The 42,011-nt window shown below is 39.6% G+C and carries 39 protein-coding genes, 5 tRNA genes and 3 pseudogenes; 29 read left to right on the forward strand and 18 right to left on the reverse strand.

Annotation, left to right across the window (positions count from 1 at the left end; translation table 11 throughout):
- Together ACKI4H_RS06330 and ACKI4H_RS06335 are read right to left on the reverse strand one after the other, a co-directional pair.
- Positions 1–1,029: tyrosine-type recombinase/integrase (locus ACKI4H_RS06330; RefSeq protein WP_407304561.1), on the reverse strand; the 1,029-nt coding region annotated here is incomplete at its 3' end.
- A gap of 169 nt (positions 1,030–1,198) precedes the next feature.
- A tRNA-Arg gene (locus ACKI4H_RS06335) sits at positions 1,199–1,274 on the reverse strand.
- 178 nt (positions 1,275–1,452) lie between these two features.
- Between ACKI4H_RS06335 and ACKI4H_RS06340 the strand changes: the two genes are divergently transcribed.
- From ACKI4H_RS06340 to ACKI4H_RS06370, 7 genes are all read left to right on the forward strand, one after another.
- Positions 1,453–2,388 (forward strand): ABC transporter ATP-binding protein, encoded by a 936-nt coding sequence (locus ACKI4H_RS06340; RefSeq protein ID WP_407304564.1) that lies wholly within the window; start codon positions 1,453–1,455, stop codon positions 2,386–2,388.
- Positions 2,385–3,158: an ABC transporter permease gene (locus tag ACKI4H_RS06345; protein WP_131386640.1), complete on the forward strand. Its 774-nt coding sequence runs from the start codon at positions 2,385–2,387 to the stop codon at positions 3,156–3,158. The genes ACKI4H_RS06340 and ACKI4H_RS06345 overlap by 4 nt, the downstream gene beginning before the upstream one ends.
- Positions 3,158–3,973: an NADPH-dependent 7-cyano-7-deazaguanine reductase QueF gene (gene queF, locus ACKI4H_RS06350; protein WP_407304566.1), complete on the forward strand. Its 816-nt coding sequence runs from the start codon at positions 3,158–3,160 to the stop codon at positions 3,971–3,973. Before ACKI4H_RS06345 ends, queF begins: the two co-directional genes overlap by 1 nt.
- Positions 3,974–3,999: 26 nt before the next feature.
- Complete coding sequence (locus ACKI4H_RS06355; protein WP_407304569.1) at positions 4,000–4,650, forward strand: hypothetical protein; 651 nt, start codon at positions 4,000–4,002, stop codon at positions 4,648–4,650.
- A 946-nt stretch (positions 4,651–5,596) separates the two neighbouring features.
- Entirely contained in the window at positions 5,597–6,598 is a 1,002-nt protein-coding gene (gene mltB, locus ACKI4H_RS06360; protein WP_131318637.1) for a lytic murein transglycosylase B, read from the forward strand.
- 286 nt (positions 6,599–6,884) lie between these two features.
- Positions 6,885–7,493 (forward strand): septal ring lytic transglycosylase RlpA family protein, encoded by a 609-nt coding sequence (locus ACKI4H_RS06365; RefSeq protein ID WP_407304572.1) that lies wholly within the window; start codon positions 6,885–6,887, stop codon positions 7,491–7,493.
- A gap of 1,170 nt (positions 7,494–8,663) precedes the next feature.
- The gene (locus tag ACKI4H_RS06370; RefSeq protein WP_407304575.1) at positions 8,664–9,119 is read left to right on the forward strand and encodes a DUF962 domain-containing protein; all 456 of its coding nucleotides are present in this window, start codon (positions 8,664–8,666) and stop codon (positions 9,117–9,119) included.
- A gap of 33 nt (positions 9,120–9,152) precedes the next feature.
- Here ACKI4H_RS06370 and ACKI4H_RS06375 read toward each other — a convergent pair.
- Positions 9,153–9,547: pseudogene (locus ACKI4H_RS06375) on the reverse strand (DUF3465 domain-containing protein).
- A 265-nt stretch (positions 9,548–9,812) separates the two neighbouring features.
- Between ACKI4H_RS06375 and ACKI4H_RS06380 the strand changes: the two are divergent.
- Positions 9,813–10,490: a DUF6585 family protein gene (locus tag ACKI4H_RS06380; protein WP_407304576.1), complete on the forward strand. Its 678-nt coding sequence runs from the start codon at positions 9,813–9,815 to the stop codon at positions 10,488–10,490.
- Between the two features lie 51 nt (positions 10,491–10,541).
- On the opposite strand, the gene ACKI4H_RS06385 is transcribed toward ACKI4H_RS06380, so the two are convergent.
- The 3 genes from ACKI4H_RS06385 to rpsB form a co-directional block, all read right to left on the reverse strand.
- Complete coding sequence (locus ACKI4H_RS06385; RefSeq protein ID WP_407304578.1) at positions 10,542–10,958, reverse strand: hypothetical protein; 417 nt, start codon at positions 10,956–10,958, stop codon at positions 10,542–10,544.
- A 182-nt stretch (positions 10,959–11,140) separates the two neighbouring features.
- Positions 11,141–12,016 (reverse strand): translation elongation factor Ts, encoded by an 876-nt coding sequence (tsf, locus tag ACKI4H_RS06390; RefSeq protein ID WP_407304580.1) that lies wholly within the window; start codon positions 12,014–12,016, stop codon positions 11,141–11,143.
- A gap of 140 nt (positions 12,017–12,156) precedes the next feature.
- Positions 12,157–12,906, reverse strand: a complete 750-nt coding sequence (gene rpsB, locus ACKI4H_RS06395; protein WP_067724130.1) for a 30S ribosomal protein S2 — start codon at positions 12,904–12,906, stop codon at positions 12,157–12,159.
- A 209-nt stretch (positions 12,907–13,115) separates the two neighbouring features.
- Here rpsB and map point away from each other — a divergent pair, with 209 nt between their 5' ends.
- Both map and ACKI4H_RS06405 read left to right on the forward strand, forming a co-directional pair.
- A complete protein-coding gene (gene map / locus ACKI4H_RS06400; protein WP_407304583.1) occupies positions 13,116–13,940 on the forward strand; it encodes a type I methionyl aminopeptidase in 825 nt (274 codons plus the stop codon).
- Between the two features lie 310 nt (positions 13,941–14,250).
- Complete coding sequence (locus tag ACKI4H_RS06405; protein WP_407304586.1) at positions 14,251–15,486, forward strand: pyridoxal phosphate-dependent aminotransferase; 1,236 nt, start codon at positions 14,251–14,253, stop codon at positions 15,484–15,486.
- 170 nt (positions 15,487–15,656) lie between these two features.
- On the opposite strand, the gene ACKI4H_RS06410 is transcribed toward ACKI4H_RS06405, so the two are convergent.
- On the reverse strand, positions 15,657–16,064 hold the full coding sequence (locus tag ACKI4H_RS06410) for a GFA family protein (protein WP_407304589.1): 408 nt from the start codon (positions 16,062–16,064) through the stop codon (positions 15,657–15,659).
- Between the two features lie 158 nt (positions 16,065–16,222).
- Between ACKI4H_RS06410 and ACKI4H_RS06415 the strand changes: the two are divergent.
- Positions 16,223–16,635, forward strand: a pseudogene (locus ACKI4H_RS06415) (PaaI family thioesterase).
- Between the two features lie 109 nt (positions 16,636–16,744).
- Here ACKI4H_RS06415 and ACKI4H_RS06420 read toward each other — a convergent pair.
- On the reverse strand, positions 16,745–17,203 hold the full coding sequence (locus ACKI4H_RS06420; protein WP_407304591.1) for a hypothetical protein: 459 nt from the start codon (positions 17,201–17,203) through the stop codon (positions 16,745–16,747).
- A gap of 239 nt (positions 17,204–17,442) precedes the next feature.
- On the opposite strand from ACKI4H_RS06420, the gene ACKI4H_RS06425 reads away from it, so the two are divergent.
- A tRNA-Asn gene (locus ACKI4H_RS06425) sits at positions 17,443–17,518 on the forward strand.
- 275 nt (positions 17,519–17,793) lie between these two features.
- Here ACKI4H_RS06425 and ACKI4H_RS06430 read toward each other — a convergent pair.
- Positions 17,794–18,975: a trypsin-like peptidase domain-containing protein gene (locus ACKI4H_RS06430; RefSeq protein ID WP_407304594.1), complete on the reverse strand. Its 1,182-nt coding sequence runs from the start codon at positions 18,973–18,975 to the stop codon at positions 17,794–17,796.
- A 170-nt stretch (positions 18,976–19,145) separates the two neighbouring features.
- On the opposite strand from ACKI4H_RS06430, the gene ACKI4H_RS06435 reads away from it, so the two are divergent.
- The 7 genes from ACKI4H_RS06435 to ACKI4H_RS06465 all read left to right on the forward strand — a co-directional run bounded on the left by ACKI4H_RS06435 (position 19,146) and on the right by ACKI4H_RS06465 (position 22,184).
- Positions 19,146–19,904: a Nif3-like dinuclear metal center hexameric protein gene (locus ACKI4H_RS06435; RefSeq protein ID WP_407304595.1), complete on the forward strand. Its 759-nt coding sequence runs from the start codon at positions 19,146–19,148 to the stop codon at positions 19,902–19,904.
- Between the two features lie 153 nt (positions 19,905–20,057).
- Positions 20,058–20,684, forward strand: coding sequence for a superoxide dismutase (locus ACKI4H_RS06440; RefSeq protein WP_407304597.1), 627 nt, complete (start codon positions 20,058–20,060; stop codon positions 20,682–20,684).
- A 157-nt stretch (positions 20,685–20,841) separates the two neighbouring features.
- A tRNA-Asn gene (locus ACKI4H_RS06445) sits at positions 20,842–20,917 on the forward strand.
- A gap of 5 nt (positions 20,918–20,922) precedes the next feature.
- Positions 20,923–20,998: transfer RNA gene (locus ACKI4H_RS06450), tRNA-Asn, on the forward strand.
- 225 nt (positions 20,999–21,223) lie between these two features.
- Positions 21,224–21,505 carry a hypothetical protein gene (locus ACKI4H_RS06455; RefSeq protein ID WP_407304598.1) on the forward strand — a complete coding sequence of 94 codons (282 nt, stop codon included), beginning with the start codon at positions 21,224–21,226 and terminating at the stop codon, positions 21,503–21,505.
- Positions 21,506–21,608: 103 nt separating this feature from the next.
- A tRNA-Asn gene (locus ACKI4H_RS06460) sits at positions 21,609–21,684 on the forward strand.
- Between the two features lie 56 nt (positions 21,685–21,740).
- On the forward strand, positions 21,741–22,184 hold the full coding sequence (locus tag ACKI4H_RS06465; RefSeq protein WP_407304600.1) for a DUF2726 domain-containing protein: 444 nt from the start codon (positions 21,741–21,743) through the stop codon (positions 22,182–22,184).
- Positions 22,185–22,496: 312 nt separating this feature from the next.
- On the opposite strand, the gene ubiA is transcribed toward ACKI4H_RS06465, so the two are convergent.
- From ubiA to glnA, 4 genes are all read right to left on the reverse strand, one after another.
- Complete coding sequence (gene ubiA, locus ACKI4H_RS06470; RefSeq protein WP_407304601.1) at positions 22,497–23,375, reverse strand: 4-hydroxybenzoate octaprenyltransferase; 879 nt, start codon at positions 23,373–23,375, stop codon at positions 22,497–22,499.
- A gap of 32 nt (positions 23,376–23,407) precedes the next feature.
- On the reverse strand, positions 23,408–23,908 hold the full coding sequence (locus ACKI4H_RS06475) for a chorismate--pyruvate lyase family protein (protein WP_407304602.1): 501 nt from the start codon (positions 23,906–23,908) through the stop codon (positions 23,408–23,410).
- A gap of 113 nt (positions 23,909–24,021) precedes the next feature.
- Positions 24,022–24,297 (reverse strand): hypothetical protein, encoded by a 276-nt coding sequence (locus ACKI4H_RS06480; protein WP_407304604.1) that lies wholly within the window; start codon positions 24,295–24,297, stop codon positions 24,022–24,024.
- Positions 24,298–24,385: 88 nt separating this feature from the next.
- The gene (gene glnA, locus ACKI4H_RS06485; protein WP_407304606.1) at positions 24,386–25,801 is read right to left on the reverse strand and encodes a type I glutamate--ammonia ligase; all 1,416 of its coding nucleotides are present in this window, start codon (positions 25,799–25,801) and stop codon (positions 24,386–24,388) included.
- 964 nt (positions 25,802–26,765) lie between these two features.
- Here glnA and ACKI4H_RS06490 point away from each other — a divergent pair.
- From ACKI4H_RS06490 to ACKI4H_RS06515, 6 genes are all read left to right on the forward strand, one after another.
- Complete coding sequence (locus ACKI4H_RS06490) at positions 26,766–27,350, forward strand: aminodeoxychorismate/anthranilate synthase component II (protein ID WP_131316230.1); 585 nt, start codon at positions 26,766–26,768, stop codon at positions 27,348–27,350.
- 8 nt (positions 27,351–27,358) lie between these two features.
- Positions 27,359–28,405 carry an anthranilate phosphoribosyltransferase gene (trpD, locus tag ACKI4H_RS06495; protein WP_407304609.1) on the forward strand — a complete coding sequence of 349 codons (1,047 nt, stop codon included), beginning with the start codon at positions 27,359–27,361 and terminating at the stop codon, positions 28,403–28,405.
- A 21-nt stretch (positions 28,406–28,426) separates the two neighbouring features.
- Complete coding sequence (gene trpC / locus ACKI4H_RS06500; protein ID WP_407304611.1) at positions 28,427–29,233, forward strand: indole-3-glycerol phosphate synthase TrpC; 807 nt, start codon at positions 28,427–28,429, stop codon at positions 29,231–29,233.
- A 15-nt stretch (positions 29,234–29,248) separates the two neighbouring features.
- Positions 29,249–29,935 (forward strand): Smr/MutS family protein, encoded by a 687-nt coding sequence (locus tag ACKI4H_RS06505; protein ID WP_407304613.1) that lies wholly within the window; start codon positions 29,249–29,251, stop codon positions 29,933–29,935.
- A gap of 94 nt (positions 29,936–30,029) precedes the next feature.
- Positions 30,030–30,578, forward strand: a complete 549-nt coding sequence (gene folE, locus ACKI4H_RS06510; RefSeq protein ID WP_284067738.1) for a GTP cyclohydrolase I FolE — start codon at positions 30,030–30,032, stop codon at positions 30,576–30,578.
- Between the two features lie 96 nt (positions 30,579–30,674).
- A complete protein-coding gene (locus ACKI4H_RS06515; protein ID WP_407304615.1) occupies positions 30,675–31,034 on the forward strand; it encodes a cupin domain-containing protein in 360 nt (119 codons plus the stop codon).
- A gap of 77 nt (positions 31,035–31,111) precedes the next feature.
- Here ACKI4H_RS06515 and ACKI4H_RS06520 read toward each other — a convergent pair whose 3' ends face one another.
- The 5 genes from ACKI4H_RS06520 to hemE all read right to left on the reverse strand — a co-directional run bounded on the left by ACKI4H_RS06520 (position 31,112) and on the right by hemE (position 37,096).
- Positions 31,112–32,473, reverse strand: coding sequence for a diguanylate cyclase (locus ACKI4H_RS06520; protein WP_407304617.1), 1,362 nt, complete (start codon positions 32,471–32,473; stop codon positions 31,112–31,114).
- A gap of 136 nt (positions 32,474–32,609) precedes the next feature.
- Positions 32,610–34,496: a DUF4105 domain-containing protein gene (locus ACKI4H_RS06525; protein WP_407304619.1), complete on the reverse strand. Its 1,887-nt coding sequence runs from the start codon at positions 34,494–34,496 to the stop codon at positions 32,610–32,612.
- A 76-nt stretch (positions 34,497–34,572) separates the two neighbouring features.
- Positions 34,573–35,043 (reverse strand): DUF3015 family protein, encoded by a 471-nt coding sequence (locus ACKI4H_RS06530; RefSeq protein ID WP_407304620.1) that lies wholly within the window; start codon positions 35,041–35,043, stop codon positions 34,573–34,575.
- Between the two features lie 143 nt (positions 35,044–35,186).
- The gene (locus ACKI4H_RS06535) at positions 35,187–35,987 is read right to left on the reverse strand and encodes a DUF817 family protein (RefSeq protein WP_407304629.1); all 801 of its coding nucleotides are present in this window, start codon (positions 35,985–35,987) and stop codon (positions 35,187–35,189) included.
- A gap of 38 nt (positions 35,988–36,025) precedes the next feature.
- The gene (gene hemE, locus ACKI4H_RS06540; protein WP_407304623.1) at positions 36,026–37,096 is read right to left on the reverse strand and encodes a uroporphyrinogen decarboxylase; all 1,071 of its coding nucleotides are present in this window, start codon (positions 37,094–37,096) and stop codon (positions 36,026–36,028) included.
- A gap of 203 nt (positions 37,097–37,299) precedes the next feature.
- Between hemE and ACKI4H_RS06545 the strand changes: the two genes are divergently transcribed.
- The 4 genes and pseudogenes from ACKI4H_RS06545 to ACKI4H_RS06560 form a co-directional block, all read left to right on the forward strand.
- Positions 37,300–38,526 (forward strand): L,D-transpeptidase family protein, encoded by a 1,227-nt coding sequence (locus ACKI4H_RS06545; protein WP_407304624.1) that lies wholly within the window; start codon positions 37,300–37,302, stop codon positions 38,524–38,526.
- A 231-nt stretch (positions 38,527–38,757) separates the two neighbouring features.
- Entirely contained in the window at positions 38,758–39,456 is a 699-nt protein-coding gene (locus tag ACKI4H_RS06550; RefSeq protein WP_407304626.1) for a pirin family protein, read from the forward strand.
- Positions 39,457–39,802: 346 nt separating this feature from the next.
- Positions 39,803–40,780 (forward strand): methyltransferase, encoded by a 978-nt coding sequence (locus ACKI4H_RS06555; RefSeq protein ID WP_407304628.1) that lies wholly within the window; start codon positions 39,803–39,805, stop codon positions 40,778–40,780.
- Between the two features lie 252 nt (positions 40,781–41,032).
- Positions 41,033–41,263 (forward strand): annotated as a pseudogene (locus tag ACKI4H_RS06560) (transposase); the annotation flags it as partial.
- Positions 41,264–42,011: the final 748 nt, after the last annotated feature.

Here is a 42,011-nt window from a genome sequence, read left to right on the forward strand (position 1 = left end):
GTCATAACCTAAACGGCGCAAAGTATTATTGATTGTTGTTTCACTGATAAAGCCTTGAGGGTCACCATTCTTAGGAAATACATTTTTAGTCATGTGGCTATAGACATGAATCTCGTTAAGAATGGAAATGACTTGAGGTGATAAAGGTATCAGGTGTTCAGTTTTCATTTTTGCACCACGATTAGAAAACTTCTGCCCCTCAATGAGTTCCCGCTCTGGTGGTATCGCCCATATCCCTTTTTTAAGGTCGAACTCAGTCCAACGAGAAAAACGTACCTCACTGGAACGCGCAAAGGTGTGCAAGGTAAACGCCGTGCATAATCTTGTTAATGGATAGCCATTATCATTGTTTAATCTTTGCAATAACTCAGGCAGTCGCTCAAGTGGTAATTGTGGATAGTGTTTTGCCTTATTGGTCTTAACAAATACGTCCTTTAAAAAATAGGATGGGTTTTCCTCTAACAAACCTCTTGAGATTGCATAAGCAAAAATGGCACTAAATCTCTGTCTTGTTTTCTTGAGTACCTCTGTAAATCCTTTTTCCTCAATTGAGCGCAAAACCATAACTAAATCTTTTGGCTTCACATCATCAATAGACTTGTCCCCGATCAAGGGAAATACATAGTCCTCTAAATTTCTTAATGCTTTGTTTGCGGTATCAGGTATCCATCTGCCTGTATTGCTGTATTCCTTATGCCAGTCGCGGGCTATGGCTTCAAAACTAAATGAATTGTCCTTTTTATACTTTTGGATTTCTTCATATTCGATAGGGTCTGTACCTTGCGCTAGCAGTTGCTCATAGCTACGGCGTTTATCCCTTGCTGACTTTAGGCTTAATGCGGGGAAATTACCCAAAGTCATCAATCCATCTTTGCCATTGGCTTTTTTATATTTATATCGCCATACCTTAGTGCCACTTTTTCGTACAAACAGAATTAAGCCCTGCCCATCGTATAAAGAATAATCTTTATCTTGTGGCTTGGAGCTTGTGCATTTGGAATCTGATAGAGGTGTTATGTGCTTAGCCATAGTCGGAATAAGGATACAAAAGTAGATAGAATCGAATATATCCTCATATATATCCTCATAACTTGCAACTATATCCTTATTTATTTTGTTATGTTCTGCTATGTTTTTATTATAAAACCTTGTGTTTAAAGGCTTTCAGACTATATTTTTGTATGTTCAGCTATTGATTTGGTGCGCTCAGCGGGACTCGAACCCACGCCACAGGCTTCGGAGACCTGTACTCTATCCAGTTGAGCTATGAGCGCGCGTGCACATCATAACAAAAAAAACCATAAGGTAAAGCAACTATATATAAGTCTTCATTTTTAGTGCTCAGACTTTAAACAATGTTCCATAATTGCAACACAGAATTCCTCCTTATTTACTTGGTTTATTAGCAAAGATCACTCACAATACTCATACTATTCACCATGTGAGAACTTCATGACTGATGCATTGACCTTGCGAGACGTATCTAAAACTTACCGAAATGGTTTTCAAGCACTGAAAGGTATCAATTTAACTGTACCTGAAGGTGAGTTTTATGCTCTCCTCGGACCCAATGGCGCAGGTAAATCAACCACCATCAGTATCATCAGCTCACTTACCAAAAAAACATCCGGTACGGTTGAGATTTTTGGGCACAATCTGGACACCAATCCTTCTGAAGCCAAGCAATGTTTAGGTGTCGTACCGCAAGAATTTAACTTTGGTCAATTTGAAAAAACCTTTGACATTTTAGTGACTCAAGCCGGTTATTACGGCATTCCAAAAAAAATTGCGGAACAACGGGCTGAGCAATACTTAGAAAAACTTGGTCTTTGGGATAAACGTGCCATTCAAGGACGTATGCTTTCTGGCGGGATGAAACGCCGTCTAATGATTGCCCGTGCCATGATGCATCAACCTAAATTGCTTATTCTGGATGAACCGACTGCGGGTGTAGACATTGAATTGCGTCGTTCAATGTGGGACTTCCTCACCGAAATGAATGAAAATGGCACATCTATTATTCTAACCACACATTATTTAGAAGAAGCGGAAATGTTGTGTCGTCGGATCGCTATTATCGACCGTGGTGTGATTAAAGAAGATACCACCATGAAATCTTTCTTGAATCAGTTGAGTGAAGAATCCTTTATATTCGACTTAGTTGAACCGATTCAACCCATTAATATTGAAATTATTGGGGTGCGTTTTAATTTAATCGATCCTGTCACTTTAGAAGTCACCATGGACAAAGCACATACCGTGAATGAATTATTCCAGCTTATGGAAGCCCAAGGCATTCAAGTCCGCAGTATGCGTAATAAATCGAATCGCTTAGAAGAACTGTTTGTGAAAATGGTCGAAAAAAATCTCGAAGGAGCTGCGCAATGAACTTCAATCAATTAAGTGTTGCGCTCTATACCTTAGTTCATAAAGAAGTGCGTCGTTTTATGCGCATTTGGCCACAAACCCTGTTACCGCCTGCCATCACCATGAGTTTGTACTTTGTGATTTTTGGTAATTTGGTCGGTTCACGCATTGGTCAAATGGGCGGCTTTAGTTACATGCAGTTTATTGTGCCCGGCCTGATTATGATGGCGGTGATTACCAATAGTTATGCCAACGTATCTTCCAGTTTTTTTAGCGCAAAATTCCAAAAAAGCATCGAAGAACTGATTATGAGTCCTGTGCCACTGCATATGATTCTTTGGGGCTATGTGATTGGTGGTGTGTGCCGCGGTGTCTTGGTCGGCATTATTGTGACTGCCATGAGTCTGTTCTTTACTGACTTATATATCACCAACTGGTTCGTGACTATATATACCGTTTTAATTACCTCATTATTATTTTCACTCGGTGGACTAATTAATGCAGTTTATGCGAAATCTTTTGACGATATTTCAATTATTCCAACCTTTGTGCTGACTCCACTCACCTATTTAGGTGGTGTATTCTATGCCATTAGTGCTTTAAGTCCATTTTGGCAAAATCTCTCTTTAATTAATCCGATCGTATATATGGTTAATGCCTTCCGTTTCGGCATTTTAGGTCATAGTGATGTCAATGTTTCAGTTTCATTGAGTATCATTAGCTTATGTTGCGTAGCGCTTTATGGCATAGCTTACTATTTACTTTCTCGTGGTTCAGGAATGCGTGAATAATGAGTGTAGAACATTCTCTATTAGGTAAAGACACTAATTATCCAACAGAATATCAACCTGATATTCTGTTTCCAATTGCACGTGCTCAAGCACGTGAAAAATATGCCCATGTTGAAGGCATTCAGCAAGGTCAAGACTGGTGGCATGTTTTTGAAATTTCCTGGTTAAATTCAGTAGGTATTCCACAGGTTGCAATTGGCCGCATTACCTTACCGGCATCTTCACCCAACCTGATCGAATCCAAATCACTCAAGCTCTACTTTAATAGTATGAATTTTACCAAATTCGGTTCAAAAGACGCTTTTATTGCGACGGTTGAAAAAGATTTATCCGCAGCAGCAGGTGCACCGATCACGCTGACTTTATTTCAGGCAGATGATCTGGATATTTCCAAACCTGAAGGCATCTGTATTGATGATTTAAGCCCTGAACGTTTAGAGAGTCATCCAGATGCAACTTTATTAAAATTAGAGCCAGAAAATAGTGAAGAAGTTGAAATTCAACTGTATTCACATTTACTCCGCAGTAACTGCCCAGTCACTGGCCAGCCGGACTGGGGTACAGTTTTTATTCGATATCAGGGTAAAAAACCTTGTTATCGTAGTATTTTAGCTTATATTATTTCTTACCGTCAGCATAATGGCTTCCACGAACAATGTGTGGAACAGATGTTTGCCGACATCTGGCAAATCCTTGCGCCAGAAAAATTGATGGTATATGCAGCTTATACACGTCGTGGTGGATTAGATATTAATCCTTGCCGTGTATCGGATGCGACATGGATGCCTCGCCCCATTCGTTTGGCGCGACAATAAAATGAAAAACATTGAGGTTTTTTAACATGCCATTTTTTGGGTTTATTCCTTCTGCAGAATTATTAAGCAGTATTCAAACCGCTCAGGAAAAGAAAAATTCCAGCGAACCGCTTTATCCTTTACGCGACAAGACAGCATTGCTGATTAATGAAGAGATCATTGATAGTATCTTGACCAACCTCGTGCATCGTTTTCCGGCCAGCGATAAGCGTGAGACGGCTGAAAAACTGGCGGGTTATATCAAATCCACCGTTGCTGTCTTGTTGAAACAGTTGATGGGTAAATCTTCAAATGATGTGGTTAAGCAATCAATTGAGTTTTCTGAAAAAAGCTTATTTAAAGATGCGGAAGGGAATTTCCGTGTCGGCGAACATTTAGATGCCAGTTTGGTGACCAATCTTAAACATAGCTATGCAGAAATTAAAGCTGGTAATGAAGTCAATAAGGCAGCGCTCACCGAATCGTATAAGCAATTTGCTGAAGCGACCGTGCGTCATTTTATGAGTGACTTTAACAAGACCCTAGATTTAGGCATGATCAAGCGCAAAGCTTCGGATCTTGGTTCTGCAGCAGTGATTAAAGCCGTGCATATTGCGGTGGATAAAATCATTCCTAACCTAAACAAAGCTGAGCTTCTGGCACTTGCAGAATATCACGACACCTTATTTCATGTTTAGATTTCAATTAAGCATTTAAAAATGCTAAAAAACCTGGCAATAGCTGGGTTTTTTTATGGCAAAATTTCGCTATCCAAAATAAATAAACTGAATAAATCAATTTAACCTTTATCGATATTTATCTGGATCATGTGTTACAGGCACGTTGCGGATAAGGAAGATTTCAGAAACAGAATTTTTTTTATTTTTTCTGCCTCTATATTTATCTATAGATTATTTCAATATAAAGTGATGAGAGAAATTAAATACGGCCAGATCTTAGTCTCTACACTACTTTACCCAGCTCTGAATTTTTTATTCATTTCATCTTTTTTTAGCAGTAATAATAAAGATAAAAATTCAATAGATAAATTGACATTTAGCTAAGCGATTTTCTAATTCTAAAATAAGAATAAAGCGCAATAAGTCCTCGCTATATTTTACTTCCTTATGGAATTTTTTGTAGATCCGGTACAAAAAGCAATAAGGGAACATTATTTTGCATCACAGCTAAATATCGGATGATTTGCTTGCAATAAACACCTGTTCAACCAGGCAATATATTCAGATGTTTTTTAATCAAATACCGCTTAACAAAGCAAAATTTCTGCTAAATTCCTTACTCGATGCTTTGATAGGCCGTATCATTGTAAACGATGTAAAAGAGAAGGCTTGATCGGCTAAAAAAGTAAGCGGATCTTTTGTTTTAGTCCTTATGCTTAAAACGGCAAAGTACAGTCAAAAGAACCGCTTTCAAATACGCCATCTTAGGCATGGCCTTACGATCTTTGTCTTTTTTTGTATATGTAGTTGTTGATGCAACCTCAGTCAATGCTATCTTAACCGCTTGAAAAATTCCGTTACCTTTCATGAGATGGATTTTCAACCCTTATATTTGTAATGCGTGCTTTTAGCGTCGTGATGTCAATTTACACACATCGATTATGTTTTTGGAACTTTGAGTAATATGTTAAGTATCAACTTTTATAACAAAATTAAACGTCTTCCTTTACTTCTCGGTGCACTTTCTATCACCAGTTTTTGTCAAGCCAATGATTTTTACAATCAGCCTGCTTATAACAGCTTTAAACAAAAAACCATGCAGACCTATGGCTTAAGTGGCGAACAAGTCGATTGGGCGATGAATGGCTCAAAAAACCTGCCTAATATTATTAATATCATGAATCGCCCGGGTGAAAGTAAGCCTTGGTATCAATATAAAACCAACTTTATGGCTGAAAGCACCATTCAGCGCGGGGTACGTTTTAAAAATCAGTATGCCGATACTTTAAACCGGGCTGAACAACAGTTTGGTGTGCCTCAATCGGTGATTTTAGGCATTTTAGGTGTAGAAACAGGTTTTGGTGCAAATAAAGGCAATTTTGTCACTCGTGATGCATTGGCCACTTTAGGTTTTGGTTACGAACGCCGTGCACAATATTTTCAAGATGAACTCTCTGCACTGATTGCATGGTCATATAAAGATGGCGTTCCAACCAATTCAGTGACAGGTTCTTATGCAGGTGCAATCGGCTACCCTCAATTTATGCCAAGTAACATTACCAAGCTCGGTGTTGATTATGATGCTGACGGTCATATTGACCTTAGAAATTCGGCGGTAGATGCGATTGGTTCGATTGCTAATTATCTGGCTCAATATGGCTGGCAACGTAATCAGCCAATTGGCTTTTCAGCACGCTATACCGGAAACAATCCGGAATCGATTATCGCCAAAAACCTGGAACAACCTACTCCTTATGGAGTCTTAAAGAATCAAGGTGTTACACCAACAAATCCGATTGTGAAAATAGATGATCTGGATATGGTGAATATTATTCAGCTTCAAGACAGCTATGCACCAATTTACTATATTACTTACCCAAATTTTCAAGTGATTACAACCTATAACAAGAGCCGTATGTATGCCACCGCTGTATGGCAATTAGGCACTGAAATCGCCAGTCGTTAAGACTGGATTTTACTCAAAATAAATAAAGTCAAGTTTTTTTTGTGCAAAATGGCGCACAAAACAGGCATTTTAAATATAATGTTACAATATTGATTATTTTTTAACCGAAAAACGTTCTATTTCTGTCCTTTTTGTAATAATTTCAGTTAAAGAGTAGACAGCTTTAGCATGGCATGAATATTATCCATCTCGTCAAATGTAGTTGCAAAAGAGAATTAACAGACTGGATTGCTCATATTTCAAGTTTTTAAATGAAATTAAATCAATAGTCTTTAGGAGTTTAATAATGCATTCATCGGTTAAATATATTTTAGCTTTAACGACCACTTTCGCCCTGAGTCAGTCTCAAGCGGAATTGGTTCAGTCATCATTCAATACAGATCAAGACAACTCTCGCTTAGCCACGCGTGTGCTTAATAAAGACGCTCAAAAGTTCAATTCACACTTCTCAAATTTAAATAGTCTTTCAATCACTGAGCGTTCTGGCGATAAAATCCGTCGTCAAACCATTGCAGCAAAAATTGAAATTCCTGAAGACGAGCCTTCAGTGATTGAAAAGCTAAACACTGTTGCATCAAATACAGTTCGTAAATTTAGCCAAACAGGTGCAGCATCTTGGTACGGTCGCCAGTTTCATGGTCGTAAAACAGCAAGTGGTGAAACATTCGACATGAATGGCCTTACTGCAGCTCACCGTAGCTTGCCGTTGAACTGCTATATTCGCGTAACCAATAAAACCAATGGCAAGAGTGTTGTCGTAAAAGTAAATGATCGCGGTCCATTCCATGGCAACCGGGTTCTAGATTTGTCTTATGGTGCGGCGAAACAGTTAGGTATTACTAATGCAGGTACTGCAAAAGTAAATATTGAACGTGTTGATGGTCCAAATTCATAAGATGGTACTTACCTCCGAATACATTTGACTTAAAAGCCACGTAATGTGGCTTTTTTAATGCCGGAAAAAAAATTTGTTTTAAACCTCCTATTGGTGTTTAACAAATACAGTATATTAATAATGATAAGAGTCGAGGATGAATACAGTGCTGAAAATCCAAAAACACCACACACATCACTAGATAGCCAAATACCTCATTTCTTCACTCCCCCTCACTTTACTTATTGTAGTTTGAAACTTACCTACTACAGCACAACATAAACCGTTCAAAAAAAGCGTCTGCTGCTCTCTTGATGTATGGCCGACTCATTTTGACCCTGAAGGGAATGTAACCGACCTATGTGGAAGCATTACCGATGCAAGCAGGCATAGCCAGTTTTTTGGAAAAATTGCACAAGCACACAAACGTGCCCTCAAGTACAGCAGCTCGATTTAGAACAGCGTACCGTTATCCAGGGTATCATTGAGGCAAATAGTCATATCAACAGTGGCGGCTTATAACAAACGGTTGCGAATCTTTATCCGCCCCCTGATGGAACAGTGACCGACATCCACTCACTAATTATTGCCATGAAAAGCTGGCAGCAGCACAACCCCGAATTTATTCAGGCAACTCAGGCGGGGTTATGGGCAACGGTTATGATGATGCTCAGCTCAAAGAAAAACGCCATCCTATAGCAATAGAACTCGATCAGATCTCTAAAAGATCAGCCAGTCTTGATTCTGCATCAATCTCGCATCGGTAAATCATAAAGCTTTAAAAGTACTCAACATCCCTACAAAGCACCCAACCCATCCGGTGGCGTAATTCACTGGATGAACGATGCTATTGGGCGGCTTATGAATATTTTGAAGAAAATAAGGAAACTGGCTGACTTGCAATCCTGAGCAACAACCCCCTAGCTGTTCCCAGCAATAAAATTAAAGATATAAAAATACTCACCACTTATAAGAAAGGTCAGCAGATTTATCAAAATCCCCGATGTAAAAATATAGAACTTAAATCTCCATGATAGATCGGGTATCAGGTTTCAGCTTTAACCACATATTCTGTTTATTTAAAGTGAGCGAGGCTAAGCTATCGGCTACTTTGACCTCTCCCTCGTTCTGGTTTATATTTTATTTAAATAAAAATAAGTCTATGCAACTTAAATCCAGCTGGAGTAGATGATGAAAACAATAACCGAATGGCTAGATGAATATAGTGAGAGTCATCAAGACCAAACCAACAAAGCCATTCACTGGGTTTGTGTGCCCGCAATCCTTTTTTCAATCATTGGAATTCTTGCTCATTTCAGCGCATTACTCACCGCCCTGATCCTGGTCTTAACTTTTGTCTTTTATGCACGTCTCGATCTGATACTGGCGGTTGCAATGGCCGCTTTACTCGTTGTCATGGCGGGGCTTATTTTTATATTGCCTGTAGGTGTCGGATTCTATATCGCAATTTTTGTTTTGGCCTGGATCGGACAGTTTTATGGACATAAAGTCGAAGGGAAAAAGCCTTCTTTCCTTAAAGACCTCCAATTCCTCCTTATTGGCCCTGTATGGTGCATGGATGTCTATATAGGTAAATTGATACCTAAATGGAAAAAACGCCAAAAATCGCAAATGACAGTGATTTAGACACCATCATCATTTTAGCCTTTCGAAGAACCTTTATTGATAGGTTCTTCCTTTATACTTCAACCAACCGTCAGCATGACTTTTTTTGTGAATCATGATGGGTCCAGTGAATTACCCCCCTTGATCACTGTATTCGTATTCACCATAAAATGTACAATTTCGTCTTTTTTCAAGTCATCTAGACGCGAGCTTAACTCAATATTATGTGCAACTAAAATCGTTTGCCCACCACCTAATTCCAGAATAATTTTTTGATCATCATTTTGAGTGGGTAAATTAAATGATTGCCATTCTACAGATGTTTTTTGATGTTCTGTTTTCGAGAAAATTTCAGTTTGTGCTTTTGAATTGCTGAGCGATTGATTGGAAGAGTTCTGCTGCTCTTTTAAATCAATACCGAAATAGACCGCAATTAATAATATGATAATTACCCCCTATACCAAGATTTGTTTTATTGCTATTCATTTTTTCTGCATGAAAATTCAGCTTGAGATTATAGCCATCCCCTCCATAAAAACCGCGATGACAATGCATAATCTTCATCTTCTCGAAAAGCAAAACTTCTTCTCTGGTTCTTAAACCCTTAATTTTATCCAAAATAATTCAAAAAATTCATGGAATTAGGAATTATTTTCTGCTAAAACAAAAAAATAAATCTTGATAAAAATAACCAATATATTAAAGGATAATAAAATGACATTTAGTACCAACAACCTCAGCAAAATTTATTGGATCATTTTGCTGATTGGTTTAACCATGATTTTGCTTTCCATTGATGCCCCTGAAGGAAAAACTGTGTTGGGAATTATTTATGTAGTTCTCATTGCACTGGCAATTCGATCGTTTAGCTATAAAGTGAGTGTAACAGGTCGGAAAATTACTACCCGAACGTTGATTACGGAAAACTCCACTTCCATCCTGCCTGAATCACGAATCTATATTCGTAAAAATATTGCATCATTATTCTTGATATATCGCCATTATGACTATGGAATCAAAATTATTAACCCAAAAGAAAAGTTAAGCATCAATGCCAATGTGAATGATGCGGATGCTTTATTCGAACTTATTGCTCACCTTGAACAAAAAATCATTTTTCCTGTGAGTCAGGAACATTTTTCAACTCAGAAAAAACTAAAATTAGACCAGGACTTAACTATTCACCATCAAGGTATTACCTATAAAAATAAGGATTATCCTTATAAGTCGCTATCGAGTATTGAGCTGAAACAAGGTCATTTTAGATTAAAAGCTGAAGGAAAAATGTGGGAGACTACAGTTTTGGCATTGCCCGTTTCACAAATTCCCAACCTGACCACTTTTATGTCCTTAGTCCACCATGATATAGAACCTCAAGCGGAAGTTTCCTAAAATGTGGCCTACTTAGATGGATAAGATTCATTTTCAATCTAGGCAGAATAGTTAAAGTGATGAACGATTATAGATATATGCAACCGACCCTAAGGCCATGCCTAAACCAATCAATATTGCAAACCAAATCCCGCTTGTTTCCGCATGATCTACCGCACAAATTGAAGGGTCATTCAGCAAATATTTAATTTCAATCACGGGGTTATACTTTAATTGATTAATGATCGATTCACTGACATTGCCATGACAGGTATAGGTTTGCCCTGTAGTGGTCTGGAATGTCGGTGATACCTCATACCCCATGGTGACCCCTCGCTTCGTGCGCTGATTATACTCAGTAATTGGCTGGCTCATTACCTCAATGCCTCTCTCAGCCAACTTTGCCTGATCACTTCGCTCACCACACCCCTCTAATACTAAAAAAATACCTAAAATACATATAATCCCTGCAAAGAATTTTTCTTTCATTACTTCTACCTTTTTATATTCAATTGATTTTTTATATGAGGCATATTCAATTAAAGCTTTTTAACAGCTTATTTTTATTAGATAAATTTACTCAATTTATATGAAAAAATATAGAGAGATACATAAAAAAGCCCCAAATGGGGCTTTTTCAAAACAATTTAACTTAAAAAATTAAGCTAATATTATTTTGCAGCAGCTTGAGCAGCAGCAACTTCTTCAGCGAAGCTCATTTCTGCTTTCTTCTCAATACCTTCACCTACTTCGAAGCGAACGAATTGAGCAACTGTAGTACCAGTAGCTTTAAGAACGTCAGCAACTTTCTTGTCGTTGTCGATTACATACATTTGACGTTCTAGAACAACTTCGTTCAAGTATTTTTCAACTGAACCAGTCACCATTTTTTCAACGATGTTTGCTGGTTTACCAGATTCTAATGCTTTCGCTTCAGCAATTTCTTTTTCTTTAGCGATAAGATCAGCAGATACGCCTTCAGCATTTACAGCAATGGGGTTGAACGCAGCAACATGCATTGCAATACCTTTACCAGTCGCAGCATCACCTGTGTAAGACACAACAACACCGATTTTTAAGCCATGTTTGTAAACTGCAAGGTTTTCGCCTTCAACAATTTTTGCACGACGTACTTGGATGTTTTCACCGATCTTTTGAACAAGAGCAATACGCGCTTCTTCTACAGTGTGACCATCTTCAAGTTTTAATTCAGCAATTTTAGCAGCATCAGTTTCATTTGCAGCAAGAGCAGCAGCAGCAACTTTAGCAGAGAAACCGGCAAAGTTTTCGTCTTTAGCAACGAAGTCAGTTTGGCAGTTTACTTCTAAAAGAAGTGCTTTGTTGCCTTCTTGAGCAATTGTGATCGCGCCGTCAGCAGCAATGTTACCTGCTTTTTTAGCAGCTTTTGCTTGACCTGATTTACGAAGGTTATCAATCGCTAATTCAACATCACCATTCGATTCTGTTAATGCTTTTTTGCATTCCATCATTGCAAGACCAGTACGATCGCGCAATTCTTTAACCATGCTTGCTGTAACTGCAGTCATGTTGTTCTCCTAAATACGGTAGAAAAATGAATCTGTTCAACAAAAACGGCCCAAAGTGTTCTCTGGGCCGTTCTGCTTTCTTGACGCTTAATTTGCCACCATTACATGTCGCAAAAATGACAACCTTGCGTCAAAACGCATTAAGCCTCTGGAGCTTCTTTAACTTCTTCAGCTTTCGCTTGAGCGTTTGCTTGTGATTGAGCGTACTCTTTACCAGCAAGAATCGCATCAGCCATAGCAGAAGCGTAAAGTGTAACAGCACGGATTGCATCGTCATTACCCGGAATAACGTAGTCTACGTTGTCAGGGTTAGAGTTTGTATCAACGATACCGATTACAGGAATACCAAGGTTTTTAGCTTCTTTAATCGCGATTGATTCGTGGTCAACGTCAATTACGAATAATGCGTCAGGTAAACCACCCATGTTTTTAACGCCGCCTAAAGCACGTTCAAGTTTTTCCATCTCGCGAGTACGCTCTAAAGCTTCACGTTTAGTAAGCTTAAGGAAAGTACCGTCTTGAGATTGAGTTTGAAGGTCTTTTAAACGGTTGATTGATTGACGAAGCGTTTTCCAGTTCGTCAACATACCACCTAACCAACGGTGATCAACATATGGTTGACCAGCGCGTTGCGCTTGTTCACGGATGATGTTAGATGCAGCACGTTTAGTACCAACGAACAATACTTTGTTCTTTTTGCTAGCAAGATTGTTAACAAAGTTCAAAGCATCATTTAACGCAGGAACAGTGTGTTCAAGGTTGATGATGTGAATTTTGTTACGCGCACCAAAGATGTATTCACGCATCTTTGGATTCCAGAAACGAGTTTGGTGACCAAAGTGCGCGCCAGCTTGAAGAAGGTCGCGCATGCTTACGTTGTAATCTGCCATTTTCTATACCTTAAAGTTTGGGTTAGGCCTCCATATATCCGCATTCTCCACTCTTTGCAGAGCACCCAGAGAAATGTGTCGATATATGTGCGGATTTTGTTGCCCCATCCAGCAAAGCCCGTGAAATTTATTCACGAAAAAGCATTTGATAAAATGGGCGGCTATTTATACCATAGTCACATACAAATTTCCAAAAGTTTTTAGAGATCATGAACAGTACTTACGAAGCTCCACGTCGACTCATTAAAACCCCTGACGAAATTGAAAAAATGCGTGTAGCGGGACGACTAGCAGCTGAAATTCTGGATATGATCAAACCGCATGTTGTTCCGGGTGTGACGACCCTCGAGCTTGATACGATTTGTCATGACTATATTGTCAACAAACAAGATGCTATTCCAGCCTGCTTAGGTTACGGTGCAGCGCCCGGTCGCCCTGCCTTCCAGCATGTGATCTGCACCTCTGTGAATCATGTTGTGTGCCACGGCATTCCATCTGACGCCAAAGTATTAAAGAAAGGCGATATTTTAAATATCGATGTCACTGTCATTAAAGACGGTTACCACGGCGATACCAACATGATGTACATCGTGGGTGGTGAAACCTCAATTTTGGCTGACCGCCTGTGTAAAGTTGCCCAAGAAGCCATGTACCGTGGTATAGAAATGGTTAAACCCGGTTCAACCATTGGCGACATCGGTAATGCCATTCAAAAATATGTTGAATCTGAACGTTTCAGTGTCGTACGTGAATATTGCGGTCATGGTATTGGCACTGTATTTCATGACGAGCCTCAAGTCCTTCATTACGGTCAACCAAATACCGGTATGATTCTAGAAGAAGGCATGACTTTCACCATCGAACCAATGGTGAACGCTGGTGTTTGGCAAACTAAATTACTGGGTGACAAATGGACTGTTGTGACTAAAGATCATAAGTTATCTGCTCAATATGAACACACTCTTTTAGTAACCAAAACAGGTGTTGAAGTACTCACTGCACGTCCTGAAGAAGATTTATCCCGCTTCATGTAATTATTTTATATAAAATGCATGTTTAAAAAAGGCTACTTCAAAGTAGCCTTTTTTATATTTAGGCTGCTGTATGCTTCATTCATTCGCCTTATAAATTTTAAAGCTATTCCTGAATATTAAGTATATTGGGTTATTTCCTATTCTTATAAAAATATAAAATCGGATCCACTAAATCCAAAGCAACGCACACAATGATTCATAAAATTATATTTTTTACATATCGTATATTTCTTACACCCCTTTTTCCTGTTTTTTAAGCTAAGATAGTGTGCTTTTTTATTTTTTAATCCCTATAAGAAGGAATACTGCCGTGGACGTACGTCTCTCTGATCGTGTCAATGCCATCAAACCGTCCCCTACACTTGCTGTTACCAATAAAGCTGCTGAACTTAAAGCTGCTGGTAAAAACGTAATTGGTTTGGGTGCAGGTGAACCAGATTTTGATACCCCGCAACACATCAAAGATGCAGCCATTACTGCGATTAACAACGGTTTTACTAAATATACCGCTGTTGACGGTACTCCAAGTCTTAAAAAAGCGATTATCGCAAAATTTAAACGCGACAATAATCTTGACTATGCAGCAAACCAGATCCTGGTTTCTTGCGGTGGTAAACAGTCATTCTTCAACTTGGCACTTGCCTTGTTGAACAAAGGTGATGAAGTGATCATCCCTGCGCCATACTGGGTAAGCTATCCAGACATGGTGATCATTGCTGAAGGTGTTCCAGTTGTAGTTAAATGTGGTGAAGAACAACGTTTCAAAATCACTCCAGCTCAATTAGAAGCAGCCATCACTGACAAAACCCGTTTAGTGGTACTTAACAGCCCTTCTAACCCAACAGGCATGATCTACACCAAAGCTGAATTAGAAGCGTTGGCTGCAGTTCTTCGTAAATACCCAGAAGTTATGGTTGCTTCAGATGACATGTATGAACCAATCCGTTGGGATGACGAGTTCTACAACATCGCAACTGTTGCTCCCGACCTTTATGACCGCGTAATCGTGCTTAACGGTGTATCTAAAGCCTATGCAATGACTGGCTGGCGTATTGGTTATGCAGCAGGTCCTGCTAAACTCATTGGCGCAATGAAAAAAATCCAGTCTCAATCAACTTCAAACCCAACTTCAATTTCACAAGTTGCTGCTGAAGCTGCGTTGAATGGTCCTCAAGACGTGCTTGAGCCTATGATTGAAGCATTTAAACGTCGTCACGACTTAGTGATGGATGGCTTAAATGCAATCAAAGGTATTTCTTGCTTGCCTGCTGATGGTGCATTCTATGCCTATGCAAACATCAAACCATTGATTCGTGCAAAAGGTCTTAAATCTTGCACAGAATTCTCTGCATGGTTACTGGAAGAAACTGGTGTTGCCGTTGTTCCTGGTGATGCATTCGGTCTTGGCGGCTTCATGCGTATTTCTTACGCAACTGCTGATGAAGTTCTTGTTGATGCGCTTGCTCGTATCAAGAAAGCGGCTAATTCAATTGAAGGCGTTGACGCTGCGATTGCTTCTATCGAAGCTGAAAAAGCTGCAAAATAATTTAAAAACTTAAGAAAGTTTTTAAGAGAAAAACCCGCGTTAATCGCGGGTTTTTTGTACTTATCAAATTCTTTCATTCAATGGGCGAATCAAATATTTCCACCGTCAGCTTAAATGATCTCTTTAATATTTTTAGCCAATTCCCTTATCAGTGCTTAAGTTTATATTTTTTATTGATTGCTATTAAACATGGCGACAACCTCAGCTTCGGTCATTTTTTTGGTTTGATTATTAAATGAATAAAATGCCGGCTGATGATCCACATAAATCTCTAAATTAAAATTCAGATCCTCCGGCGGTTGCTCCAAAGTAAACACGTTAATATTGGCAAATGAATGATTTTTGGTTCGCCAGAAAATGAATGTGCCACAAGCACTACAAAAGCCTCGCTCTCCCCATTCTGATGAGCTAAAAACGGATAAATACTGCTGGTCGATAAAATTTATATTTTCTACATCGATGGATATTAATGGCCCGCCCGTCTGGCGGCGGCACATCGAGCAATGACAGGCCGCAACTTCATGGTTCCTGAGCTGTACTTCAAATTGAGTCGCACCGCATAAACATCTTGCTTTCATCAGCACTCCTTATTGGCTTTATTATTTTAATAATTCTGCTTTAACCTTAAGCAAAAGGCTCCGCATACTCCGATCATACAATTTCTAATAGATGATTAAATACCCATCCATCTAGAATTTAAATTCCACTTTAAAGCTTAAAACAACAAGGACAGGCAATGAATATCAACAATCTTTCAGGATTGCAGATTATGCAAGAGATGTGTAATGACAACCTGCCCATGCCTTCAATGGCAACAACCATTCCTATGTCAGCAAGTGAAGTTGAACTGGGGCATGTGACATTCCTTGTGAAAGCGGATGAACATCATCTGAATTCTATGGAGAGTGTACAGCAACGGTTTTATTCAGTGACTGGCTGTGCTTTTCCCTGCTAGAGGCCGGCCCAAGTTATACAACCATCGATCTAAATGTTAAAATGTGCCGTCCGATTTCCTTAAATACTGAACTTAAAGCCGTAGCCAAAACCATTACTATCAGTAAAAATTTAGGCATTGCAGAAGCTCAATTATTGGATCAAAACTGCAAACTTTATGCACATCCCACTGCGACATATATGATGATTCGTTAATACGAAAGATGCGATTTAAATAATGAGATAATTTAAATAATAATGCTAAAGCTGAATAGAGCTTAAACCACGCCTTAAGTGACCTTGAGCTCTTCGCATCTAATCATCATTAGACAGCCGATTTAAATGAGTTCGTCAATGTTGGGAAAGGCACTTTCGGACGTGACGTTCCTTTATAAATACATAAATATTTAAACACGCTATCAAGCGATACAGCAAGTTTCTTCTGTTTCGATACTGACCAAACTTTAGAATTATTGCGTCCAGATAAAGCGCTGCCATTCAACTGATATAAATACAGATCATGATCACGTTGCAAAGCTTGTTTACGACCATTCGAACAACTGTCTAGAAGCAATTGACAAGGTGAATTAATTAACCATTTATCGCTAAACCAAAGCTGCAACAAATCACCCAGATATAAGTCTTGAGTACCGACAGGCCACACCTGGATATAAGCATCTTCAACCGCAGTCTGATAGCGCTCGGGATCTTGGATAATAGAAAGGTAGTTGTCTTGATAAAAAGATAAATTTGAAAAAATTTCGGCAATCGTCAGCGTATGCATTCGCTTTCTCCTGTTTAGCCATTTTAGTGCTGGCAAGTTGGTTTTAAATCCACACTGTTTGAACTTTCATTCAAACGCTCTGTTATGTATTCAATCTAACAAGCCGATTTTGGCTGTGCAAGTTTTTTTAATGTTTTTGATTTATTTGTCTAAATAAAAAGCATACAGCACAAAAATTAAGGAATCATGACATTTTTAGCTTGACCCTCTACAAAATCTCCTTATAATCGCATGCAGATTCTCCAATAGCTCAGTCGGTAGAGCGACGGACTGTTAATCCGCAGGTCCCTGGTTCGAGCCCAGGTTGGAGAGCCAAATACGAAAAAGTCCGCAGCATTAAAGTGGGCTTTTTTTTTGCCTAAATAATTCATAATCATTTAAGTCATCATAAAAACAATTACTCTAATCTCCTGTTTTTATTAAATAGCAAATATCTATCTGATATTAATTCACTCTATTCCTATCTCGCGTTTTTTTGAAATATAAAGCATTCACCATGAAATAGTGAGCAAGCAATAAAAGAAAAAGCGCATCGAAATGCACTTTTTATCTATTTACCTAATTGAATATAGATGAACCTAAAGGTCGTTTTATTGCTGAGGTAAAGGAATATATTGTGAATTGCTATTCTGCGCTTTACGCTCAGCCACCACTACATTCAGGGTTAAGGGTTTCTCATCTCGCACCACTTCAACTTTAATGGTGCTATTTGGAGCTTGCAAGGCTACATAATTAATCAAGTGTGAAGCAGAATTAATCGGCTCTCCATTGACTTGAATAATCTTGTCGCCTTTTCGAATTCCCGCTTTGGCTGCCGGACCATGAGGAAGTACGTCTGCAACGACAACACCTGTTTGCTTAGGTTCAAGAATATTCTCCTGTTGCACTGGCATAAGGCTAATCCCTAACCAGCCACGAACCACGCGACCATCTTTCAAAATTGAATTCAGGATTTGCTGACACACTTTCGCAGGAATGGCAAAACCAATACCCAATGAACCACCAGATTGAGAGAAAATAGCGGTGTTTACACCAATCAAATTACCCGCCACATCAATTAACGCGCCACCTGAATTACCAGGGTTAATGGCCGCATCTGTTTGAATAAAGTCCTCATAGGTATTGATGCCCAAATCCGATCGATTGATAGCAGAAATAATTCCTTGAGTAACTGTTTGTCCTACACCAAAGGGATTACCAATAGCAAGAACGACATCGCCTACTTCATTACCACTCAGTTTAAACGGTAAAACAGGAAGCTTGTCGAGTTCAATCTTAATTACGGCAAGATCTGAATCAGGATCTGTTCCAATAATTTTTGCTACAGCGCGACGCCCATCATTTAACCCAACCACAATTTGATCAGCCTGCGCAACCACATGATTATTGGTCAAGATATACCCATCAGAACGCACAATCACCCCTGATCCCAAACTATTTTCATTTTGTTCCTGGCCAAATTGCTCGGGTACTTGATCACCAAAAAATTCACGGAAGGCAGGATCATTTAACAAAGGATGTTCAGTTTTATTCACTTTCTGCGTGGTAAAAATATTCACCACTGCAGGAGCAGCAACTTTAACCGCAGCATTGTAAGACTCAATACCGCCTGTTCGTGTCGTACTAACTAAAGGCTCTACTTTTTCTACCGGCATTTTTACGCCATCAGCCGCAACAGGTGCTTTAGGCTGCTGGTATTGTTGCCATGCAAGAAAACCGAGCGTGACCAGAATGAGTAAAACCCAAGGTAACCATATGAATGTGCGACGCACGTTAATTTCCTCTAAAAATATTTTAATTCGTTGATGACTAAGTAATTTATGCTTCATTGTAAAATGAAATACAGTAGGAAACACAAAATAGTGCAAGAGTTTTGTGATGCTTTAGTTACAATTCAAAATATGTTTTGATGATATTAAATATTTAGGCTTTTGAGAAATTTATGGCAAAGCTCAATGAGATTGTTCAGTGGTGCAACCACACCTTAAAATCACACGAATTTAAAGACTATGCCCCAAATGGTCTGCAAATTGAAGGCAAACCCGATGTAAATAAAATCTTGTGTGCAGTGACTGCATCACAAGATGCAATTGAAGTAGCAATTGAACAAGGTGCCGACTTGCTGTTGGTTCACCACGGCTACTTCTGGAAAGGTGAACCCTACCCGATTACCGGTATGCGCGGCAAGCGCATAAAAAACTTGATTCAACATGATATTTCATTGGTTGGTTATCACTTGCCTTTAGATAGTCACCCGACTTTAGGTAATAATGCGGCGATTGCGGATATTCTAGCTTTAGAAAGTATTGAAGCTTTAGATCCAGGCGAACGTCACCCGATTGGTAATATCGGTTATTTAAAACAGCCCGTATCCGCTGAAGAATTTAAGCTGTATGTATCGCAGCGTTTAGATTTTAATGCTATTCATCTTCCTGCTGATAAAACATCCATCCAAAAAATCGGTTTCTGTACGGGTGGTGCACAAGATTTTATCAGCAAAGCAGCTGAACAAAATTGTGATGCCTACATTTCTGGTGAAGTCAGTGAGCGCACCTATTATGAAGCCAAAGAATTGAATGTGCATTATTACGCATGCGGACATCATGCAACCGAGCGTTATGGCGTACAACGCCTTGCAAAAGCTATTTCGGAACAGTTCGATATTGAGTATAGTTACTTCGAATTAAACAATCCGATTTAATTTAAATTTAAAGGTTTGACATTTTCCTTATACGTATAAATTCAGGCTTTATTCTGTATTGTTATTTATAAGCAATGCGCAATTTAGGCAAAGAATCCATTACAATAAGGCCACTTAATGTCAAAACCCAGCAAAACGCAAGGAATTGAAAACATGACAACGATTACTTTACCGGCACTTCCATACGGTTACGAAGATCTTGCTCCACACATCAGCAAAGAAACTTTAGAATACCATCACGACAAACATCACAACACTTACGTTGTAAACTTGAATAACCTGATCAAAGGTACTGACCTTGAAGGTAAAACTTTAGAAGAAATCATTAAAGCTGTTGCTGGTGATGTTTCTAAAGCGGGTGTTTTCAATAATGCTGCTCAAGTTTGGAATCATACATTCTACTGGAACTGTATGACTAAAAACGGTGGTGGCAAAGCGACTGGTGCTTTGGCTGCTAAAATTGATGAAGCTTTCGGTTCTTACGAAAAATTTGCTGAAGAATTTGCTGCTGCTGCAACAACTCAATTCGGTTCAGGCTGGGCTTGGTTGGTTGCTGACGAAGTAAATGGCAACTTATCTATTCTTAAAACTTCAAATGCTGATACTCCACTTGCTCACGGCAAAGTTGCAGTGTTGACTATTGACGTTTGGGAACATGCTTATTATATCGACTACCGTAATGCACGTCCTGCTTACATCAAAACTTTCCTAGAAAGCTTGGTAAACTGGGATTACGCAAATGCTAAATATGCTGGCCAAGAAGCTGGCGTTGAAAAATAAAATTTGAAATAAATTTTATTTACGCATAAAAAACCACCCATAAAGGGTGGTTTTTTTATTTTTAGCGAATATCTGCATAATTATAAGGCAAATGATTCATTTGTTTATATTTACGTGTTGACGGCTTGGCTTTTCATCCCTAAAATGCGCATCAGATTCTCCAATAGCTCAGTCGGTAGAGCGACGGACTGTTAATCCGCAGGTCCCTGGTTCGAGCCCAGGTTGGAGAGCCATCTATTCTTCCATAGCTCAGTTGGTAGAGCGACGGACTGTTAATCCGCAGGTCCCTGGTTCGAGCCCAGGTGGAAGAGCCAAATTCTAAAAAGCCCACTCATCATGTAGTGGGCTTTTTTTTATTTGCCAAATTTTTATTTGTTTTTTATAACATCTCTTTTTTTAATCTCTAATTTTAAATCACCTCGTCCTTATTTAAATCGTAGATTATTCCCTTATCTATTGTTCGCTTATTAAAATTTAGCTATGTTCAGGCTGATAAAAATATTTTAATAAAGCTTATAAACGCAACCTGGTTAAAATCTATGATTTTATGGATTATTTTGCTTATTGTTATGTTCGCAGTCTTTCAATGCAGTCAAAATTCTAAAAACAAAAAGCAGGCGTCAGCGCTCATGTATGAACGCCTATTTGATTGCACCCGCAACTTAACCCAAAAGAATCCAACTGTTTTAAAACACATTCAACAACAGCTTAAACCTGAGCTCCCCCAAGCCGGGCTGATGAAATTAATCAACGAATGCCGTAAAGCACAGCCCCTAAAAAGTAAAGAAAATTATATAAATTTAATAAAATCACTTAAATAATCAGCAATAAGCTTATTTTTAAAACATTCAATTCACTTTAACGGTTTTTTTAAACATAAGCGCTTGACCCCTTCAGCTTAGATACATAGAATGCGTATCAGATTCTCCAATAGCTCAGTCGGTAGAGCGACGGACTGTTAATCCGCAGGTCCCTGGTTCGAGCCCAGGTTGGAGAGCCAAATTCTAAAAACCCACTCTACTTGAGTGGGTTTTTTCTTATCTGCAGATGCCTATCGTGTTTAACTCCAGTTCATCTACCTTTCTTATTATTGGTATTATTGCCAGTCTTGCATTGATCATCCTGTGTGCTCAGCAATATTTTAAAACCAAAAAAAAGTTTTATCCCAAACGTGTCATTACGCCGTATGAATGCAGAATGTACATTCGCTTAAAAGAAGCTTTTCCGCAATACCATGTCTTGGCACAAGTGGCCTTTAGCGCGTTAATTACCAGCCATAACCTTAAAATTCGCAACCTGTTCAATCGCAAAGTGACTGACTTCGTTTTACTCAACGAATCGCTGCAAGTTTTGGTGATTATTGAGTTAGATGACCCAACGCATTTATACAAAGTTGAAGAAGATAAATTTCGCGACCATATGCTGCATGAAGCGGGTTATCGGGTACTACGCTATACCGAAATTCCAAATGTCAGACAACTGCATAAAGATATTCTTTAACCACCCTGTAGAAAACCTATTTTTCTACAGAGTCAGGCTACCAAAGCTAGCCTAATCAACACAAAAATAATCACTAGCCAGAATAAAATCAAATACAAGCTAAGAAAATTTAATACCTTCAAAATACAGCTCACTATAGTAGCTATGAACGTAATAATTTGCACAAAGCGGTATTATTCAAATCTTATGCACACTTTTTTATTTTGCGTCATTTCATCTCTACAACATTTTAATTAAGCATAAAAAAAGCATCTACTAAATATAATTGAGTAGATGCTTTTTATAACACTCAACTTTCAGACCGGTTCACAATTAAAGCAATGCAATAAAGATCCCGACAAAAATAATCAGCCCCACCCAACGGTTATGCCGAAATGCCCAAAAGCAGAGTTGCGGATTTCTATCTCGGGTTTTTGTCCACTGATAGATAAAGTCAGCTACAACCACAAGCAAAGCCATCAATCCAAAAGGAAGGAGTAAATTCTCGCGGTATAAGGCTGTACCCATCAGCAACATACTTGCTGCCTGTAATAGCAAAATGATTTCAATGTCATATTTTCCGAATAAAATCGCCGTTGATTTAACCCCAATTTTTATATCATATTCACGGTCGGTAATGGCATATTGCGTATCGTATGCCACTGTCCAAGCCAAATTACCAAAATATAAAAGCCAACAGGTCAAATCAGGTGTTTGTCCCACTGCGGTATAAGCCATTGGAATAGACCATGAAAATGCAGCACCTAAAAAAACCTGAGGCAAGTTAGTATAGCGCTTCATGAAGGGATATATAAATGCTAAAAACAATGCCCCAAATGACCAGTAAAAGCTTTCTACCGGCAAAAAGAACAACAGGCAGGCACTTGCAGCAACCAGAATCAAAAACACCCAGATGGCTTCTATTGGCTTAATCACACCTGTCGCTAAAGGTCGATCTTTGGTTCTGGCAACCGCCCCATCTACTTTACGGTCTGCAAAGTCATTTATAGCACAGCCCGCTGCACGCATAAAAACCACACCCAAGATCATCAGCAACAGTATTTTTAAGTCGGGGATGCCCTTGGCTGCAATCCACAATGCCCACATGGTTGGCCAAAATACCAACTCTGTGCCAATCGGCTTATCAAAACGGCATAAATAGTAATACGCTGCTAAACGCTCAGGCCATGTAGTTTGTTGCGCAGTGTCCATGACTGTCCTTAACCAAGTTTCTGTTAAATATTTTATTGTGAAATATTTTGCTGAATAAATTGTTCAAATGCAGGTAAAAAAGTCTCTTGAACAATAAATTTACAGCCATGCCAAGTATAGCAACTTTGCCGTGTCCAGCCATCTTCAAGCAGAATCACACGACGCTCGCAATCTGGATTGGTTCGTTGAAACAAGAACCAGCCAATCGGCTTTTTACCAATATGCTGAAAGATACGTGCACGGGATTGCAGACTTAAAATCGGAAAGATACTTTTCGCTTTGACCCAAGGCTGCGCTTCACAGCCATATAAATAGCTTTCACGCACCCATGAGGTATGCTGATGCGGCATATTCATCCACTGGCTGTCTGCAAAACTTAAACGTAAAAAATGCTCTTGGATGGGCTGTACTTTGAATTCTCCATCCGCTAAATCTGTCAGTTGCTGCGTGAGTGAACCTGATGCATACAGCCATTCACGTAATTCAGCAGGAATCTGTTTATCCTGTCGTTTACATGCTCGCTTGTTTTGCATAAGTCCCCTACTCGTTTAAGTTGATCAATTTTAATCTCATACATACATCATGTTAGCAATAACCGAGTTAACTCAGCCATCACCCTTTCCCCATCATATCCCATCAAATGCGATTAACAGTTATCTGTTTTGGCAATCACTTCAAATTTGCCCTGCGGGGTCTTGATGAGAATCATCCCTTCAGCACTTAAATAGAAACTTTTAGGATAATCAAAGTCTAGAGCGAGTTCTGGGTTTTTTAGCGCCACAAATTCTGCCTGCTTATAGCCTTCCACAGTGCGACCGACCTCAACATAAGTTACTTCAGAAAAATTCATTTTAAAGCCTTTGTCATGATCTTTAGGATCAATCCATGGATAAAAGCTGGTGTGTTTTTTACGTTGCGCCATAATATTTACAATAAGAAGTTTCAAAAACAATGATACAAAAAAACCCGCGGCATGCGCGGGTTTTTTAAAGCTTAAATTCAGATCAGAATTATAGGCTGTAGTACATGTCAAACTCAACTGGGTGAGTTGTCGTATTAAGACGACGTACTTCTTCAGTTTTAAGTTCGATATATGCATCAAGCATTTCTTGAGTGAATACGCCACCTTTTAACAAGTAGTCGTGATCCGCTTCAAGCGCTTCAAGCGCCATTTCTAGGCTATGAGCAACTGTTGGGATTTTCGCTTCTTCTTCAGGAGGAAGGTCATACAAGTTCTTGTCAGCAGCTTCACCTGGGTGGATCTTGTTTTGAATACCGTCAAGACCAGCCATCAACAATGCTGCAAAACCTAAGTACGGGTTCATCATTGGATCTGGGAAACGTGCTTCAATACGCTTGCCTTTCGGGCTAGATACGTAAGGAATACGGATAGAAGCAGAACGGTTACGTGCTGAATAAGCAAGCATAATCGGTGCTTCAAAATGTGGAACCAAACGCTTGTACGAGTTTGTAGAAGGGTTTGTGATTGCATTCAATGAACGCGCATGCTTGATGACACCACCAATGAAGTAAAGTGCCATTTCTGACAAGCCTGCATATTCATCACCAGCAAACAAGTTCTTACCATCTTTAGAGATAGACATGTGAACGTGCATACCAGAACCATTATCACCAACCATTGGTTTAGGCATAAAGGTTGCAGTTTTTGCATATTGATGTGCAACGTTCCAAACAGCATATTTAAACTGTTGAACTTCGTCCGCTTTACGAACCATGGTATTGAAGCTCACACCAATTTCTAACTGGCAAGATGCAACTTCGTGGTGATGTACTTCTACACGACCAGGACCCATGATGTCTTCGATTTTCGCACACATTTCTGCACGCATATCATGTGAAGAATCCACAGGAGGAACTGGGAAGTAACCGCCTTTCACACGTGGACGGTGACCAGAGTTACCACCTTCGTAATCTTTGTTTGTAGACCAGGCAGCTTCTTCAGCGATTAATGTATGGCGCGCGCCAGACATATCGATTTCCCATTTTACTTCGTCAAATACGAAGAATTCTGGTTCTGGACCAAAGAATGCAGTATCACCAATACCAGTAGATTTTAAGTATTCTTCTGCACGGCGAGCAATTGAACGTGGGTCACGGTCGTAACCTTGGCCAGTTGATGGTTCGATCACGTCACAAGTGACAACAACCGTTGCTTCAGCAAAGAACGGGTCAAGGAAGCATGTTGCAGCATCTGGACGTAAAATCATGTCAGATGCTTCGATGCCTTTCCAACCGGCGATTGAAGAACCATCAAACATTTTACCGTCTTCAAATGTATCTTCGTCAATCGTATCTGCTGGGTAAGTTACATGTTGCTCTTTACCCTTAGTATCAGTAAAGCGAAAATCGACCCATTTTGCGCCACTTTCTTGGATGAGTTGAAGGACCTTGTTCGCCATGCTCATTGTGCTCCGATGATTTTTTGTTGCACCTGCTAAGTGCGTGTTAGTAGTTGGCAGTTATTAAGCAAATCTCATACCAACTTTAAAAAATAAAGATAAAATATTGAATTCTTTATCAGAATAGAAGATTTAGATACTTTAGTTTGAGACTATTATACTGTGTGTAAATGTAAATGCACCATATTCAAACACTCTTCATTACTTTTGCTTAAAAAGCCACTTTCATTGTATCAAAATGGTGCGAATTTATTTTTATTAAATAGTAAATGATCTTTTTTTCTCATTATTTGGCTTAATAATCATCACCTTCGATTAAAATAAATACTTAAAAATAAATTTTCAACCATGTTGATGATTTTCTTGCTTAATATATCCTCTATTGAACCTTAAACCCTCTTGTAAAGTTAAATTTAAAATCCCGTTATCTCATTATTTTTTCATGATTTTTTAATTTATAGGGCTTAACTCGCAGATTTTTTCAGCAATTGAATAAAAAATGCTGTGCGCCATTTTGGTGAGCAAATCCAGATACCATTTTGTTCTATTTATGGCCCTTTATTAAGTTCAACTTCAACTAATTAAATTTTTATACAAATTATACTTACTTAAAGTAAGTCTATTACAAATACTTATTTTTTATTTTTTTATTCATAACTTTTAAATCTAAATAAAACCTTCATATTATTCACAATAGCTTTAAATAGTTGAAATAAACAACGATGAATTTGATTCAAGATAAAATGTAAATAAATCAGCTTATTCTCATCCTGTGATTCCTATAAAATCATTATCATAGAAATAGTTCAGCAGAAAATGCTTATTTTTTGCTATGATTATTCGCACTCCATTTCTGACTTGTTTTGATTAGTCTTATTTATATCAGACTAAACATTAAAAACAGCACTCATGCGAGTATTCCCGGACTATTCGAGCACACTTAAGTGCATAAATTTCAATAGGTTAGCTCATGCTTTTAATGATCGACAACTATGACTCTTTTACCTATAACATCGTCCAATATTTTGGTGAGTTAAATCAAGAGGTAAAAGTAGTCCGTAATGATGCCGTGACATTGGAAGATATCGAGCGATGGCAACCCAAGTATTTGGTGATTGGCCCTGGCCCGTGTTCACCAAGTGAAGCAGGAATTTCAATTCCCGCGATTCAGCACTTTGCCGGCAAAATTCCATTGCTTGGCGTGTGTTTAGGTCATCAAGCCATTGGCCAGGCTTTTGGTGGGAATATTATTCGCGCAAAGAATGTCATGCACGGTCGTTTATCCGATATGTATCACAGCAACCAAGGCATTTTCAGCGATCTACCCTCTCCATTTTCGGCAACGCGATACCATTCACTGGTGATTGATCAGGCGACCGTACCCGATTGTTTGGAAGTCACCTGCTGGACCAATGAAGCCGATGGCAGCATGGAAGAAATCATGGGTGTAAAACATAAGACATTGGCCGTCGAAGGTGTGCAGTTCCACCCTGAATCAATTTTGAGCCAGCATGGTCATCAAATCTTCCAGAACTTTTTAGAAATTTATGCATAGTGAACACAATGAATATTCAACAAGCTTTAAATAATATTACCAAACAGGTTCACCTGACTCAGCCGCAAATGGAAGATGTGATGCGCAGCATCATGTCCGGTGAAGCAACCGATGCGCAAATTGGTGCGCTGATGATGGGCTTACGCTTAAAAGGCGAAAGCATTGACGAAATTACTGCCGCTGCACGGGTGATGCGTGAATTTGCGATTAAAATTGATGTCAGCGATATTCCCCATCTGGTTGATATCGTCGGTACCGGCGGTGACGGTCAAAACCTGTTTAATGTCTCTACGGCATCAAGTTTTGTAATTGCTGCTGCCGGTGCAACCATTGCCAAGCACGGTAACCGTGGTGTGTCTTCAAAATCAGGTTCATCTGACTTGCTGGAAAAAGCCGGCATTAACCTGAACCTGAATATGCAGCAAACTGAACGTTGTATTCGTGAAATGGGTGTGGGTTTCCTGTTTGCACCGAATCATCACAAGGCCATGAAATATGCAATCGGTCCACGTCGTGAATTGGGTATTCGCAGTATTTTCAACTTGCTTGGCCCATTAACTAACCCGGCTGGAGTACAGCGTTTTGTACTGGGTGTATTCTCGAATGAACTGTGCCACCCGATTGCCGAAGTGATGAAACAACTCGGCGCTGAACATGTGATGGTAGTGCATTCTAAAGATGGTCTGGATGAAATCAGTCTGGCATCTTCCACCTATGTCGCTGAACTGAAAAATGGTGAAATCACGGAATGGATGATTAACCCTGAAGATGTCGACATTGAATCACAGACTTTAACCGGTTTGATTGTTGAAGATTCAACTGAAAGCCTGGCTTTAATCAAAGATGCTTTGGGCAAGAAAAAATCTGCTAAAGGTGAAAAAGCGGCCAACATGATTGCACTCAATGCAGGTGCAGGCATTTATGTATCAGGCTTGACCACAAGCTATAAACAAGGGGTAGCACTGGCACATGACATTATTTACGGTGGACAAGCTTTAGAAAAAATGAGCGTTTTATCTGAATTCACCAAAACCCTCAAAGAATACGAAGCTTAAGGCTATAAAGGAAATATTGTCATGCTCGATATCGCAAATACGATTTTAGGTAAAATTGTTGACCGTAAACAAGTAGAATTTGCTGCGCGTTTAAAACAACATAGCTTAAAGGATGTTGAAGAACTCGCGCAGGCAGCCACACCTGTACGTGGCTTTGCTCAAAGCCTGTTAAGCAAACGTCCGGGAGTGATTGCTGAAATTAAAAAAGCATCTCCTTCTAAAGGCGTGATTCGTGAAAATTTTAATCCAGCTGAAATTGCACAGCAATATGAGCAAGCGGGTGCCGCCTGTTTATCGGTACTAACCGATGTAGACTTTTTCCAGGGTGCGGACGAAAATATCGCCATTGCCCGTTCACACTGCGCCCTTCCTGCGCTGCGTAAGGATTTCTTGATTGATCCTTATGGTGTAATTGAAGCACGTGCCCTGCATGCAGACTGTATTCTTCTGATTGCGGCTTGTCTGTCGGACCAGCAACTGGAAGAAATGTCTAAAACTGCTTTTGAACACAATTTGGATGTACTGGTTGAAGTTCATGATGAACATGAGCTTGAACGTGCACTTCGACTTTCAGAGCGTTGCCTGTTAGGCGTGAATAACCGTAATTTAAAAACCTTTGATGTCGATTTAAACACATCACTGCGCTTGAAAAAGTTGCTTGAGCCTTCACGTTTACTGGTGACTGAAAGTGGTATTGCCACCCCCAATGATGTCCACATGATGCAAGAGCATGACATTCATGCCTTCCTTGTGGGTGAAAGTTTTATGAAACAGCCTCGTCCCGATCATGCATTCACTGCATTATTTGGTCAGCCTGAAACTGTTTAATGAATAATTAAGATTATGAGTAAACATGATTCTTCGCTTTCTAAAGGTCAGTTCGACTTACTGAAAGCCTTTAAAAAGCAAATCACCAATCCACATTCGACTGCCATTGCCAAACAGCCTGAGCCTAAAACTCAGATCGAGCAAGAGCCAGAAGATGATGTCGATCTATTCCAGAAATCCATGCAAGGTGTCAAAAAAATGGACACCAGCAATATTGCAAAGATTGAAAAGGACAAGAAGAAAAAAATTGATGCGCAAACTCTAGCAAAACGTGCAGCAGCCACTGGCCCCATGCAAACAGATCATGCAGAGCTTTCAGATACACAAGCCATGCTGAATCCTGTTGCCAGTCAAGCAACATTAAGCTACCGCATCGACACCCTGCAGCACAAAGTGTTTGAAGATTTAAAAGCCGGTAACCTGCGCTGGTTTGAAGCGGTAGATCTGCATGGTTGTACGGTTGAAGATGCGCGAGCTGCAGTGTTACAGATCATTCAGATGGCAAAAGATGAAAATCAAAATGTCATTAAGATTGTGCACGGCAAAGGGCCTGAAGCCATCTTAAAAACCTATGTAAATGGCTGGCTGCGTCAACACCGTGATGTTTTAGCCTTTGTCAGTGCGCCTGAAAAACAAGGCGGCACTGGCGCCGTTCTGGTTTTACTCAAACGTGCAGAGAAGAACCCAAAATTTAAACAGTAAGCAGAATTTTTCCCCAAAACACGGCATTGTAGCGGTTTTCTGCTACAATGCCGTCCTTGTTCGATATCAGTGTAAGTGAACACGTCTTATGTCTATGCAGCAATCCTACACCAACATTCTGACTGCCGTTGGTGAAGATCTTAATCGTCCTGGTCTAAAAGATACGCCAATGCGTGCTGCTAAAGCTTTTTCGTATTTAACGTCTGGATATAGCAAAACTTTAGAAGAAGTGACCAATAATGCGGTCTTCCCTTCTGACAACCGTGAAATGGTTTTAGTCAAGAATATTGAATTTTATTCTTTATGTGAACATCATTTACTGCCTTTCTACGGTCGTGTGCATATTGCTTACTTACCCGAAGGCAATGTTTTAGGTTTATCAAAATTTGCCCGCATTACTGAAATGTTTGCACGTCGTTTGCAAATTCAGGAAAACCTGACTCAGCAAATTGCTGAAGCTGTGGCTGAAGTGACTAAAGCACGTGGTGTTGCCGTAATGATTGATTCTGCACATATGTGTATGATGATGCGCGGTGTCGGCAAGCAGGAATCAACCACACGTACGGTTTCTTTTGTTGGAGATTTTAAAACCAATAAAGAAGAACGTCGTGAGTTTTTGAGTGCTTTACCAGAAAATTACTAAGTTTGAAAGATTCAAAAAAGCCCCGACGAACCGGGGCTTTTTTATTTATACTTTAACTTCTCTCACTTATACAACTTTTAATTTTAAGGCTAAGTCATGTCATCTATTTGGTTAGCAGGCCACGGTTTGACTCAGAGTGAAACAACAATTGACTATCCTCGTCCTGATCGTCTGGTTGTAGGCAACCCGAAACGCCTGACCGAAAGTTTATATGAGCATCCCAATATGAACTGTGGTATCTGGACTTGTGAAGTGGGTGCATGGAATATTGAATTTTCTGCCAACAAACAGGAATTCTTTCAGCTAATTGAAGGCCGGATACGCTTGCATGATGCCCATACGCAAAGTTTTGTTGAAATCAAAGCGGGTGAAGCGGGCATTATTCCAGCTGGCTTCACGGGAAAATTTGAAGTCGTTGAAGCTGTTCGGAAATATTTTGTCGTAGTGGAAGCCTAAAAGTTGTTTTTACCTGTAGATTATACCGAGTACTTTGCTCGTTCTGTGCCCAATAAAATAATATTCCATGCTCAACTCTATTTGCCTAAATAAACATTATTACGCCCATTATTTTTTGCGGCATACAGCGCTGAATCTGCAGCATCCAAGAAACGTTTATAATCTGGATGACCGTCGTAAAGTGAACACCCTATACTGACGGTAAAATTAAAACTATTTCCTGCTATCGTGCGAATTGGGGTTTCTTGCACACGTTTGCGAATAGTTTCAGCAATTTCCTGAGCACGGGTCAAATCGCTATCCACTAAAAGCAGAAGAAACTCTTCCCCACCCACCCGAAATGCATAATCACTTCCTTTCACCGATTCAACCAGTACTTCACCCATAAACTGTAATGCCAAATCACCTGCGGCATGTCCATGTTTATCATTAATTCGCTTAAAGTGATCAGCATCAATTGCGAGCAACGATAATGGTGCATTATTTTTTCGAGAAAAACTGATCTCACGGGAAATAATGGTATTTAAATAGCGTCGATTGAGCAGCTGGGTTAAGGAATCATTCCCGGATTCGATATATTCAGAAACCTGAAACAGCTGATCAACCAAATGCTGAATTTCTCTATTCTTTTCACGAATACACTGAATCAATTGAATGGTTTTATCTTTTTCTGTACATACTAAAACCTGTTGATTCAGCTGATCAACTTCATGAATCCGCCCAATAATGACATCGACCTGTTCTGAACCAGCAAATGCGTAAGCTGCTTTATGAATGAACCAGAGACCAAATTCTGATTTGGAAAGTACTAAATGATTAAAGCCGGTGTTGTCCGAAAAAACTTTAAACATCAGTTCATTTTCCCAGTCCAGTAATGAGCCACGTTGCTTATCTTTTTGTACTGCTACATCCTGCATCGCAGAGAACAGTCGATAACTATGCTTAATATCGTTATTCTTTTCTAAATTGGCTTCATAAGAACGGCACATGATTTCAGTTGAAAAGCCCATGATTCGGACAATGTAACTGCAGATGGTGATCATATGGTGTTGTGGGTTTTGAGCCACAAGTTCAAATACTTTACGTTCAATCTCACATACGCCGCGCATGATTAACCAAGATGGAATGCCTACACGCGCATGCACCTGTCCAACCATGTGCTGTTTTTTTACAGCTTCGCTATAGCGTTTATTAATTCCGACACTAAAACTCTCAAGAAGCCATGCATTAAGAGTGTTGAGTAAACGTTGTTGAATCAACTCATCTGAGAAAAATTCTGCAGACTCTTTTTCAACCAGCATTTTTTTATAAAATTCTTCAACCAAAATCAGCGAGTGATCTTGTATAAATTTAAAAGCCTGTAGCAACTCATCTGATGAATAATTTTGACATATATGTTCCCATTGCTCAGCCAGCATGGCCATACATTCATTATTCATACAATTGATTCCAGGCGTTTTTTAAAGAGGGAGATAATTAGTTTATTAATATAACAAATTTTCGCAAAAATTACTCTGTGATCTATTTTAGGTCTTATCATAAATAATGAGATAACTAACAGAAAATACTATAATTTTAAAAAAAGGTTATATACCCTAAGCTTGCTTTATTCCAGTCTTTTCCATGCTGGTGTTGATATTCCCAGCCCAGCCGAATCGCATTTTGCTGGTTCAATACATATTGCCATTCAGTATTTAATTTTAATTGCCACTGATGTGAATCTTCCCAATACGGCAATTCTACCTGAATTAAAGAATTAACTTTATCTGACCAAATATTCTGACAGCCTAGGGTTGGTCCCATAGCCACGCGCCAACCTTCATCCAATGCCTTGCCGGCTTGAATATGATTTTGCAGCTGTGCATAACATAAATGCTCACGTGCCTGATCAGCATAGCTATAGCCCATTTGTACTTTTAAATTGGCCACTCCATGCTGTTCATGTTCACTAAACTTGCCCCCCTGCTCTAACGCTTCTTGCTGCCAGCCCAAATTAAATCCCCAAGACAAAGGTATTTTAAAGGGTGAAACAGGATTGTAGGAATTGACTGTCATCAAATCAAATTGTTCAATTTTCAGCTCATCTTCACGGTACTGTATTGCAGTATTGAAAAATAACAGCTGTGTGCCGGTACGAAAACCGCTCTGGGGATCTATCAAGTCATGATAGGCCTGCCTGTGTCCAAACTCGATAAATTTTTCACCCTGCATTTCCCCCGCCTGAATTGAAATATGACGCGCGTTATGACTCTGGGTCGGATCCGTTTTTGGACGCACCGGTGATTTACGCTGCTTTTCTATATCAAGTTGGCTTCTTAAACCCAGTAACTGGCGGAAACGAGACTGGGCAAAAGACTTATCGACTTTTTGTCTCAAAAAATCCAGATATAAATGGTCATAGGCCATCTCCAGAATTTTAGCCTGATCCTGCACCGAAAACTTCTGTAGCGTTAAAGACTGTGTATTTGTATTTGCGTATGCCACTTGATGGGCAGTTTTCGCCAAAGTTGTGCCGTGCTGTCTAGCTTGTGCCAATAATTGTGTTTCCAGCGCAGGTCGATAAATTTTTTCCTTGATCAGACCTTGCTGTTCGACAACTTTCAGGGTTTCTATGGGAATAGCAGCTGAATTGAACTGTTGTTGAAGATTCAGCTCGGAACGTGCCAGGTCAAAAAGCCCAAGCAAGCGGTAAGCACAGTTGTCGTTGATAAAATAATACGGGAAACTGACCTTCTGCATTTCCCATAGATGCTGAACCAGAAACTGAGTTTCTTCCGGGTTTAAATTCAGCTCATATTCCCATAAATCACGACTTTCAAAGTCGCCATATTCTTTGACCTTACGATAATAAGGCATCAGGGAATATTCACCTGGGTATTGTCCGGTCAGGCCTTTCCAGGCAAAAGACCAGTTGTCATTACTGTTTACTGTGGCCGCATAATTTACCGCATAGGAAATCAGGTTTAGCTGCTGCTGATCTTTCGGATCCAAACGTAATAAAGTATGACCAAACATCGAGCTAGGATTACCCATGAAATCTGTGGCATAAATTAAGGTAGCTTTATAAGGTTTGACCTGACCTATCCATTGTTCAAATTCGGGACAGCTCACTGCCGGTAATTGCTGTTCGGACAGGTTCAGTTGCTGCATCAGCCAGTGGCTGCGTGCCGGAAATTTACAGCGTATCGACTGATTGGGTTCTGCTGCCGCAAATAACGCCTGTATATTTTGCTGCATTTCCTTTTTAAGATCGGTTGATCCCTGCTCGGCCAGGAAATAGCCTGCATAATTAACCTCGCTTTTACCCTGTGCATTCGCATACATGAGGCGTTGCCAGGTCTGGGTCTGATTCAGCTGTTTGGTCTCAGCCAGATCGAGGTAACTTTGGATTTCCAGTTTTATTTCGGCTGCATGACTTAAATGAACCCAGGTAAGACCAAGTAGTAAAAAGGCATATTTCATTCAGTAATCTTATTCTCTTTAATTCTTGTATTCATAAGAAAACCCTGCCAAGGTGACAGGGTTTTTATTCAGCGGCTTAGATGTAGGATCTTAATACATCATCCTTTGCCATAACCGTTTGTAGAGAGGTTAATACTTGAAGCGTATCCTGATTTTTATCAGAATAAATTTCAGAAAAATTCTGCTTGGATACCGCAAAAAAACGGGCTTTATCTTCAGCTTTAATATTGAGCAATTCAGCTAGCACATTCAGGCTTTCGCCCTCACCTACCGCCATATCACGTGCGAGAGTTTCGGAATTTTCATTGGTGAAAGTAACCACTTGAGCGGTAACTTTTCCGCCTTGACTACATCCTAAAGTACCGAAAGTAATCCCGATCCATTGGTTAGTGAAAAGAACGTTGGTTGTTCCTGCCAGAAGTTTAGGAATGATGCCGGACTGACCTTCCCATATCTGACTACCAAAACCACAGCCGACATCATTATCGGCCATAGCCATACCTGAACCTGTGACCAGTACAGCAGCCAGCATTATTTTTTTTAACATGCTTATTCTCCACTTATTCTCATGCAATTTTGTTATTACTCTAGTCATGTAATTTAAATTACACCCTTAGCAGATTAGCGGGAAGTCAAGTGTGGTGCAATGGATAAAATGTATGCTTTCGCTAAAGATAAATACTTGCTGTTCTAATGATCTTTAAGCGTCCAGGTGCCTTCGGGATTACGCGTACCTAAAATTTTCAGCACCAGCACCAGACTGAGCATTAACAGTAAATACCATGAACCTAGCTTACCCCAACCGACCATATGCCAGGCATTGACCTGACTTGGATAAAGCCAGATTTTATAAAAGGTACTGATATTTTCTGCAACCCAGATAATAAACGCCAAAATCATGAGCACGGGTAACATGGGAAGCTGGATTTGATACCGTTGCAGCTGAAAACGAATTTTTGTTTTCCAGAAAATGATGACGCTCCAGGCGAAGAGAAAAAAGCGAATATCTGGCACAAAAAATTTACTCATAAAATTAACATATGAGAGTACAGCCAAAGCGATCATATTGGGAAAACTTGGGAGCTTCTTGAACGACACCTGATATAGCCTTAAGGAACGAGCAAAAAAACTGCCCACGGCGGAATACATAAATCCAGCAAATAAAGGTACGGTCAATATTTTGAATATTGCAGGTTGTGGGTATTGCCATGAAGCGATTTGCGGATGCGTCAGAAAAATTTCCATGACCATCGCCATGATATGAAACAAGGCAATGACTTTGGCTTCTGACCATGATTCCAGCTTTAAATACAGCAAGCAAACTTGAATAATTAAGGCATAAAACAACAAATAGTCATAACGAAAAAAGCCGTAAAACTCTTGGCTTCCCATAAATGCTGTAAGGGCGAAAGCAATCAGTAGTAAAATCCCAAATAAGGCAGCCGAAGCTGCCTTAAATAAGAACTCAAAACATGATTTAATCGGAATGATCAAAGTTAAATCCTAAAAATTATTTTATTTACATATACTTAAAGATATTTGGCGCTATATTCATGCACAGTATCAATAAATACTTTAGGATTTGCAGGATCAACCCATTGGGTAATACCATGACCGAGGTTGGCGATATAACCAGTTTTTTCACCACCTGCATACGCATCGTCAAGCATCGCTTTGGTTGCTTTTTCAATAGACGCTGGCGTGCCATATAGAGTGGCTGGATCCAGATTGCCTTGCAAAGCAGCGCGCCCATCGACCGTTTGACGCGCCACATTTAATGGTGTGGTCCAATCCAGACCCAAGGCATCTGCGCCGGTTGCCAGCATTGGTTCGATCCACTGCCCGCCGCCTTTGGTAAATAAAATCACTGGTACTTTACGACCTTCATTTTCACGTTTTAAGCCTGCAACAATTTTCTGCATATAGTTCAATGAAAATTCAATATATTGACGGTGTCCAAGTGCACCACCCCAACTGTCAAAAATTTGTACGGCTTGTGCCCCAGCATCAATTTGTGCATTTAGATAATCAATCACCGCAATGGCCAATCGATCAAGCAAGGCATGCAACACATCAGGTTGGGCATACATCATATGTTTGGTATAACGGAAATCTTTACTCGATCCGCCTTCAATCATATACGTTGCAAGCGTCCACGGACTGCCTGAGAAACCAATCAATGGAACTTGACCTCCCAAAGCTGAACGAATGGTAGTTACAGCATTCATCACATAATCTAGATCAGATTTGGCATTGAAGTTGGGTAAATTCGCGACATCTTGTTCAGTACGAATGGTTTTATGGAACTTTGGACCTTCACCCGCTTCAAAATAAAGCCCCAACCCCAAAGCATCCGGCACCGTTAAAATATCTGAAAACAGAATCGCTGCGTCCAAGTTATAACGGCGCAAAGGTTGTAAGGTTACTTCGCATGCAAAATCATTATTTTTGCACAAGGAAAGAAAATCACCTGCTTTAGCACGTGTTTCGCGATATTCAGGCAAATAACGCCCGGCTTGACGCATCATCCAAACTGGTGTGCTATCTACTGGCTCACGCAATAAGGCACGTAGAAAACGATCGTTTTTTAGAGTCGTCATTTACTTTCCCATCTCATTTTTAATCTTCGAACCATCATAACAAAAAGCCAGAAAATTTAGTAACTTCTCTCGTACCTAAAACTCAATCATGGGAAATGTAAAATAATTTTTACACAAAACAACTACTGCATCTCCTCATTTTTTCTGCAATACTTATATGGTTTTATCAAATTGTTAATGAATAATTTTTAAGGTTGAATTCCATGTTCGTTCGCACATTACTCGCTATAAGTTTAAGTTGCATTTTTGCGGGTACCGCGTTTGCCGCATCTACTGCTGAACAGCCTTTAAATCCCAAAAAGATTGCTGACACTGCGGTTCAGGATCCGATTGATCCACTGGCGGCATCAAGCGCTCAAAGCACCGAAACCCATATTACACAACAAGAACAGCAAGACTTGATTAAGGCTTCAAAAACCTTAGAAGATCTTGGAAATACTGAAGATGATAATGCTGAGATCGGTGTTTCACCGACAACAAAAACATCAAGTACGACAAGCAATGCCAGCGTTTCGCCAACCAAAGCATCCTGGACTTTGGATGGCCTGAACAACGCTGAGTGGTATGAAAATATTGGCAAAGGTCAGTTTCCTGTCTATGCACGCGCCCATGTCATGTTAAATAACGCCCATGCTTCACCGGGTGCAATTGATGGGACAAGTGGTAAAAATACCTTGAAAGCAATTGCATCGTTCCAGCAAATCAGCGGTATTAAACCTACAGGCACTTTGACTCAGGAAACATGGAATGCTTTAGTGGCTAAACAAGGTTCTAAACCTGCCTTTATTGAGTACACCATTACCGATGCTGACCTGCAAGGTCCTTATGCTACGTCTATTCCACACGACTATGCGTTACAAGCAAAAATGAAAGGCTTGTATTACACCCGTGTCACTGAAATGTTAAGTGAAAAATTCCATATGGATGAAGACTTTTTGAAAAAGTTAAATCCGAAAGCAACTTTCAAAAAAGCCGGTGAGAAAATTATTGTCGCCAATATCCGTAACGAAGTTCCTGAAGATATTCATTTAATTGTTGCGCATAAAGGTGCCAAACAACTGTACTTATTTAACAGCCGCAATCAAATGATTGGTTCATTCCCAGCGACCATCGGTAGTTCAGATACTCCATCTCCAACAGGTACTTATAAAGTTACCGGTGTAGCACCAAATCCTTGGTATAGCTATTCACCAAGCAATTTTGTCCAAGGCAAAAATACCAAACCGCTTTCCCTACCACCAGGTCCAAATGGCCCTGTTGGAAACATCTGGATTGGCTTAAGTAAAAAATCATTTGGTATTCACGGTACGCCGAACCCATCTGCAATTTCTAAAACTGCATCGCATGGTTGTATCCGTTTAACCAACTGGGATGCGAATGACTTAGGTAAAAAAGTGAAGCCTGGTGTAACCGTTAAATTCTTAGAATAATCAGAATACTTATCATCAAAAGCCTGCATTTATGTGGGCTTTTTTTACAAAAAACAAAATGCCATTTATCTTTGAATTATCCATAATGAGATTAATTCTAAATCTTAGAAAATATTCACAATAAAAAATTAACGTTGCATAAATAGAATGTTATGTCGCTTATATCCTATTTTTATCCATTTTATAGCACGCTATTATCAGACTAATTTTAAATAATAAGGAGCATCAAAAATGAATGCTTTTTTACATCATGCTGAAAACCGAGGTCATGTTCAGGCGGGCTGGTTAGATACCAAACACAGTTTTTCTTTTGGTAGCTGGTATAACCCCAAATATATGGGGGTAAGCGTACTTCGCGTCATTAATGATGACACCATTGCCGCACATCATGGCTTTGGTATTCATCCCCATGAAAATATGGAAATCTTGACCTGCGTACTTGATGGCACAATTTCACATAAAGACAGCATAGGTAATGAACGTCATATTACTGCGGGTGACTGGCAACTCATGAGTGCAGGTACAGGAGTTCAACATAGTGAAATGAACAATGGCGATACTCCAGTGCATATGTTGCAAATTTGGATTCACCCGGATGTGCAAGATGCAGAACCCAATTATCAACAAATTCAGTGTAATCCACATGAACAACCAAACCAATGGCACTTAATTGCCGGACCTAGTGATAATGCACCAATGCATATTCGCCAACAAGCTGAAGTAAAAACTGCCGTTTTAACCAAAGATCAACTGCTTGCTGTGGAAGCGACCCAGCAAGTCAATTATGTGCATGTCATTTCAGGGGCAATCCAGATTGAAGATCAGATTATGAAAGCTGGCGATGCACTACTTTTTGCTGAAAATAATCAAATTAAAGCTTTAGAAGACAGTCAATTCATCTGGTTCGATTTACCGCAGGCGAAAAATTAACACGGCATGGTGATAAATCCCTACTTGAGATGATTATTGCCCAATAGTCATCTCGACATTAATTAAGCAAATATAAAAAATACTGGAACTGTTTACTCGCGCTGAAATTATCGTGATCTCTTTTTGCTTCTCTTGCTACAAAAAATATAAATTAAACCAATAGCATTATATTTTTACCAAAATAAACTGCCTTTTAAGAGAGTATTAATCTTATTTATTTTATTAAATCATCAAATGGAAATTTGCTTTCTTTAATGAATAAGTGTTGGTTTGGTTATTGCTTTGTAATGGGTTAAATAACCTCTATATTGCTTAATTGTTTTAATCATCAGAAGAGAAAATCCGTATGAACCAAATTTTGGATGTTAAGACTACACAACAGCAAGCCTTGCTTTTTTTATTGGATTATTTAAAACAAAAAGATTATCACTTTACGACGATAACGCCTCTTTCCCATCAGCGTATTCTTAACCGGAATAAGAACATAAAAGGTCAGGATCTAACTCTTCGGAATATCTTCGGCTGGAATTTAGCATTTGCAGAAACGGATCTGGAACCCAGCCTTTTTGCAATTTTAAAAGAAAATCAGCTCATTCTTTTTCAAGATGGTCAGTGGTTCAGTCATGTACGAGTATCTTCTCTAGAGGACCAATTATTTATTCATTCCAGTTTCCCTACCATTCAGCAAGATGCGGTTTTTTTTGGACCAGATACTTATCGCTTTGTTTATCATTTAAAACAGTATTTAGCCAAGAAGTCTCAGCCATTCAAACGAGGCTTGGAATTGTGCTGTGGTACTTCTGCTGCTGCGATAAGTATGGCTAAATATTTTCCTGATTTTAATGAAATTACCGTGGCGGATCTTAATCCTAAAGCATTGTCGTATAGCCAAATCAATGCGGAGTTTGCAAGTTTAAGTAATATCTATCCAGTTTACAGCAATTTATTTGCAAATATTGAAGGACAGTTTGACCTTATTATTGCCAATCCCCCCTACTTAATAGATCCAGATCAGCGTCAATATCGTCACGGTGGTAATGAGCTGGATGGCAACGAATTGTCATTCAATATTGTAAAAGAAGGGATGCAACGTCTTAATCCCAAGGGGTGTTTATTTTTATATACCGGTGTCGCAATTAGACCAAATGGCAATCCAGTTTTAGAACACTTAAAAAAGTTGATTACACCGTATTCAAATATAAACTGGTCTTATGAAGAAATTGATCCCGATGTTTTTGGCGAAGAATTAGACGAGCCAGCTTATCAACATATAGAAAGGATTGCTTTGGTTTTGGTGAAATTGGAATTAAATAAACAAGGTTAAAACTTTATAAAAACTTTCAAAGGCGTTTAGCTAAAGTCGAAACCCATAGAAAGAACAAAGCGACTACTATTCAGTTAGTAGCCGCTTTTCCATCTATTTTGTCTTATGATGAATGGGAAGCTATTGCTGTACCACATCAACAACAATTAGTTGACAATACTAGGGCGTGTCCTCATTTAATGTATATATTTCATTCTCCTCATCCATTCAATTAAAATATCTTGGCTTCCTTCTAAAATTAAGTTCTTTAATATGTCACGCAGAGTCATAACTGATGAAATTTGGGTACAAATCCAAAATACCATGCAATTTTATGACTGCTACCGTTCACGTAATAGTAAAAATATTATGGAAGCCATTTTATGGAAACTTCGAACAGGGGCACCTTGGCGCGATATTCCTGAGGATCTTTGTCCATGGCAAACAGCCTACAACCGTTTCAATCGTTGGGCGAGTAAAGGGCTATGGGAGAATTTTTTTTTCATGCCCGCCTCGAATTGTTGGGTTAACGCGAATGTGCCTCTGTGGACAAACGCCTGTATATCCACAGGAGCAAATGTGCAGAACGGCTGTTTTTCGGACACCGAACGGATCTGTACGCATTCCGTGCACGCCGGATACAACGCTTGTTCAGCACATCCAACATCACGTAAACCGTTGACCCTGTGGAGAAAAATGGTCTTATCCACAGTTTGGAGGGGCGTTTACTACTACTACCAGTTTTGTATACATCTCTTGTTATTAAATAGATGAAGTATGCGAAGTTCAAAACCTGGGATGCGAACCCCCGTGGTGTTGCCGAAGCTTGTGGCTGGTTGCTGGTGGATTGTTTAGCAGAAGAAAGAAGAGGCAGCAGCCGCTAGCCGTTCGTCACGTCCAGGCTGAACAGCTGAACGACGGCGCGGGACGCAGCTGCTTGCCACGCTGCTTGCCACGCTGCTTGTGTTGAAAGCAACTGACGGCTGTACAAGACCGGGACCGTTTGCATCGCCGCACACTGCCCCGCCTGTGGACAAACCCCTGTATATCCACAGGAGCGGATGTGCAGAAACACGTTTACTGAAGACAACTCGTTTTTTCTCCAACATCCGTGCAGGCCCGATACAATCCTTGTCCCGCCGGTTCGGCAGCACGTAAACTGCTGATCCTGTGGAGTAAACGCTTGTTATCCACAGAAAAGTCGTCGTTTACTACTACTACCAGCTTTATATATACATTTATTACTGTAAAC

The sequence above is a fragment of the Acinetobacter sp. genome (genome assembly GCF_045628685.1).
In the GTDB taxonomy this organism is placed as follows: Bacteria; Pseudomonadota; Gammaproteobacteria; order Pseudomonadales; family Moraxellaceae; genus Acinetobacter.

Coding starts and splice junctions, on each gene's coding strand:
- ACKI4H_RS06340 (WP_407304564.1), top strand. CDS start 1,453: ATGACTGATGCATTGACCTTGCGAGACGTATCTAAAACTTACCGAAAT.
- ACKI4H_RS06345 (WP_131386640.1), top strand. CDS start 2,385: ATGAACTTCAATCAATTAAGTGTTGCGCTCTATACCTTAGTTCATAAA.
- queF (WP_407304566.1), top strand. CDS start 3,158: ATGAGTGTAGAACATTCTCTATTAGGTAAAGACACTAATTATCCAACA.
- ACKI4H_RS06355 (WP_407304569.1), top strand. CDS start 4,000: ATGCCATTTTTTGGGTTTATTCCTTCTGCAGAATTATTAAGCAGTATT.
- mltB (WP_131318637.1), top strand. CDS start 5,597: ATGTTAAGTATCAACTTTTATAACAAAATTAAACGTCTTCCTTTACTT.
- ACKI4H_RS06365 (WP_407304572.1), top strand. CDS start 6,885: ATGCATTCATCGGTTAAATATATTTTAGCTTTAACGACCACTTTCGCC.
- ACKI4H_RS06370 (WP_407304575.1), top strand. CDS start 8,664: ATGAAAACAATAACCGAATGGCTAGATGAATATAGTGAGAGTCATCAA.
- ACKI4H_RS06380 (WP_407304576.1), top strand. CDS start 9,813: ATGACATTTAGTACCAACAACCTCAGCAAAATTTATTGGATCATTTTG.
- ACKI4H_RS06385 (WP_407304578.1), bottom strand. CDS start 10,958: ATGAAAGAAAAATTCTTTGCAGGGATTATATGTATTTTAGGTATTTTT.
- tsf (WP_407304580.1), bottom strand. CDS start 12,016: ATGACTGCAGTTACAGCAAGCATGGTTAAAGAATTGCGCGATCGTACT.
- rpsB (WP_067724130.1), bottom strand. CDS start 12,906: ATGGCAGATTACAACGTAAGCATGCGCGACCTTCTTCAAGCTGGCGCG.
- map (WP_407304583.1), top strand. CDS start 13,116: ATGAACAGTACTTACGAAGCTCCACGTCGACTCATTAAAACCCCTGAC.
- ACKI4H_RS06410 (WP_407304589.1), bottom strand. CDS start 16,064: ATGAAAGCAAGATGTTTATGCGGTGCGACTCAATTTGAAGTACAGCTC.
- ACKI4H_RS06420 (WP_407304591.1), bottom strand. CDS start 17,203: ATGCATACGCTGACGATTGCCGAAATTTTTTCAAATTTATCTTTTTAT.
- ACKI4H_RS06435 (WP_407304595.1), top strand. CDS start 19,146: ATGGCAAAGCTCAATGAGATTGTTCAGTGGTGCAACCACACCTTAAAA.
- ACKI4H_RS06440 (WP_407304597.1), top strand. CDS start 20,058: ATGACAACGATTACTTTACCGGCACTTCCATACGGTTACGAAGATCTT.
- ACKI4H_RS06455 (WP_407304598.1), top strand. CDS start 21,224: ATGATTTTATGGATTATTTTGCTTATTGTTATGTTCGCAGTCTTTCAA.
- ubiA (WP_407304601.1), bottom strand. CDS start 23,375: ATGGACACTGCGCAACAAACTACATGGCCTGAGCGTTTAGCAGCGTAT.
- ACKI4H_RS06475 (WP_407304602.1), bottom strand. CDS start 23,908: ATGCAAAACAAGCGAGCATGTAAACGACAGGATAAACAGATTCCTGCT.
- ACKI4H_RS06480 (WP_407304604.1), bottom strand. CDS start 24,297: ATGGCGCAACGTAAAAAACACACCAGCTTTTATCCATGGATTGATCCT.
- glnA (WP_407304606.1), bottom strand. CDS start 25,801: ATGAGCATGGCGAACAAGGTCCTTCAACTCATCCAAGAAAGTGGCGCA.
- ACKI4H_RS06490 (WP_131316230.1), top strand. CDS start 26,766: ATGCTTTTAATGATCGACAACTATGACTCTTTTACCTATAACATCGTC.
- trpD (WP_407304609.1), top strand. CDS start 27,359: ATGAATATTCAACAAGCTTTAAATAATATTACCAAACAGGTTCACCTG.
- trpC (WP_407304611.1), top strand. CDS start 28,427: ATGCTCGATATCGCAAATACGATTTTAGGTAAAATTGTTGACCGTAAA.
- ACKI4H_RS06505 (WP_407304613.1), top strand. CDS start 29,249: ATGAGTAAACATGATTCTTCGCTTTCTAAAGGTCAGTTCGACTTACTG.
- folE (WP_284067738.1), top strand. CDS start 30,030: ATGCAGCAATCCTACACCAACATTCTGACTGCCGTTGGTGAAGATCTT.
- ACKI4H_RS06515 (WP_407304615.1), top strand. CDS start 30,675: ATGTCATCTATTTGGTTAGCAGGCCACGGTTTGACTCAGAGTGAAACA.
- ACKI4H_RS06520 (WP_407304617.1), bottom strand. CDS start 32,473: ATGAATAATGAATGTATGGCCATGCTGGCTGAGCAATGGGAACATATA.
- ACKI4H_RS06525 (WP_407304619.1), bottom strand. CDS start 34,496: ATGAAATATGCCTTTTTACTACTTGGTCTTACCTGGGTTCATTTAAGT.
- ACKI4H_RS06530 (WP_407304620.1), bottom strand. CDS start 35,043: ATGTTAAAAAAAATAATGCTGGCTGCTGTACTGGTCACAGGTTCAGGT.
- hemE (WP_407304623.1), bottom strand. CDS start 37,096: ATGACGACTCTAAAAAACGATCGTTTTCTACGTGCCTTATTGCGTGAG.
- ACKI4H_RS06545 (WP_407304624.1), top strand. CDS start 37,300: ATGTTCGTTCGCACATTACTCGCTATAAGTTTAAGTTGCATTTTTGCG.
- ACKI4H_RS06550 (WP_407304626.1), top strand. CDS start 38,758: ATGAATGCTTTTTTACATCATGCTGAAAACCGAGGTCATGTTCAGGCG.
- ACKI4H_RS06555 (WP_407304628.1), top strand. CDS start 39,803: ATGAACCAAATTTTGGATGTTAAGACTACACAACAGCAAGCCTTGCTT.